Raw genomic sequence first — 55116 nt, forward strand, 5'->3', positions numbered from 1 at the left:
AGACTCACTGAAGCTTTGACAACCTCAGCTTTCCCGGCCGGGACCGAATGGACAACCTCCTGAAAGCTCACATCTAGTCGAAGAAAGGCGCGCCTCCCCCAAGATCAAGGCAAGGGCGGCAGTGCTAAAAAGTGATCAAGCGAGCGAACCCCAAGGGCTCGAAATGTCGCATGTTCCTGGTCAGAACCGTGAGGCCATGCACTTGTGCAGTGGCAGCAATCGCGATGTCTTCAAAGCCCGGTTGGTGAGCGCGAGCATGATCAAGGATTTGGCCAGCAGCATGGGCGCACCTCAAGTCGTATGGCAACAGTTTTTGCGCCTTCCCGCGCGGCCTTTGTAATTCCGGACATCACCTGGGCGCTGATATCACGGACAGGAACAAGTGTGGACTAGCCTGATCCAGCCAATCGATCAGTCGTCCCTCACACCCCGTTTTTACGGTGCGAGCGCTGAAATCACGTTTGTACCAACCAGGAACATTGGAGATCGACAGCCCTGCTCGCATTTCCGGTTCGAGCAGGGATATCTTCTTCACCCCCCGGAGATGACGCTAGCAAGCGCCCGGAACTTGGAACGTGCGAAAGCTTCTCGTACTCATCGGAAGAAAGCACAGCAGCTTCCTTCCTGCCGTGCCGAGTGATGATTGCCGGATTACCGCGAACGGCCTGGCCAACGACTGCGGAATGCGTCGCCTTGGCGTCCTTGAGCTGACTCTCTGTCATCTTGCCTACCCTATGGGGGCGTGTGCGTCCAAGACCTTCGTCTGAAGACCATCAGACGCTGTCACCCCGCACCAGTGCCATGACCGTATCTGTCTCGAGGCCGTTTCCGGTGTGCTCATGCAATTGCGCCAAGCGGCGCGGCGACTTCCGGTCATCCTACTTTGGCCTGGGCCCCTCCCCTGCCGCGCAGCAGCGCCATCAGCACCGGCCCGATGGAGAACTCGCCGGCATTGGCCTTGGCTGTCAGACTGCGCAGATAGCCGCCGGGGCTTGCAATTGCCTCACCCCGCTGCAGCATCGCCGCCACCATGATCGCGGCATCGACCGCCCCCATCGCCTCGCAGGCCTGGTTCCAGGCATCGGGACTGACGCCGAGCGCGCCGCGCACCAGATTTGCCGTTTCCACCAGATCCGCCCAGCCCGAAATGCCGTTGCGTGCGTAATCGGCGATGTCAGGGCAGGCCCGCAGCACCATGCCAAGCGGATATCCGGTTGGTGGCTGGCTCCTAGTTTCCAGTTTCACCGCAGCGGTCGCCCCCTGGTCTTCTCTGAAGCCGGGTTCAAATTCATGAGGTTGTGTATTTGAATTCTGTATGTGGCGCTCGAAATGAGACTCATTGGCGCTTGTTTCTTCAGTTTTAACGTGACTTTCCAGCGTCTTGCGCACCTCCTGGGCAAGCAGAGCGAGATCAGCGGCAATCGGCTCGAGCTCAAGCCGGCTCGCGGTGCGTGGAATGGCGGCTGCGATCTCGCGATATTGAAGGTGCAGGCGCTGCCAGTCGGCGTTTATGCCTTCCTCGAGCCCAAACGCGATCATCTTGGCAATGTCGCGGCGCAGGATGGTGATGCGCTCGCGCACCAGCAATAGCGCCCGCCGCTCGGCCCTGACAGCCTCGGCCAAACGCTCGAACTCTTCGGCGCGGGCCAGAAGCGGTGAAAGGTCGAAACCGAAGGCCTGCTCGATCGCCCCGTCAAAGCCCTTGCGGGCGTAGCGCTTGCCATTGGGGCTGTCGCGGCGGACCACCAGGCCGCAGTCGACAAGCACCGACAGATGCCGCCGCAATGTCGCCGGCGCCATGCCATGCGCCCTCAGCGCCAGCTGGGTGTTGGAGGGAAACACCACCAGCCCCTCCCCTTCCACCAGATCGGTGTCGGGATGGAAGCTCAGCAGCGCGTTGAGCACCGCCAGCGCGCGATCACTCGCCCCCAGCAGTCCCTTGGCCTCGCAGACGGCGCGAAACACCTGCCATTTGTTGGCGCTGGCGCCCGCCGCGCAATTGTCGGCCGACATCTGCCCCGCCACCATCGCAAGCGTCAGCGACCGCCGCCCAAAGGGCGTCGTCGTAATATGCGTCTCCATAGTTCCTTCGCCTTTCAATCAGGCAAAAGAAATCTGCTCACCAATACGGTGCCGGAACTCTTGACAGTGATTCGGGGAAATGCGATTCTCTAGCTGCAACACTGATGAGAAGGGCTTCCACGACGGCAACGTTTGGGGGCCTTTTTCTTTTGCGTCAGTCTCCTGTTTTCAGCTTCCCAGACTCTCTGTACGTCTCGTAGAGGCGTTCGAGATTCTCTGAAATCCAACCGCCAAAACCGGCGGCATCCTTGTCCTTGAGAGCAAGCGTATAGGTCTTGCCGGCCGCTTTTGCGGTCGCGCTCACCATTTTGTCAGTTGCTACCCAACGCTGAGCTTGAGCGGGTGTTGCGGCCTTAGCGGTCTTCTTCGTAAGCGCTCCAAACACCAACTGGAACCGGGCGTCGCTCGACGTATCGTTGATGCTGTCTTGCGAAAGACGGGCCAGAAGCGAAGGCACAGCCGACGGTCTCATAACCTCAGCAAGCTCCATCCAGCGGCGGCGTCCCACTTCAGGTGCCGGCCCGATTGCCTCGATCAGCTCGAGCGGGATATCGCGCACAACACCGATCAGCTTCGACACCGCCGTTTTCTCAATGCCAAGCGCAGACATGATGACGTCCCGCGAGAAAGAGCGGTCTTCGAGGCGAGTTGCAAAGAGTGCGCGTTCGATGAAGGACAAATTGGTTCGCGCATTGTTTTCTTGTCCTTGGCTTACGACCAATTCGTCGTCTGACAGGTTTCGCACGACCGCGCGAATCTTGATCCCAAGCTGGGAGACCGCGGCCAACCGGCGATGGCCATAAGCCACCTGAAAGCGCCCCGTGGCATCGGGGTGCGGACGAACAAGGATCGGCACTTGCTGCCCATGATCCCTGATCTGCTCAATCAGCTGAGCAAGTTCAACAGGATCCATGGCAAGGCGATCACGCACAATCGAAGCGTCGACAAGTGCCGTATCGAGATCAACGATCGTTTGGCCTTCGGCCATCTGGCGTTCGAGATCGTTAACGCGCTCCACCTTTTGGGTGATGTTGCCAAGCGTCTTGGCAATGCCACCAACCGGAGAGTTGCCCCGCAGGCTGGGAGCTGCCAGGCCCGCGATCGGCCGCGAAGCGGCCAGCGGTTCAGATGGCCGCAGGGATTCTGTGCTTGCGGATACCTCGATAAGGTTTTTTCGGGCCATTATTTGCGACCCCACGTGTTCTTGAGGAGTGCCTCAATTTCCGAATTGACCTGGTTGAGCGACTCCATTGCCCGGTCATACGTGCCTCGGGTGAACTGCGCCCTGTCAACTTCGTAGAGGGTCTGCTTGGTCACCCCTGCATCGGAGATCGCGGTCGACTTGAGCATCGGATACTGAAGCATGCGATTGCCAAAGATCGCCCGCATGAAGCCTGTCATCTGGCTTTGCGGCCCGTCATTGGGTTCAAAGCGGGTGACGAGGTAGCGCATCCAGTCATAACTCGTGCGCCCCCCTGCATTTTCGACCACAGACATCAGTTCGCTGGTCATGGCCAGGAACTGGCTCATCGACATGACGTCGAGCATTTGCGGGTGCACTGTAATCAGCACCGAAGTCGCCGCGCACAGGGCCGACATTGTCAAAAAGCCAAGTTGCGGCGGGCAATCGATTACGACGACATCGTAAAGATCCTCGATGGGAGCAAGGGCCTCACCGATGCGCGCAAAAAACATCGTTTCCGCAGTCCCTGAGGCAATTGCGGTCGGCGTTTCGTGCTCGAACTCCATCAATTCAAGATTGCCAGGAACAATATGGAGATTAGGCGTGTAGGTGGCCCTGACGATATCGGCGATCGATCGCGGCTCATCATACCGGATTGCACCGTACAGGGTCTCTCCTTCGCCGACATCCAACTCGGGCTGATGCCCAAACAGCGCAGACAGGGACGCCTGCGGATCAAGGTCGACCGCAAGCACCCGATACCCGCGTATGGCCAGATACTGGGCAAGATGGGCTGACGTGGTGGTCTTGGCCGACCCACCCTTGAAATTCATGACGGCAATGACCTGGAGCTTTTCGCCAGGCCGGCGCAGAGGCAAGTATTTTTGAGCGCCATTTTTTTCGTCAAGGCTGGTCCGAATCCGGTCCATGTCCTCAGGAGAGTACATCCGCCGGCCGTTGGCCAAAGGCTCTGGTCCATGCCCCTCGGATGCGACCTGCCGAAGATACCCCTCCCCTATCCCGATATAGTAGGCTGCTTCGGCAGGCGTGAACTGCCTGATTGTCTTCTGGGAGGTAGGGGGGAATATCTTCTGCTGATGGAGCTGCAACTGCCGTGACAGTTCCCGCGAATCCGCAGACAACATCGACGGAAGGTGCTCCTGCTCTTGGTGTATCTTGCTCTGCAACATCCCCTGAACCTTAAACTACGCATTTTGCGAAAGAAGTAGCCAATCTGCGCAGTTACAGTATGGCCCGATTCGTGAAGATTTGACAAACGCTTAACCATAAGCGCCCTTCTAGTGAGTTGCCCGCGGGCAACTCACCTCGAACCGCCGCGCCGCTCACTTTTTCACCCCTGCCCCAGGATAGCGCGACACACCACATTCGACAAACGCATCACAAGCCGGCCTGATCCAAAAGTTGCCCGCGGGCAACTCGGATGTTGAGCGCATCTCTCAATCACAATCGTCGCCGGATCAAATAAACACCATCCTCACATTTGACGAGGCGCTTTGCGCCCTCAAGCTCCTAAAATGCGCGCGTTCCAACCGGATTGGCGCGACAATGTCAGATACATTCTTCGCAGCAGACGATACCCGCCTCCCGAGGGCCGGCACAGGCTTTGCGATGGTTGTGTGCGTCAAGTTCTGCAAATTGGGCGGCCATGAAGCTGGTCATGCGGCTTGTCCGCAGGCTGGTCACATTGCCCTTGCCGCACCTTACGACCACCGCTCGATTTGTCCCATCAAGCGGTGGAACGGTGCGCGTCCAGCCACCGACGAAGACAAAGGCGCGCCGGGCTGCACGGCTTGCGTTGCAAAAACTCAGCCGCGGGCAACTTGGCGGGGACCTTGTGATTGAAAGCTCCATCCCGGTCGGCTTTGGATATGGCTCATCCACTGCCGATGTCGTTGCGTCCAAACGCGCGGCTGCATCTGCGTTCGCAGTATTCTTGCGCCCGGCAACGATCGGCAGCATGGCCGTGGTCGCCGAACTTGCAAGCGATTCGACAGTGTTCGGGCACCAAGCCGTACTGTTTGCGCAAAGAGAAGGGGTTGTAATAGAGCCGCTGGGTGGGTCGTTTCCACGTCTCTACCTGCTCAGCCTGGGCACAATCCTGTGTCGGTTGTCGACACACTCAAGCTCCCAAGGGCGCGATACAGCAGCACGCAGATAATGCAATTCGGTGTCTTGCGGGGGCTGGCACGGCGCGCTATCGAACGCCAGGACGCAGGCCTGCTCGGCCGTGTTGCCACCGCAAGTGCGACAATCAGCCAACAATATCTACCACAGCCAAGCTTTGATGTAGCGCTCGAGCTGAGCAGGCAGCACAGAGCCTGTGGCGTACAGGTATCCCATAGCGGATCGCTTGTCGGCATTTTGTTCGACGCACGATGGCCCGAGGCGCGAGATCGGTTGCTGAACGCGGTACGCGCCGCGCAGGCCCAAGGGCTTGGCATGGCAGCGGCATACTCTGTTTTTAGCGACGCAGAGCCGACAGGGAGGGGACATGAACTCGTTTCTTGACGCCTACGAAACGCCAAGACTTTTCCATCTGGCGCCCAATCTCGTAGCTGCCAGCTTTGCGCTGATGAAACTGATGCCAGCGCGTTTGATGCTGGATCGAGCAGAGCAATCGAGCGAGATCGAAAAAGGCGCGCACATTGTTGAGTCCTCGTCTGGCTCGTTCGGCCTGGCGCTCGCCATGCTGGCTGCGGAGCGGAATTATTCGCTGACCCTAGTGAGTGCATCCAGCCTGGTTGATGCGCCCTTCATGGTCCGGGTTCGTCAATTGGGCGCCGAGCTGATCGTGAATGAAGCCCCCTCCGCGTCAGGTGACCAGCAGGGCCGCCTCGCGATACTCGAGCAACTCATGGCTGAACGGCCAGGCACCTATTGGCCAAGACAATACGACAATCCTGACAATCCGGCCGCCTATGCGCGGCTCGCGGAACGACTGGTCCGTGCAAACGGGCAAGTCGATTGCCTTGTTGGGACGGTGGGTTCGGGAGGCTCCCTGTGCGGTACTGCCCAATTCCTGAAGCCGATTTTTCCCGACCTTCACGTGATAGCAGTTAACACCAATCGCAGCGCGCTCTTCGGGCATCGTTCCGGCCCTCGTCTCCTGCGCGGCCTGGGCAACAGTCTGGTGCCCCTCAATCTTTGCCAGCGAGATCGATGAGGTCCACTGGATCGGGGCGTTTCAAGCCTTCATGGCTACCCGGAAACTCAACAGCAGGTACGGAGCCTATCTGGGACCAACAAGCGGGGCTGCTGCACTGGTTGCACAATGGTACGCAGGCCAAAACCCTTCGGCATCAACTGCGGTCATACTTCCAGACGAGGGAAACCGGTATCAGCAAACAGTTTACAATGACGCGTGGCTTAGAAGCCTTACCAACTGGCCGGTTCGCGAACTCCATAGCCCACAGATGCTGGACCAGCCACAGGAGTTGGGTGAAGAAAGTTGGACCATGGTGTACTGGCAACGACGATCACTGGCGGACCTGTTGCCTGACAGTGCGGGAACGCTGTCGCCGCCGTCTCGATCACCTCGAGCAGATGGCTGACCGATCGCGCCAGGCGATCGAGCCGCACCACGACGAGTGCCGCGCCGGCTTCGATCTCGCGTATCAGCTCGCGAGGGCGGGGCGTGCACGCGAAGCGTCGGAACCATGCTCCTGGACGATCAGGTCGCAACCGGCCGAGCGCAGCTCCATCTTCTGCGCTTCCGTGGCCTGTTCGTCGGTGGACACGCGCGTAGCCGATCAGGCGCTGCCTGGCGCTTGGGCGTTTCATCGATCGGGCCGAGGCGGAGGCCTGTCGCCGAGAAGCGCGAGCAGCGCCGGATTGATGTAGAGGTTTTCACGGCCGGCTTTCATCTCCTGCAGCAGGCCTTGCTCAGTGAGGGTCTTGAGATAGACCGAAGCCGCCTGTCGCTTTGCGATGCCGACCGTCACCAGATCGCCGATGCGGCAATAGGGGTTCACGAAGATCACCTCGGCCAACTCGCGCGAATAAATCTTAGGCAGCTCACGGCGGATATGGTCCGCGGTTTGGTCGCGCAAATCCCCGATGGCGCGAATGCGCGCCGTCGACCAATTTGCCGTCTCGCGCACCACCTCGAGCATGTAGAGAATCCAGTCCTCCCATACCTCCTCGGTCGTGACGGCCAGAATCCGGTCGTAGTAGGCCCGCTTGTTGCCGATGATGTAGCGGCTGAGATAGAGCACTGGGATGTTCCCGGTGTTGCCCGGATATCCAGTTCGACACCCTTGATGGTCCGGTAGACGGCGATTGCCGTGGACGTCGACACGGGCCCCTTGCTTGAGCGTCTGGGAGCCCTCGCTGAGGGCCGTACGTTAGCGCAGTGCTTCCTTTGTCGCTGGATCGGCCTGATTGCCGGGTTCATTGGCGAAGCGGAACAGCCTGTCGGTCGTGGTAACGATGTTCTCGATCAACGAACTCGCCTGTGCTTCAAGCAGCGGAATCGAGTTGATCAGATCGGCCTGGTTCGGAATAAGCTGGCCGGATATGCGAAGTTCGGCCAGCGCCGCCCGTGCCTGGATGCAGGCCTTCAGTACAGCCTTCGTCTCCACATCCTCGCGGGGGGGGGGGCAGGGGAGGGAGGTCATTGTAGGGACGGCCCGGCGGATATGTCGTCGGTATCGACATGTGGTTAGATCGTGTCGATAGAAACGCAATCTATCGACATATGGTGAGCTGCAAGCCGGTCGTTCAAATACAAACGTTTCTTGTGACTCTTCTGTCCCTCGTCATGGCGCTCAAACCCTGGTAAAATGGGATTTCTCGTTGATCTGAGGTTCTGGCGGCGATACGCTGTTCCGTCCGAAGGGCTGCTGCGCCCATATAGTACGTGGGCGAGAAAAACTTATCGATGTAACGGAACCATAAGCTGTTATAGCTTCAGTATCAAATAATATGTTCTGTTATTACAATGACTTACGAGATCAACAAATTCCTTTGCCGCTTGATCCGGCGAGTAACCGGGCAGATTGGGTGGCAGCGAAGCGATCACGATCCTGTCATCGGGTGTGACCCAGCATTCGCGCCGGTAATGAACCAGCTCTGCCCGCACAACCAGCTCGCGTACGTAACAGCTTTTGTAGCCCTTGAAGCGTGAACCCTCAGGAACATTGCAGCGCAGGACCTCTTCCCGGCTCACCCGCTTCACATCGAGCTTTGGGCCGCGCGGCTTTTTCTTGCCAGGCTGTCGTCCGATTTGCTGTCCGTCGCGTTGTCCATTCCCGAACGCCGAAACGGTGGGCGCGGCGGCAGGTTCTTCAGCCGCGCGATCTCATCGGGCAAAAGCTGGTTGTCGGGTATTTTCCAGACGAAGCGCCTCGTTTTCCTCACGAAGGGCTGCGTTGTCGGCGCGAAGCTCGTTGACCTCAGCCTTCAGCGCATTGACCTGATCAACCAGCCCACTCACCAGAGAGCGCAACACATTCAGCGAAAGCGTGTCTGCACGCTTAGGCGAGGGGAGGCGCCTCTTCTTCATTGGCAACAACCGCCGCGCCCTGTACGCGGGCTGCCGAAACCGCCAGTGTCGAAAAGCGGTCTTTGCGACCAGGTCAGATTGCGGCCTTCGTCCTTCAGCCAAAGCCGCGGCATGTCGATCGTCACTCGGAGCCGTTCTGCCGGGGGAAGGGCGGTCAGCCCTTCACCCAGCGACAGGCACGCATCGAGGATGCCCTGAGATAATCGGCCAGAAATGTGATGCGCCGCTCGGTTTCCGCAGCGATGTCGAAGACCCGAGCCACTCCAAGGGTCCGGATGATATTAGCCTGGAGGTCAAGCACGATGATCGCTCACTGTTTTGGCGTGGTAGACCGCTTCTGGAGAAGAGCTCCGCTTGCGATGTAATTCGCGAAGTGCCAGCATTGTGTCAATGCCCTCCCTAGTGAAGAGCATTGCCAGCTCTCCCGACTTTCATGGGCCCGAACTGCACCAGCTCTCACGGAATGCCAGCGCCGCCTGTTCTAGTCATTCTACCTTGAAGCGCTCGCAAGGTGGTTAGGACCAAGCCGCTTCATTCGGGGCGCCTTGTATTGCTGGCCTGGCGTTGCTGCGTATCCTGTAGGTCACATTCAAAGCCTCTTTCAGTCAGAAGTTCTCCCTGGGACCGCTGGTCGCATTTCTGGTGACGCTTGGTGGCCCGCCGCTCCTTGGTATCGGAGCGCCCTTCTGGGGCATCGTGTTTGGGGTTGTAACAAGCTTGTTGTTGGAGCGATCGGATTTTTCGACTAGGGCCGGGGACTAGGCCGTTATGCTTTCGGAAATTGATGACCAACAGCAAAGCATCATGGATTTGCGATCACGGGCCGGCCACCGATTTGATTGGCTGGTACATTGGCTTCCGGTTGCCTCGCTATGGTGCTTGTGCGAGACCGCCTGATCCATGTCGCCAGATGAGCAGGGGTTCGATTTGACCAAACGTCATGCAGGCACTGGGTTCTGTGAACAAGGGAGAATGCTCTATGTGCTCGGCGCGCCCGGATCGGGCAAGACGAGCATTGTCCCCCATCTGCGCCGCTTGCTGCCAAGCAACGTGATCCTCGACTGGGATTCACTGATGGAGCCTGCCGGAGCGCTGGCGCAAAGCAGCATCCGCGACGACGAGGCGACTTGGACATATCGGCGGCTCATGAAACAGGTGGTCGAAATAGCCGATCCCTGCAGGGTCGTGATGCTCGGTGTCTGCACACCGTCAGAACTTGACGACTGGCCCGACGGCAACTGGCTGGTCCTTGACTGTAGTGACGATGAGCGGAGAAGGCGACTTCTTGGCAGAGGTGAAACTCAAGAAGATATCGTCTCTGCCGTCCTGGACGCGGCCGAGTATCGAAAGCTGGGTTTTGAAAGGCTCGACGCGACCGGATGGTCTCCTGAGCAAACAGCCGCGGCGATTGCCGGCAGAACCGGCGCTGCGTGATCGACGAAGACCACGGAGCAGTGGCCGCGCAAGGCGGTGTTGAGCCGACGGTCTTCTGTCCAGGGCGCGGGAACAGCTGTCGCGATCTGTCGCTCCATCTTGAGGAGCTTCAGCGCAGGAACCAAAAAGTGCGTACTTGCTAGCTGGTCCGAAGTGAAACAATTACGCGGCAGCTCTCGCATGTTTCCTGCGAGACAAGGCATGGTCTGCAATTCACGGGACGGCATTCATGAAAGCCATGGTTCTTTGTTCAAGCCCTCGTCGTGACGGCAATTCAACGACGATGGCGAAAGCCGTGGCGCAGGGGCTGCTTGAGGCTGGGCACGAGGTAGACATTTTTCACGTTGACGAGATCTTGTCAGCTTTGCTCAGAGACTGTCGTGCGTGTCGCAGACAAGATGGAGAGTGCGCGATCGACGATGGGTTTCGCCAGACGTTTTTCCAGTCTTACCTTCCCGCCGACGGCTTCGTGGCTGCAACTCCGATCTATTGGTACGGCGTGTCGGCGCAATTGAAGGCATTTTTCGACAGAATGTTCTGTTATGTGGCTGCCTCTCGTCCAGAACCGGCCACCGTGGTCGCTCAGATGACTGGGAAGCGGATAGGACTGGTCCTGAGTTCCGAGGAGACATTTCCCTCGGTATCAGCCGGACCGGTACACCAAATTCAGGAGTTCAGTCGATATACGCGCTCGACGTTTGTTGGTGCGGTTCATGGTTACGGCAATTCACGGAGCGACATTCACCGAGATCCTGGCGATCCTGTAGGGCGCGCGCGATCCTTTGGTCGCGCCTTCTTTGACGCTCATGCGTCAGACTATCAGATAGATACGCCGAGATCGGGACGTGTCTGGGGGTAGAAAGGCGTCGTCGTTCGTACCTTGGCGGCTACGTCTTGCTATCGCGCCCGGATCTTGTGTCGCTTTTTGGCCGCCGCCTCAAGATGGGCGGCGTCAAACTGCGCCTTGGCCTTGTCCAGCTCGGGGAAGTTCTGCTCTGCCCATCGGTCAAGGATGAAAAGTGTTTCGCTAAGCGACAGGCCCGTTGCGCTGAGCCTGTACTCGACATGGGGCGGGACTGTCTGCTGATCGTGACGTAAGACGAGTCCGTAGCAACCATCATTGATCAGCACTTTGGCTGGCGCGCGAGTTTCTGGCTCGTTGTCGTTCTGGCTGTGTTGTGCGCCGGTGTCATTGGCATGCTGGTTCCTGCTTCGAAGAAATCTTCCCAGGTTAGCCTCGCCACGGAACTGGCATCGTTTCGCAATGGCAAGCTTTGGGCGGCTTACGCCACCAGCGGCCTGATCATTGGCGCCACTTTTGCTGCGTTCAGCTATTTCTCGCCGATCTTTACCGAGCTCACCGGCTTTGCTCCAGCCACCGTTCCCCTGTTGCTCGGTGTATATGGCGCTGCCAACGTGATCGGTAACTCGATTGTTGGACGTTTTGCCGACAAGCACACGATCCCGATCCTCATTGGCGGCTTGATGGCACTGGCTGTAACGCTCGCGATATTTGCGCTCTTTGCCGATCACCGCGTCATCAGCGTCATCAGCGTCATTGCGTTCATTGTCATAGGGCTCGTGGGCGTGCCAATGAACCCGGCGATGATCTCAAGGGTCATGAAAACAGTGCACCCAGGTCCCTTGGTCAACACCGTTCACACCTCCGTCATCAACATCGGACTGGCCGCTGGCGCCTGGTTCGGCGGCATTGGCATCGTGGCCGGTTACGGATTGAGTTCACCGCTTTGGATCGGTGTCGCGCTGGCGCTGCTTGGGCTTGTCAGCCTGATGCCACGTAGCGTCAGGGTCGAGGCGAATTGACATTGCATCGTGGTCGATTGGCCACGAGCAACATGACCCTCTTGGACGCCATTCGTTGAATTGGTGATCTTGAAGGCGAAATTGGCGCCGCCCTTTGCAATCGTGAAGGGTGGCTCGATCTCTTCCCCCTTACAAACAGGGACGTCGCAGCCGTTACTTGTGTCGCAATCATGCCGTTGAAGGTCCATGCCTGAAGGTTGAGCAGCATCATTCAGGGGCCAAGCGGCATGGCTTGCGGTGACGGCCGGGAGATGGCGGTGGAGACGTCGGCTTGCGGCGCGCTCCATCTCCTTGGCTGGCTATCAGTTGCAACATGCGTAGAGCCCTCAGAGTTTGAGGAAAAGCTGCCATGACGGTTGGTTCGATGAGAAGCTGCCTAAGGCCGATCGCCGGGCGCAATTGCTCGAGACGGCTTTACGCATTGTCTGCGATCAAGCTCGAAGGCACAAGGCTGGTCCTTGATGCCGTCTCTGGCGCCTTCATTGTAGGCTTCAAGGATCATCTTGCTGGCATACGGTCTTGATTCCAGCGTCATGCAAGCACGGACCAGCAACTTTCGATGCGAATGTTTGTGGGCTGGATCGCCTGCAAACGCTTCCCTTTGAGGCTATTGCAGAAAGTAGACGACCATCCTTAAGTGCCGATACTCGTCAACGGTCAGCGTCTCGTGCAAGAAGCGCAAGGGCGAGCCGTTTTGCGGATCCAGCATGGAGCTGATGCCCCGCATGTAATTTTCCATGCCCGGCTCTGTGAACCATCGGCGGAAATCCGCAGAGAGCTTCTTGAGGTCATCGACCAGCGCAAGCATCGCCGGATCGTTGGGAACTGCTGCCAGATCATAGCGAAACTGCGCAAGCATCCTTGGCGCTTGGTCGTTCCAGTGAACAAGGTTTCGACGAAACTGCGGATCGGCAAAAATCAGGCGCATGACGTTGCGATCTGGCTGCTCTCGGCTTGTGAAGCCGAACAGATCGTTTGCGGGCGCGTTCCATGCAACGACATCCCAGCGCAAGTTGGCAACATAGGCTGGGCGCGTGGCGAGATCGTCCAGCAAATTCTGGATGAGGGGGCTGACGGACGGTGATTGATAAGCTTCAAGTGGCGGAGGCCGCTTGTGAGCTAGCAAAAACAGGTGGCTGCATTCAGCATCGTCCAGTCTCAACGCCTTGGCCACCTTGAGCAGGAAGCTCTCCGAGACCTGAATGTCACGTCCTTATTCAAACCATGTGTACCAGGTGAGGCCTATGCCTGCGATTGCGGCCACTTCCTCGCGCCGCAGACCAGGCGTGCGGCGGCTGCCGGTCAAGGGCAGCCCGGCATCGAGGGGGGTAAGCTTTTTCCTGTGGCGCATCAGGAACTCAGAGAGTTCGGCTCGCGTGCGCGCAAGCGTACGGTCAGACAAGTTGTTACCTCTAGTAACAGGATAATTTCCAATATTGTAACAGGATCATCGTGCCCCAAATGTCGGATCGCGACAAGGAGGCCGCATGATTTCCGAAAACGAACTTGATCTTCCGCATGCCAGGATCACCGCCGAAATGATCACACCACCGCAAGCCGGGCTGCGGCAATGGCTGGGGCTTGCGCTACTGGCTTTGCCGACTGTCATGCTTGGCCTTGACCTGACGCTTCTGCATCTGGCGCTGCCAGCACTCGCCGCCGATCTTAAGCCAACCAGCATGCAAGCGCTCTGGATCATGGATGCTTACGGCTTCCTGATTGCGGGCTTTTTTGATCACCATGGGGACGCTTGGCGACCGTATCGGCCGTCGCAAACTCCTGATGGCAGGTGCGGCCGCGTTTGCGGTTGCATCGGTGATTGCCGCGTTTTCGACAAGTGCCGTCATGTTGATTGTCGCCAGGGCGCTGCTGGGCATGGCCGGTGCAACCTTGATGCCATCAACACTGGCGTTGATTACGAATATGTTCGCCGATCCAAGGCAGCGCGCGCTTGGCTTTGGAATATGGGCGACAATGTTTGCGCTCGGCATGGCGTTGGGGCCGATTGTCGGCGGTGTGCTGCTTGAGCGCTTCTGGTGGGGGGCGGCGTTCCTCATAGCAGTGCCTGTCGTTGGCCTGTTGCTTGTGTTGGGGCCCGTCTTGCTGCCGGAGTATCGCGCGCCAAACGCTGTCAGGCTGGACCTTGCAAGTGTGGGCCTTTCGCTCGTTGCCATGCTGCCGGTAATCTATGGCATCAAGCAGATCGCCAAATATGGCTTTGGACTGCATCAGCTCGGTGCAACCGCAATCGGGCTCGTCTTCGCCACTCTGTTTGTTCGCCGCCAGAGACGGCTCGCCGATCCGCTGCTCGACATGTCGCTGTTTGCCAACAAGGCCTTCAGCGTGGCGTTGATCGTGCTTTTGTTTGGCCTGGTCGCGGTGGGCGGCACCATGCTGCTGGTCACCCAGTATCTGCAACTCGTGGTCGGGTTTTCCCCGCTTGTCGCGGGGCTGTGGATGGGGCCGCCTGCACTTGCTATGGTCGCTGCCGGCATCACAGCGCCGCTGATTGCGCGGCGTGTTCGCCCGGGCTTTGTGGTCGCGGGGGCATTGGGGCTGTCTGTCATAGGCTATCTGATGCTTGCCCAGCTCGAACACAGCACTTTTGGCGTAGCCTTTGTCGTCGCCGGCTTCTCGCTTGCCTATCTTGGGCTTGGTACGATAGCAGCGCTGGGCACAGACCTTGTGGTTGGATCAGCCCCCCCTGAAAAGGCAGGCTCCGCTTCGGCTATGTCCGAAACGGTTCAGGACCTCGGCATTTCACTTGGCATCGCCGTCCTCGGCAGCCTCTCAACCGCCATCTATCGCGAACATATGCTTGACCGTATTCCTCAAGGTCTCGGTCATGACGTAAAAGCGGCGCTCGGTGATAGTTTGTGGGCGGCAACCTCAATCACTTCGGAACTGCCCGCTGGTCTGATGGAGGTAGCGCAAGCTGCTTTCACTGCTGGGTTCAGCAGCGCGGCAATCTTGAGTGCGGCAAGCGTTTTTATGCTCGCGGTTCTTGCCGCTGTGTCGTTGCGGCATGTGGGTGTAGCTGGGGGAAAGAGCAGCACCAGTGAATGCGGCTGGTGCAACTGCGATTCAGCTTGTGCTTGCCATAGCACTGCAAGTGGGACGGGAAACATCGAGGCCCGCCATATGCTTGCTAAGGTGCATACTCGGATCTTGCAGAATTGCGTGATCGTGCGCACGGCAGTTGTCTCCGTAAGAACGGCTAGCCGCCTCCGCAGCAGGCGCACGGGCGTGTGGATGCGCGCGTATTGGCGTGGCCCAGCGAAGACATGCGTGCGCTGGATATTGAAATGACCTATGAAAACCCCGCAAAACTGGCTCCTGGAGCATGTGAACTCCTCGGCGGCTATCGGCACATAATGACGGTGTGATGGATGAGAAGGGTGATAGCTTTCACACCACAAAATTTGCTGAATATCGCACGTTCCTGCGCAATGCCGCGCCATGCGTCTCGTTCATGCCATATGGTTGGTTTCGCGCGCCGCAAACCATCCGGCTAGATGCCAAATTTGGATTGCAGCAAATGGCCTACCGAGACTCGGCTGATGAGGCCGCGCGCGACCTCGCCAATGGAATCAATCATCTGAGCGGCAGTCTGCCACTCACGCTTGATATGCTTATTCCGGCATTGAAGCAGCAGTGCATATGCCTCAGTGAATGCTACAGTGCCTTTGAAAAGCTTGTTGAGGAGCAGAGCAGGGAGCTTTTCTCAAACGTCCATGATGACTGACCTGTCACTGTGCCGTCTGTTGGATGAGTTCGCCAGATCGAGGCACGATGGGAGTGTCATCTCCTGAGTACGGTGTCTACCACCTGCTCTACGTTCATGGCGGATGAATCGATCCAATGACCGATGCGAAGCGTCTCGCGGACAAGGGCGTCGGCAAGGACGGAAGGAGGGAACCCGTCTGAGTATCCGGTCTTTGGCCGGTCTCTATCCCGCTGAGCCAGTACTTCTGCCGAAGGGGCCAATACCACCACACGCGGATTGAGGTCGCAAAGGCGCTCGACAGCGGCGACCAGGTCATGCCCGACGAGAATGTCCTGGTACACGACGGTGAAACCCGCATCGAAATAGCGACGCACGGCATCGGTCGCGATCTGCAAGGTTAGTTGTGCCCGAGCTTCGGCGTCGAGAGTGGGTCCCATTATCGAGGCGCTGTGAAACGGCGTGCAGCTCCAATGACGAGGCGGTCGATCCGCCGGCTGGCGCGACAGAAGGCCGGCCACATCCAGGCCATTATCCAGCCCATGAACAGCCATGCGAGCACGACGTCGGAGACGAAATGGGCACCGAGGGCAATTCGGTTGACGGAGAAGATCAGGACCAATGGCAGCAGGACGGCAAGCATCGGCCTCCTGAAGTGCGCAGGCAGCAACAAAGGCAGGCTCAGCAGCGCGAAAGCCATTGCCGATTCACCTGACAAGAAGGAGCAGCTCCGCCAGCACTCGCTGGAAATCTGCCATGCAGGGGTGAATTGCAGCGTGCCGCTGAATTCGACGATCTCGTTTGGACGCGCACGCCCGATCACGAACTTGGTCAGCTGAATGAAGAGCCCAGGGCCGAGCGCATAAAAGACGAGGATGAAGATTGCCTTGTGCGGTCTCAGAAGCCAGGTCGCATGTGAGAAGGCATGCACGACCAGCACGATGGCGAGGGCTGGGAGGACGAGATACGGTACATTGCGGTTGACGTCGCGGATTGCCAGAAGAAATGGCTCCGCTACCAGCGGAAACCCGCCTGCGTCGGCTGCAAACCATCGCGAGACGCGGAGATCGAGCCCTGGCATAGCCACGAACAAGAGGCTCGCGAGTACGATGAGTGATCCGGCAAAGCGGGCAGGATCGCCCGCAACAAAAGCCTGGAGCGCGTGCGTTTTCGGCAACGGCGTGGCGCGTCGGATCGTGTTGTATGTCTCCCGGTTCAGGGCAAACAGTCTCCCTTTCTCGGCAGTCAAGGACAAAGGCGGCTCGTTTGGGCCGGATATCATGCTTCGCTCGCGGATCTGGAATGACGGGTGGCGGGCGAAGGAATGCGGGCATTGTCAAGACTTGGCGGAGAAACCGCCGGGGTTTGATGCGGAGGGGCGTTTGGCGGGGGGCTTTGGTCCCGCTCACGGTTGCAACACTGGGCTTCTCCCCGCATAAGTCTGCCGTAATGAAGCCTCTCTGGAGCACTTTATGATCGACAAGGGCCTCGTCCTCATCGTCGAGGATGAGCAGGAGATCGCGCAGATACTCGACGCCTATCTCGTTCGTGACGGCTTCAGGACCGTGCGTGCGGCCGATGGCGAAACAGCGCTGCTCCACCACGCGGTGCTGGCGCCAGACCTTGTTCTGCTCGATGTCGGCATCCCGCGGATCGACGGTTTCGAGGTTCTGGCGCGGTTGCGGCGCGAGGGGAACACGCCGGTCATCATGGCGACCGCGCTGGCCGACGATATCGACCGGTTGGCGGGCTTGCGTCTCGGCGCCGACGACTATGTCGTCAAGCCATTCAACCCGCAGGAGGTGGTCGCCCGCGTCAATGCGGTACTGCGGCGCACGCGCAACGGCGGCGAGGCCACCATCCTGCGTTTCGACAGCGTGGAGGTCGATCTCAACGCCCACGCCGCTTTTGTCAGCGCTGGCGGAGGCAGAAGGGCGCTTCCGCTGACGCTTAGCGAATTTCGCGTTCTCGTCCACCTGATCCGCCGGCCCACCCACGTCTTCGAAAGAGCCGATATTCTCGACGCTTGCCTGCCCGACAGCGAGGCGCTGGCCCGCACGGTGGACACGCATGTCGCCAACCTGCGCCGCAAGCTTGAGGACCATGGGGCTTGCGGCTTTCTGAAAGCGGTGCGCGGCGTCGGCTATCGTTTCATGGAGCCGCGATGAAGTTTCCCCGCCTTTCGCTGAGCACGCTGACGGCGGCGACGATCGCGGCGATGCTGCTTCTCAGCGTCGCCATCGTCTATGGCGGCGTCACCTGGTTTACCAGCCACGCGGAGGCGCAACTACTGGCGTCTCTGCCCGAGGGCGCAAGGCGCGCTTATCAGGACATGGAAGCCGGCATAATCCCCAAGCTGGCCGATCTGGAGATTTTCTTCGCTGAGCTCTCAGTCGCAGGCAGCAACTTCGATTTTATCGTCTACGCCTCGATCGCCGGTTGCGGCCTGCTTGCTGCGCTGATCTGCAGCCTCATCGGCTACTGGCTGGCCCGGCGTATCAGTCGCCCACTTGAGACGCTGACCGCCGCCGCCGAAGACCTGCGTAACGGTGATTTTGGTATCCGCGTCGCCGGGCTTGACCATGGAACGCGCGAGGTGACGATCCTCATCGAGGCCTTCAACGCAATGGCGGCGAATCTCCAGAACATGGAAACGCGGCTGCGCTTCAACACGATGGCTGTGGCGCATGAATTGCGTACGCCGCTCACGGTCCTGCAGGGAACTGTGCAGGGCATGATCGACGGGGTGTTTCCGCTCAAAGAGCAAAAGCTTCACCTACTGCTGGCGCAGATCGAAGGATTGAATAGGCTGGTCGAAGATCTGCGCACGCTGTCGCTGGCCGCAGGCCAGAAACTGGTCATGGAACGCATCCCCGTCGATCTGGCGACGGAGGCGGCCGATGTGCTGGAGACGGCGCGACCGATGCTGGCTGAGGCTGGCGTCGCAATCGAGGTCAGCCTCCAGCCGGCGAAAACGGTGGCCGACCAGCAGCGTCTGCGCCAGGCGATGCTGGCATTGATCGAAAACGTCCGACGCTATACCGCTTCCGGAGGCGTCATCCGCTGCGAGACCGGCCTGATCGGCAATGGCGAGGCTTTTGTGCGCTTTTTGGATCGCGGGCCTGGATTGCCGGACGACATCGCCTCGCGGTCCTTCGATATCTTCTGGCGCGGCGATCCTTCTCGATCCCGCGCATCGGGCGGTACCGGTCTTGGCCTCTCCGTGGTGCAGGCGATCGTCAGGGCGCATGATGGTGGGCTGGAGATCGGCAACCGGGACGGTGGCGGTGTCTCCGTCACGATGCGCTTTCCGGCCGAGCAGCCCGGATAGCTGCCGCGTGCCTTGGCGGCGCTCAGATCTCCGCCGGTCACCGCCCCGATGCTTTGCCTTCTGTCTTGCGGCGGTAGCCGCTCGTGGTGTTGGGATGACAGAACGAGATCGGACAACCACTCGATTTCGCGATCAGGCAGCGCGGGCGATAGCAGCACCCTCGGCGTCGAACAGCGACACGCGCGCACCGTCGATGGCGATGCCAACAGTCTCGCCGATGCGCACTGGTGTATCCGCGGGCGCGTTGACGTTGATCAGGCCAAGCCGGTCGTTGCGCACGAAGACACAGGTGTTGCCGCCGAGATATTCGGCGACCTCGACGGTGCCGCGGCAGTTGCCGGCCTCGGGCGAAACGAGCGTTAGATGCTCGGGGCGGGCGCCGAGCTGGGTCGGCGTGCCGGAGAAAGCGAGGGCGAGCGTGCCCTGGCCGTACAGGTCGAGCTTGCCGTCACCAGTGGGCGCGCAGGCGAGCACATTCATCTTGGGGCTGCCGATGAACTGGGCGACGAACAAATTGGCTGGCCGCTCGTAGAGTTCATGCGGGCTGCCGTGCTGCATGACGCGGCCTTCCTTGAGCACGACGATGCGGTCGGCCAGCGTCATCGCCTCGACCTGGTCATGAGTGACGTAGATCATGGTGGCGCCGAGTGCCCGGTGCAGCTTGGCGATCTCGAGGCGCATGTCGACCCGCAGCGCTGCGTCGAGATTGGACAGCGGCTCGTCGAACAGGAAGGCGACCGGCTGGCGCACGATGGCGCGGCCGATGGCGACGCGCTGGCGCTGGCCACCCGACAGCTGGCGCGGGTAGCGCTCGAGCAGGTGGGTGAGCTTCAGCGTGTCGGCGGCCTGGTCGACCTTGGCCTTGATCGCATCCGACGAGAGTTTCGCGAGCTTGAGCCCAAAACCCATGTTCTGGCGCACGGTCATGTGCGGGTAGAGCGCATAGGACTGGAACACCATGGCGAGCTGGCGCTCGACCGGCGGTGCCTTGGTGACGTCCCTGCCGTCGATGAGCAGGCGGCCGGAAGTGGTTTCCTCCAGGCCGGCGATCATGCGCAAAAGCGTGGACTTGCCACAACCGGATGGGCCGATGATGACGACGAACTCACCATTGGCGATGTCGAGATCGAGATCCTTGATGATCTCTGTGCCGCCGTAGCGCTTGCCGGCTTTTTCCAGTGAAATCGTGCTCATTGAATTCTCCGAAGAAACTGTCTCAACCCTTGACCGCGCCTGCCGTCATCGAGCCGCTGATCTGGCGATACATGATGAGGCCGAGCAGCATCGGCGGCAGCGCGCCGACGATCATGACGGCCGAGGCTACGCCCCATTGCACGCCGCCGCCGCTGGCGGCGAAGAAGAACGAGGCGCCAACGGTGATGGGAACGGCCTTGGATGTGGTCAGCATCAGGCCGAACAGGAACTCGTTCCAGGCGGTGATGAAGCCGAAGATCAGGCTGGTGACGATGGCCGGCCGGCAGAGCGGGGCGATGACCCTGGTCAGGATCTGGAAGCGCGTTGCGCCGTCCATCAATGCCGCCTCGTCGAGTTCGCCCGGCAGGTCGCGTATGGCGTTGACCAGAATGACGAGCGCCAGCGGCAGGTTGACGATGGTGAGGATCAGGCCGAGGCCGAGGCGTGTGTCGAGCAGCGCCAGCCACTGGAACATCATGTAGAGCGGGATGGCGAAGATGATGAGTGGCACGGCGCGCAGGTTGACGATGAAGGGCAACAATGTGCGCTCGCCGACCTTGCCGCGGGCGATCGCATAAGCCGCGGGCAGAGCGAGTGCTACGGCAAGCAAGGTGCCGAGTGCCGCGACCGCGACGCTGTTGGCGAGATAGAGGAAGATGTTCAGCCGGTCGGAGACCTTGAAGACCGCGGCGTAGTTGTCGAGCGTCGGTGCGTACACCCACAGGCCCGGATTGGTCGACAGCTCGCGCGCACTCTTGAGCGATGTCGAGAGCGTGACAAGGATCGGGAAGTTCATCGCGAAAGCCACGATGGCGAAGACGATCCAGCGAAGGGCGTTGATCATCAGCGTGCTCTCTTGCGGCGGGCGGCAAGCGCGTTGAGGCCGTAAAGCACGGTGAACGACACCGCAAACAGGATGACGGAAGCGGCGACCGCCTTGCCGATGGCGCCCTGCTTGAAGAAGGCCTCGTAGATGTAGATCGACAGCGAGGCGGTGGAGCCGCCAGGGCCGCTGCCGGTCAGCACATAGATGTTGTCGAAGACGCGGAAGCCGTCGATGAAGCGGATGAGCAGGGCGACAACGATGGTTGGCGCCATCAGTGGAAGCTCGATGTACCAGAGCCGGTGGCGGTAGCGCGCGCCGTCCATGGCGGACGCCTCGACGATCTCCTTGGGGATGGCCTGGTAGGCCATATAAAACAGCAGGAAGGCGAAGGGCGTCCACTGCAGCGTCTCGACCACGACCAACGTCCAAAAGGCAGAGGCCGGCCCAAGGAACGAGAAGCTCGCGCCGAACCAGGTCCAGAGATAATAGGGCACCGGGCCGACGAATTCGTGCAGCACGAGGCGATACATCAGACCAACAAGTGCCGGCGCCACCATCAGCGGCAGCATCAGGATCGCCATCAGCCAGCTGCGCTTTTCAATGAGCGGCGACAAGAAGATAGCGAGGAACAGACCGAGCGCGCATTCGAGCAGCGCCGTCAGCAAGCCGAAGCGCAGCGAAAACCACGTCGCCTGCCAGAACGATGAGTCGTTCCAGACGGCGGCGAAGTTGGAAAAGCCAGTGATCTCGGGGTGCCGCAGGTTCTCGAAGTTAACCTCCGAGACCGAATAGACGAGATTGACGATCGCCGGGAAGCCGAGGAACACAAGCAGGAACAGCACCACCGGGAGAGCCAGCAGCCTGAATTCGGGCGAGGGGGCGCGTTGTGAAAGCGTTGTCATCAATCGATCTACGGCTGGCTTCCTAATAGAAGCAATAGTGGCTGGTGGGCCGAAGCCAGGTGCCTCGCCAACTTGCTCTTTTGGCAGGCTCAGGACTCGGCACCTCGAACCCGCATGGCGGGGCGGGAAAATGGTGCCAGGATCGCCCCTTCGACATGCTCAAGGCACGAAATCGCGGGGAGGTGCCGAATCCTGAACCTGTTGAGATGGCCGATGGCGGCAAAGGCGCCGCCATCGGCCAAACGCTTACTTGAGCAGGTCAGTCATGCCTTTTTCGGTGTTCTTCAGCGCATCGTCGAGCGACTGCGCGCCCGACCAGTAGCCGGTGAACTCCTTGGCCTGGAGCTGGTAGACGGACTGCGCGTTGGCCGAGGTGCCGCCGTTCATGACGTAGCCATATTTGCTAGCGAACTCGCCGAGCTTGACCAGGTCCGGACGCTCGGCAGCGACTTCCTTGACGACGTCCGGCGTCAGCGCCGGAGCACCGCTGTTCCTGGCGTAGATAAGCGCTGCTTCCTTGGACGACAGCCACTTGATGAAGGCCTTGGCGCCTTCCTTGTTGGGTGCGTTCTTGTTGAGGCCGAAGCCGAGGCCATGGATGTGGGTGAAGCGACCTTCGGGGCCGGTAGGCGGCGCGACGGTCTCGGTGACCTCGGCGACGGCAGGCGACTTGTCCTTCGACGTTAGGTCGGAAGCGGCTGCGTTCCACTGCATCATCGCGGCAACCTGGCCCGACGCATAGGCGGCATTGGCCTCTGCGAACTCGTAAGACAGCGAGTCGCGCGGGGTGGCGCCGGCGTCATAGAGCAGCTTGTAGGTCTCGAGGCCCTTGCGATAGGCGTCGGAATTGACCGTCACCTTGCCATTCGCGTCCATCCAGTTGGCGCCATAGGCACGCGGCAGCGACTGGAACACCATCATGTTGAACAGCAGGTTCTTGAGCTGCAGCACGGTGCCATAGCGGGTCGGGCTGTCGGGGTTCACGGCTTGGGTGAAATACAGCGCGGTCGCCGCGTAATCGTCCCAGGTCCACTCGTCCGGGTTCTTTGGCTCGAGCTTTTTACCGAGGTGCTTTTCGGAAATCTCGGCGAACTTGGCCTTGGCCGCGTCGTCCTTGAGCAGCGCCTCGATCAGGTCCTTGCGGTAATACATGAAGTGCAGCGACAGGTCGGTCGGCACGCCGTACTGCTTGCCCTGATACTGCATCGTGGTGAGCACCGAGTCGCCGTAGACGGCCTTGGCCTCGTCCGACAGCTCGACTGGTTCCATGTACGGGGCATAGCGGCCGATCGAATAGGTCGCGAGCAGGTTGGCGTCGAAGGCCGTAGTGCCGGCAGCGAGGTCTGCCTGCACCTTGTCCCAGAAGCCGTCGCGGTTGAAAAACAGCAGCTCGACTTTGTTGTCGGCCGATACGTCGGCCTTGGCGTTGTAGGCATCGGCAGCCGCGCGCAGCGCGGTCTCCTCGGGGCCGCCCGGCCAACCGAGCACGGTCACCTTGGCGAAGGCGGGGCTCGCCAGCAGGCTGGCGATCGCAGCAGCGATCAGGCCGCCCTTTCTGATCTTCGAAAATGTCACGTCGTGTTCTCCCTCTTAGTCAGTTCTGACGGTTTGCTAAATCCGCGATGCCCACGACGCCGGCGCGCTCTCCGAGCGCTGCGGCGTGAAGCTGCGGGGCGAGCCGTGGCGGCAGGCTTCCCAGCGCCTGCCGGACGGATTCGAGATACCCAGGCGCAAGTCCGATACCGCCGCCGATGACGATGCGGGCGGGGTCGAGCATGAGCTTGATGTTGCGGCACAAAAGGGCGGTCTGGCGCACCGACGCCTTGATAATGTCCTTCGCCCAGGCGTGGCCGGCGGCGGCCGCCTCGAAGACCTCGCGCGCAGTGGCCCCGGCCTGGTGAGGTGCTGCCTGTGCAGCCATCCAATTGCCGGAGACGTTGTCCTCGAGAACGCCTGTGTTCTCATCAAGGCTGCGCAGCAGGCCGAAATGACCGGCGAGCCCGCCGAGCAGGCGGCCGTTGACGACGATGCCGCCGCCAATACCCGTCGAAATGGTGAGGAAGACGAGATCCTGGCCCTGGCCGGCGCCGAATGCGAATTCGCCCCAGGCGGCAGCCTGCGCGTCGTTGGCAGCGAGCACGGCCTCGGTTCCTGCGAGCCTGCTGACGGTCGCGACCAGCGGGAAGCGCTCCGGAACGTCGAGCGTCTTGCGGTTGAGTGGCGACCAGCAACCGTCGTCGATTATGCCGCTGACGGCGATGCCTGTTGTGTCGTAGCGGCCTTTCCAGCCTGAAATTGCGTCGAACAGGGCCGTCAGCCACTGCTCGGGGTCGCCGCTGCGCGGGGTCGGCATTTTGTGAGTTTTGACCACCTCGGGCCCGCGCACCAGCGCGGCGAGCATCTTGGTGCCGCCGATGTCGAGCGCGAGAACGGTGTCGGCCATGGCGATCAGGCCCCAGCCTTGGCGATGGTTTCGTCGAGGGCAGAGCGGAACCAGGAGGTCACATATTCCGGCCTGGTGATGGCCGAGCCGACCACAACCATCGATGCGCCCGATGCCAGCGCCTGCTGCGCCTGGGCGGGGGTGCGGACGTTGCCCTCTGCGACTACGTACCGCGTTAGCTTGCGCATCGCCGAAATCAGCGCGAAATCGGGTTCCGTTGGCTCGACCGGGCCGGTGTAGCCGGCAAGCGTGGAGCCGACGACATCGGCTCCCTCGGCCAGTGCCTGCTCGGCATCGGAGATGACCGAGCAATCGGCCATGGCGGCGCGGCCGTGGGAATGAATGCGTTCGATGAGCGCCCTGGTCGAAACCGGGCGGATTCGTTGGGTGGCGTCATAGGCGATGATGTCGGCGCCGGCCTCGGCGAGCGCATCGACATCCTCTAGCCACGGCGTGATGCGGACGGGCGTGTCGTCGAGGTCGCGCTTGACCAGGCCGACGATCGGCTTGTCGGTGGCGGCGCGCACGGCCGCGACATATTCTGATGACTCAATGCGCAGTGCTATCGCACCGCCGTCGATGGCTGCCAGCGCAAAGCCCACGACCATCTCTGCCTTGTCCATGGCGCCATCCTTCACGGGCTGGCAGGACACGATGAGACCATTGTCGAGGGCTTTGAAGTCAAGCGGCACGCGGGCATCTCCTGTGATGCCCAGACGGTAGCAGTCTAAGACCAGATTGCAACAGGCTTTGAACTGGTATTATCGCATCAATTCGATGACGAAGTCGTAGACGTCACCGCGATATTTGGTCTGGGTGAACTCGACGATCTGGCCGTCGGCGAGGAAGCAGCGGCGCTCCATGATGAGCAGGCTGGCATCGTCGGGCGTGCCGAGCAACTGGCGCTCCTCTTCGCTCGCAGGCTTGGCCTGCATGCGCTGCAGCGCGCGAACGGGCTTGGCGCCGGTGGCCTCGAGATATTCGTAGAGCGAGGCTTGGACAGCTTGCGGATCGGGCACGAAACGGGCCGGCAGCGTGGCGATCTCGATGGCGATCGGCGTGTCGTCCGCAGTGCGCAGGCGGCGCAGCCTCACGACCTTTTCGCTGCCGGAGATGCCCAAAGCCATCATTTCTGCGGGCGATGGCCGTGAAATCTCACGCGAAATCCACACGCAGCCGGGCTCCAGCCCACGCGAGCGCATGTCTTCGGAGAAGCTTGTCATGGTTGCCAGCGACTTCTCCAGGCGCGACGACACGACGGTCTTGGCGCCCTGGCGGCGGTCCAGCAGTCCATCTGAGACAAGGCCGTCGATGGCCTTGCGCACGGTGACGCGCGAGATGCCAAGCGCATCGCATAGGGTGCGCTCGCTGGGGATGACGGCATTGCGTTTGAGTTGGGCCGTGGTGATGGCTTGCTTGATGGCGTCTTCAAGCCGGCGGTAGAGCGGTTCGCCGCTCTCGCCGGAAAGCTGCCTTGCGAGGAAGTCGAGGATTGCCTGATCGCCCATCGGTGTCACCTGTGGAAAGTCGCCCCTTTATGCATAATTTTTTTCAGGTGTTAAACTGGTATTGTTCTTGTCGGGCCGAAGCGAGGCCTCGGTCGTGCCGATTTTACCCTCGATCCGTGTCTGCTGCGGCGGGATTGATCGACAATAGTCATCACGAACTGGCCGTCACGAGTGAGCATGCTGTCGCTATGGATGGGCTTCCACCCATCCACAAGAATCCGTTTGATCGAATTCTCATTGCCCAGTCGATCGTCGAGGGCATCACGCTGCTGGTGCAGTGAGACCTGCAATCACCCGGCGGCAGGTCGAGCCACCCGGGGTTTTCGCTGCGCGGGTGACCTCTAAAGGCGGGGTCTCTCGAACTAGAAAGAGCACTGTTCCAAGCGCTCGGCAATGTGACTGAAATTTGACCTCTGTCTTGATCGTCGGCCGATGATTTCATCGGTATTCACCAGAAGCTGCGGACCGCGTTGCGCGCGGCATCGGCCTTTTCAGGCGAATGCACTTCTCGATGTTTTCATGCAGCTTTTGTGCGCTCTGCAGGCTGCTGTCCTCGCGGGTCACGTGAACAAACAGATGGTTCAGAGCGGATTCGATCAACATGCCAAGGGGGACCAGCAGGTCGCTGCCCGAAGCAGCGGCGGGCGCTGCTCATGCCGGCCCAAGGCTGATCAAAAAGCCATGGACGGAGCGGGCGTCCATGGCTTTGCGGCTGCCTGTCAGGCTGCCTGCAGCGGAGATCCGTGCGGATCAGATCTACCGCAATACGCTGGTGACCTTGTCACCTTCGTCGTTGAGCTGAATCGAAACCTTTTCGCCGACTTGCAGGGCAGGAAGCGCAACATCGCGCGGAATGGTGAAGCTCTTGCCGCTCTCGAGCGTAACGACGCGCGTATACGGGTTGAACTTGGTGATCATACCGTTCGAGGATGACGCCAAGGCGGCGCCCGACATGAAGGCGAGTGAAGCGGCTGCGAGAACAAGGGTCTTCATTGCGTGTTTCCTTCTTGGGAGGTGACGCCAATATCGGCGACGTCCCTTTTTTAGCGGGCCTCTGTTTCGTGCCGTTTTCCGAGCCAGGCGATAAATGTTTCGTTTGTTTCAATCTGGAGAGAAGCGAAGAAAAATGAAAGGCCAGGCCGTCACAAAGACGTTTCCGTACGATCTGGAACGATTTCGGGCTCAGCCTCACGACGGGGCCAAGCACCATGGCGGCCGGGCGGAGGCGCTGCGATCGCGATTGGGTAGCGCGGTGAAGAGGCGGGCTCGGGCGAGTTGGTCGTGTCGCTGGATGGAGGCGGGGCCCGCAGCCATGCCTGTTTTGGCGGGTGAGCCGTTGGGCCGACCGGCCGGCCGAATACGTTATCGTTGGGGAGTGAACGTAGGTTACGGGCTTCGCCTCGGCGGCCAAACGGCAAACGGCGGTTGCCCGGTTATCGCGCGGCTGAACTCCAGGCGCGGGCTGTGTGCCACGCCTGCAAATTGCGTTCTGATCGATCGGCAGCTGTCAGGTGAGCGGCAATCAAGGGGTCGATGATGTGGGGATCGGTCAGCGGCGCCATATGTCCCGCATCCGGGACCATGACCAGGCGTGCGCCCGGAATCGTTTCCGCGACCATCTCCGTGACGCGCAGGCTGGCGAGCGGGCTTTCGAGCGCCATCACAGCCAGGGTCGGGCAAGCCAGTCGGGCGCAGTTTGCCAACGGCCATGATCCGGCAAGCGATGCGGCGAGGTTCGAGGCCACCTGGGCCGCTTGCGCGGCAAGCTTGCGGCGGAGAGCCGCGCTGGACTTCTCCCACGCGCCGTGGCCATGCCAGAAGTCGATATAGGCGCGCATGGCCGCTGCCGACTCGTTGGCAGCGACAGCGGCATGAATATCTTCTGCGAGTGTGGCTAGTTCGACAAACAAGGCCACGTCGTTCGGATCGCCATCGCGCAGCAGGTGATAGACCGCCGGTTCGATGAGCGTCAGGCTGCGCACCAGATCCGGCCGCGCCATTGCGATTTCCATGGCCAGTGCAGCGCCATGCAGATGGCCGACGACGTGCATCTGCCCGTCGTTGCGCTGCATGGCTGCGATCAAGCTTGCGGCGATCTGCTCCATGCCGCGCGCAACATTCAATTGCGCATCGCCATATCCGGGCAGATCTGGTGCATGCAGCCGGTAGCGGGCCCTGAGGTAGTCCGAGAGGCCATGCCATTGCTGCCCGCTACTGGCAGCACCATGGAGCGCCAGCACGGGTGGTCTGAAATCAACCTCCGCGACATCAAGCCTGTTCAAGTCAGCCCAGGTCGTCTTCATGGCCACGTCTCCGGTCAGCGGAAGAACCATGGGCAAGCCAATCTATTTCGCACCTGGGAACGCCAATGTCCTTCAGCAGGAAGTCGTCCAGTTCGGACAGATGCTTAACGGCGCGGTGATGTGCGCGCCGTGCGCGGTATGCCTGAAAGGCAAGGCGAAGTTTCGCAACCCAGGATGGGGCAAGAGCAGAAGCTGGAGATCGTATGGTGAGCGTGGGCATTTTGGGACCTCCGTCCGTGAGCGACGCCAGACCAGCGACGTTTCTGTTCTAGTTCATTCCTATTTCAGCTCGTTTTCTGGAATTGGCGTGCAGTGTTTCGTTTGTTTCAAACGGATGACGTCCGCGCCTTTTCCCGTCGGGGCTCAGTCGGCACGCGGCGTGCTGTCTGCGCACGGAATGAGCGGCTTGGCGCCAAGACGTGCAGCGCTACCGGTCAGCGTGTCGGATGACGTGAGACCGAAACTGCGCGGCGCGCTGCGGGTCGTGGAACGTACCGGTGCTTCCCAAAACAGGTGCCGCATCCTTCCCGGCGATGCACCCAGCGAGGCTTGGGAAGAGAAGTCGGAGACCTCGCCTGGCATGGTTGTGTAGGGTGCCGAGTGCGGCTGCCTGACGGACAATCCGTCAAAGCTCGGAAACAGCATGAGCGAGCCGAAATCATTGGCATGTGCTGCGCCGAATGTCGGCACCACAGCGGTTAAGGCGAGAAGGGTCAGTCTCATCTTCCATCTCCTCATGAGGTGTTCGGTTGGTTGACGTCGCGCGTCCTGTCGTGCGCGCAGCCCATCAACAGAGCGCGGGTTTTTTGGTAGACTGCCTCGGGCTGCCCAGAGCGGCCGAGCGAAGTCGACGCAGTGGAAGCTAACGCAGCCCTGTTTCAGCCTGCCCTCCAAAATCGAGGGAAAATGTTTCGTTTGTTCACTGTTCTGCGCGGAAGTGGAGCAATTGAAACAAAACGGAAGGCTTTCGACCTAAAACCGAAACACAGGGCTTGTATGCAATCACGCCGCCGTGAAGACGATGCGGAGGCTTCTACCTGACATCGAGGAGATGACGCATGCAAGCTGACGGCAGGACTGCCGAGGCGGTTGAACGTGAAGCGACAGCTCTCATGCAAAAAGTGCTCGATGCCTGCCCGGTGCCGACGCGTATGTCGACCATCGAAGGGGATACGCTCTATCGCAATCCCGCCAGCAGAGAACTCTATGGCGACCGCGCGCACATCGGCGACTATTACGTCGATCCCGACGATCGCAAGACGCTGGTCCGCGTCCTGCTGGATAAGGGCTGCATCGATGATTTTCGAGTCCGCCAACGCGACGCCAACAACAACATCTTCTGGGGTTCGATCTCGGCGCGGCTGATCGACTTCCAGGGACGGTCGGTGATCGTCTCCAACGCGACGAACATCACCGACATCATCGTCGCCCAGGACCAGACCCGGCAGGCCAATGAGCGGTTGGCCGACGGCATCGAATCCCTGGCGGAAGGATTTGCGCTTTACGACAGGGACGATCGCCTGGTTCTGGCCAACAGCCAGTATCGAAAGATGCATTCCGTCAGCGCCGACGTGTTGGTTCCCGGGGTCAATTGGTTCGACTTCCTGCGCGTGACAGCGCAACGCAACCAGTTTCCCGTTTCAGACGACAAGATCGACGACTGGCTGGTCGAACGGGCCAAGGATCGGCGAGAATTCCGCCAGCAGGAATTCCAACACAGCGATGGAGGTTGGTTCTTTGTTTCGAATTGCCCGACCCGCGAGGGCGGCTTCGTTGTCACCCGGCTCGACATCACCGAGCGCAAGCGCGCTGAGCTGGCTGCGAAAGAGGCCGATGAACTGGTGCGCAAGGTCCTGGAGGCCTGCCCGGCCAGTATCCAGATGACCAGGGCAGACGATGGGAAGGTGCTCTATCGGAGCCCGGCTACGGAGGAGTTGCATGGCCACGTCGAGAGCGCCTTCGACAGTTACCTCAACCCGTTGCATCGCAAGCAATTTGTCGAGCGTCTTTTGCGGGAGGGGGCGGTCGATGATTTCGTGACGCAGCTCAAGCGCAAGGATGGTCAACCGTGCTGGTGCTCAATCTCGGCAAGGCTCATCGATTTTCATGGTGAGAAGGTCATTGTCTCGCACAGCTATGACCTTTCCGACCGTATCGAAATGCAGCAGCAACTTGAGCGCCAGCGCGAAACGCTGCACCAAAACGAGAAGCTGTCGGCGCTCGGCGGCTTGCTTGCGGGTGTCGCACACGAGTTGAACAACCCGCTGTCCGTTGTGCTCGGCATGTCCTTGACGCTCAAGGAGACGGCGACCGATCCCAAGACGGTTGAGCGTGCCGACAAGATCAGCAAGGCTGCGGAACGCTGCGCCAGGATCGTCAGGACGTTCCTGGCGATGGCCAGGCAGCAACCGACACGGACCTCGAATGTTTCGATCGATGACATCGTGACGGCGGCGACGGAGGTTGTGGGTTATTCCATCAAGTCGTCCGACATCAAGCTGTCGCTTGAACTCGAACCCGACCTGCCGGCGATCTGGGCCGACCCTGATCAGCTCAGCCAGGTGTTGATCAACCTGCTGGTCAATGCCGAGCACGCGTTGCATGACTGGGACGGCCAACGACAGATCACGGTTTCGACCTGTCGCCACGCGGAGAACGGCAATATCGTCGTCAAGGTGGCCGATACTGGTCCTGGAATATCAGAAGAAATCCTGCCCCGTATCTTCGAGCCCTTTTTCACCACCAAGGAGGTCGGGGCGGGAACCGGCATCGGCCTGTCCTTTTGCCATCGCATCGTCCAATCCCACCAGGGCACGATCCGGGTTGAAACCACTCACGGCGGCGGGTCAACGTTCGTGGTGACGCTTCCGGCTTCCGACCGGCACGTAGAACGGGCCGAGAGCGTAACAGCTGAACCGTCCAAATCGACAGGGCGCGTCTGCCTGGTGGTGGAAGATGAAAAGGACGTTGGTGAGTTGATAGCCGAAATTCTCACCCAGGACGGCTTCACGGTGATCATCGCCAAATCAGGTAAAGAGGCGCTGATGCAGCTGAAGCTGCGAACGTTCGACATCATTCTCAGCGATCTGAGAATGCCTGATATGGATGGCCGCAGGCTCTACAACCATGTCTCCGACGTCTATCCCGCGCAGGCTGACAGGCTCGCTTTCCTGACCGGTGACACAATCAGCCCGGACGCGCAGGTCTTCTTGCGCGCAACAAGGCGGCCTTACCTCGAGAAGCCCGTAAAGCCGTTCGAACTCCGGATGTTTGTCTCGAAACTGGTCAACAGGGACGGCTGAAGCACGAAGGATTTGCCTGCCCTTTCGAAGAGGGCTATTTTCACCCCGAGGTGAGGACGCGTTGAACGCCAACCCGCACATCGTTGTCTGCGATGACGAGCCGGATATACGCGACACGGTCGCCGAGTATCTGGAACGCAATGGTTTCGCCGTCACAACCGCCGATGCAGGTCCTTCCCTGCGCGCGCTCATCGACGCTCAGCCGCCTGTTGATGTCGTCATACTCGATATCCGCATGCCTGGCGAAGACGGCCTCTCGCTGGCGCGTTTTCTGCGCGAGCATTCCAAGGTTGCCATCATCATGCTGACGGGCTCAGCCGAGATCATTGACCGGGTGGTTGGTCTCGAGATTGGTGCCGACGACTATATCGCCAAGCCCGTCGACTTGCGGGAGTTGCTTGCCCGGGTGAAGGCAGTGCTGCGCAGAACCTCAGGGCATGAGCAGGCGAGGGGGGATCATCTGGGTCCGCATATAGCCCAGTTCGGCAGCTGCCGGCTGGACCTGGAAACCCACAAGTTGCTCGACGCCGATGGTGCCGACATTGCCATTACGCCGATGGAGTTCCAGCTCTTGAAAGTGTTTGCCGACAATCGCGGGCGAACGCTCAACCGTGACCAGTTGCTGGAGCTTGCCCACGATCGCGGATGGGATCCCTTCGATCGCAGCATCGACATCAGGATTTCCCGGCTGCGAAAGAAAATCGAGCACGATCCCTCCAAGCCGGAGGTAATCAGGACCATCCGCGGCGTGGGATATCTCTACGCGTAGGACCTCGCGTCGCGCGCATTGATCAATTTCGCCCTTTGGAGCCGCAACTCTTTCGACTGATCGATATCGGAGGGGTCTTCAGATGAACCATGCGATACAATTCGTGCAGAGGACCGCGCAGTCCGCTACGTGGCCCGTCTCCAAATCGACCACATGTCGTTCAATAGTTGTCCTTAACAAGCACCTCGATGCGGATATCTTCCTGAGACGCGATCAGGTCGCGGCCTCCGCGCGCCGCTTAAGATTAATCAATGGATTGCGTCTTCGCCGATTGCCGGGCTCGGGGCTTGTTCTGCCCAGCGAGAACGCGCCATTCACCGGCCAGGTTCCCTCTGCGGCGGTCCCGCCTGTTTGAGAAAGACGAGTGTGCCGTCGAGTTGTGAGACAACGATGGTGCCCTTGTCAGGGCCGAGCACTGCGACGGGTCGCGTCAGCCCGTCGAGAAGCACTTGTCTATTTCCGGAGACGAGGTCCAATTCGATGAGCCTGCCGCTGCCGGATGCCCATCCAGCAGATTGGTCGAAGGTGCCGTGCTCGAGAACCAGCATCTCGCCTTTCGTTTCGAAAGCGACATCGACTGGAGCATTCAGGTCGGCCGCCTCGATGCGGGCGCTGCTTGCCTGCCCCGTTTGCGGTAGCGAGACGACCCGGCCGCTGCCCGCGACAAAGGGAAATCCGCCGAACAGGGAAACGTAGAGCCTGTCCCCATGCGCGGCGATGCCGGTCGGGACAGCGTCGAATTGGTAAGTCTGCCTATTGTTGAACTCGGTCGGCGACAGGGCGGTCATTACCTGGCCGCTGACTGTCAGCTGGGCGAAAGTGAAAAGCGACGCCTGGCCGCTGCCATCGACAGAAAGTCGTTCGATCGAGTTCCGCGCGGCATCGACGACATAAAGTGTGTCGCCCGACAGGGCAAAATCGTAAGGGTTCCAGAAATCGCTGCTGACGAGCCTGACCATTGCACTTTCGTCGACTTCGATAACTGCGTGGCCGTTGGGGCCTTCCATTTGGTCCGCTGGCGTCCATCCCTGGGTGACAAGATAGTGGTTGGCAAAGCGGAGGACACGGTAGGGACCTGTCGGATCGCCCATCACATCCGTGCCATGGGGGAGGGTCGGGCCGAAGGCGGTGAAGCGGCCGTCCGGTGTGCGTCGATAGAGGCGCCCGTCGGCAAGGTTCGTAACGAGAAGTGCGTCGCCGTCACGCGCCAAGCCGGCGAAGATCGCCCCTGGCTTGCGGATGATGTCCACTTCGTATCCAGGCGCTGCCTTCGGCTGTGCCAAGGCGCTCGTCGTCATCAAGGCAAGGGCAATCAATCCTGCGATCGTACGCATCGAAAGCCTCCGGTGGCAGAAAAGCGGAAATCGGGATCATAAGCGAGCCGGTAGGTGGCGCTAAGCCGGCTTGGATCACTATTCCACGCGCCGCCGCGAAGCACGCGGAATTTGCCTGCGATGCCGGGCAGCACCTCGCCACTATAGGGCGCATAGAAATCTCGGGTCCACTCCCAGACATTGCCGACAAGATTGAACAGACCCTCCTTGCTCGCTCCGTCGGGAAATGAACGTGCCGGCGCGGTCATGGCATAGCCGTCGCTGTCGTCGGCGCCGCAGCAAATGTCGCTTCCGTGGTTCGCCCGCGTGGCGTCAACGGGCGCGTCGCCCCAGGGAAAGCGAGCACCGTCCGTACCGCGCGCGGCACGCTCGTATTGCTGTTCGGATGGCAGCCGCAGGCCGTAGTAGGTGCAGAAAGCCGCAGCGTCGGCAAAACTTACGCCGACGACCGGCCGGTCGGGCAGGCCGAGAATGGGATGCTCGCTGTAGAAAGCGGCGCGATGCCCGGTCGCTTCGACGAAGCGCTTGTATTGCGCGTTGGTGACCTCGGTTTCGTTCATGGCGAAACCCTTGCCGTCGATGGTGCGGCGGGGGCGCTCGTTCTCCTGGCCCGTGTCGTTGCCGAAAACGAACGGGCCTGCCGGTATCTCGATAAGCGGGTTGCCGGGAATCGTATCATGGGCCACGGCGCCGGCGGTCGGTGTGAGCGCCGCAGCAACCGCGAGCATTCTAGAAATCGACGCGTTCCTGGCTCTTGCGATCAAAGAGAAACACCCGTTCCGGAGCAAAGCCGACATCCACCATCTGGTCGAAATCGCCAACGAAGTTCTTGTCGGCGCGAAGCGTGAGAAGCGAGTCTCCGGCTCTAACCGTGACCAGCGTGCTTTCGCCGGTCAGTTCGACCGAATAGATCGGGGCGGTGACATTGGCCTTCCCGCTTCCGGCAGGAAGGACATGGACGTCCTCCGGGCGCACGCCGAGCACCGCGCCTGCGACGTTCGAACGCCCAAGGCCGTCGATCCTGATGCCGCCGGGGCTTGCGAAGGCGCCCTCGACCACGTCGCCGTCGATCAGATTCATGGGCGGCGAGCCGATGAAGCCGGCGACAAAAAGGGTGCGCGGATTGTTGTAGATCTCCTTTGGCGTGCCAAGCTGTTCGATCACGCCCTTGTTCATCACCGCCACCCGGTGGGCGAGCGTCATCGCCTCGATCTGATCGTGGGTGACGTAGATCGTCGTCACTTGCAACTCGTGCTGGAGGTGCTTGAGTTCGGCCCGCATCTGCACCCGAAGCTTGGCGTCGAGGTTGGAGAGCGGCTCGTCCATGAGGAAGACTTTTGGGGTCCGGATGATGGCGCGGGCGAGGGCCACCCGCTGGCGCTGTCCGCCGGAAAGCTCCTTCGGCAGCCGGCTGAGCAGGCCATCGAGCTCCACACGGCGCGCGACCTCCATGACCATCTGCCGCCGCTTGTCATCGGGCACTTTGCGGATCTTCAGGGGATACCCGATATTGTCCGCAACGGAGAGATGCGGGTAGAGCGCGTAGGACTGGAACACCATCGCGACGTCGCGGTATTTCGGCAGCATTTCGTTGACCAGGTCCTCGCCGATGAAGATGTCGCCTGCGCTGACCTCTTCCAGGCCCGCGACCATGCGCATGGTCGTGGTCTTGCCGCAGCCCGAGGGGCCAAGCAGGACGAGAAACTCCTTGTCGCGCACCTCGAGGTTGAGGTCGCTCACGGCGACGAAGGCGCCGAATTTCTTGACCACGCCCTTGAAGGTGACTGAGGCCATGATTCACCCCTTGACCGCGCCGAAGGAGATGCCGCGCACGAGATGCTTCTGGACAACGAAGGCGAACATCATGATCGGGATGCAGGCGGTGAAGCCGGCGGCGCTGATTTCACCCCAATAGGTGTTGTATTGCGTCACGCGCCCGGCAATGCCGATCGGCAGGGTCTGCGACCTTTCGGTCAGGGTCAGGATGAGGGCGAGCAGGAATTCGTTCCACGAAATGATCAGGCAGAAGATGGCGGTGGCTGCCAGGCCGGGGCGGGCGAGCGGCAAGGCGACGTGCAGGAACGCGCCCCACCGGGTGTCGCCATCGACCATCGCGGCTTCCTCAAGCTCGACTGGCAGGTCCTGGAAGTAGCTCTTCATCATCCAGGTCGCGAAGGGCAGGTTGAACGCTGTGTAGGCGATGACCACGGCCGGCTTGGTGTTCAGCATGCCGAGATAGTTGAAGGCGATGTAGAGAGGGATGATGGTGACGATCGGCGGCATCATGCGCGTCGACAGGATCCAGAAGGATATCTGGTAGCGCCATTTGCCGGGATATTGGAACCGGGCAAGCGCGTAGCCGGCCAGCGAGCCGAAGACGACCGAGACGAGTGTGGTCGAGACCGCGATGATCAGGCTGTTCAACGCATAGATGAGGAATGGCCGTTCGATGAAGGCGGCGTGGTAGTGCTTCAGCGTCGGATTGGCCGGCACCCATTCAGGCGGGATCGAGAAAATGTCGATGTCGTATTTGAACGAATTGGCCGCGATCCAATAGACCGGGAACAAGGTGACGACGAGTGCCATCGCAATCGTCACATGGGCGGCGAGGCGCTGGACATTGAGGCTCGTTCGGCGGCGCGTCATATCCGGGCTCCTAATCGGCCAGCCGCATGCGCTTGATGAACCACGTGCTGAACGTGACAGTCGCAAACAGCACGAAAAGCGAAATGGCCGCCGCGTAGCTTGGGTCGGCAAAGCGGTAGGCCACCTGGTAGATGTAGAGGCTGAGTGTCTTGGTGCGGTCGGCGGGACCACCGCCTGTCAGGATGAAGACCAGGTCGAAGAGCCTGAGCGCATCCATCATCCGCAACAGCAGCGCGATGGCGATCACCGGTTTCAGGAACGGCAGCGTCAGGTCCCAGAACTGCCGCCAGGCCGACGCCCCGTCGATCGCTGCGGCCTCGTATGGCTCGTTCGGCAGGCTGGCGAGCCCGGCAAGCATCAAAAGGAAGATGAATGGCGTCCACTGCCAAACATCGGCGACGATGACGCAGAACATCGCAAGGCTGACGTCGCCAGCCCAGGCCTGGAGCGGCAGGCCGAGCCGGAACATGATCTCGTTGAGAACACCGAATTGCGGCTCGTAGATGAGCTTCCAGGTGATCGCCACCGCGACCGGCGGCAGCATCATCGGCAGCATCAGGATCGTCTTCAGGAAATTCATCCTGCGGATATGGCGGTCGAGCAGCAGGGCAAGGCCAAGGCCGAGAAGGAACTCGGCGCCGACGGCAAAGATGGCGAACACCAGCGTATTCCACAGGCCGACATGGAACTGCTCGTCGGTAAGCAGCTTGAGAAAATTGTCGGCGCCGGCGAATTGCCAGGCCACGTCGGGGTTCGGGCTGATCCGCGTTGCCGCGGCAACGACCATGTAGATCGACGGGAAGATGGTGAGCGTCAAAAGCACGATCATCGCCGGCGCGAGCATAAGCACGCGCAGGTGGCGCTCGAACCATCGTTCGAACGAATTTCCGAACTTCGCATCGGCAGCGACGGTCATCGGAAGTTCTGTCGTCTAATCGGGTTGATCATAGCACAGGCAAGACGAGGGCTATAGCTGGCGTGGTCCCGTGCGTCGGGTACGAAAGGTCTCGGCAAAATGGAGCGGCATCTCTGCTACCGCTCCACTCAATCACCGAGCGGCCTGCTATTTGAGGCCGGTTATCGCTTCGACCGCCGCCTGGGATTTCTTCAGCGCTTCCGCAGGCGTTTCCGTGCCGGCCACGGCCTTTGATAGCTCGATCCCGAAGGCATTCTCGATTTCCGGCCATTTCGGATGACGCGGACGCGGCGTCGAGGCTTCGATCGCTTGCATGAGGACGGGATAGTGCCGGAATTTTTCCTGGCTGGTCAATCCGGGATCGGTGAAGACCGACTTGCGCACCGGCGGGTTGCCGCGCTCGGCCGAGATTTTTATCTGTTCCGGCGAGGTCGCCCACAACATGAAATCGAACGCCTCCTGCTTGTTCTTGGCCGCGGCCATGATGCCCATGGTCCAGTGGCCGATTTCCGAGCTGCCCGGCTTGGTGCCGGCCGGGATGGCGGAGTAGGAGATCTTGCCGACCATCTTCGACTGGCTGGGGTCTTCAAAAGTCGCGACCCAGTTCGGCCAGTTGATCGACGAGGCTGCGGTGCCGGCCGCCAGGGCCTGGCCGACCTCGTTGGCGTTGAAACTCTCGACACCCTTTGGCGAGACGTCGCGCAGCGCCATGAAGGTCTTCATCGCGGCAGCACCCTCGGGTGTGTCGATCGTCACCTTGGTGCGGTCGGCGTTGAACATGTCGGCACCGTAGGACCAGAAGATCGGCATGAAGTCGGCAACCACGGGGTTGCCCTGGCCGCCCCGGAAGACGTAGCCGAAGTAGCGGCCGCCGCCCTTGTCGGAGAGTGCCTTGGCTGCCTTGAGCACGTCGTCCCAGGTCTTGGGCGCGGTGACGCCGGATTCCTTGAACTTGGCGGCGTCATAAAAGAACATCTGCGCGTTTCCGACATAGGGCAGGCATACGTAAGGGCCCGTATTGTAGGGATTGCGGCAGATCGCCAGAGACTTCGACAGGAAGTCGCTGTCAGGACCTTTGAGCCCGGCATTCTTGAAGTACGAGGTCAGGTCCACGAGGTGGGCGTTTTCCGCGAAGAACGGAATCCACGGATCGTCCATGAGCACGATGTCGAAGGCGCCGGATTTGGTCTGGCCGGCGTTGGCGGCCTGCTCGAAGACGTTGCTGTAGGGCGCCTGGACGATCTCGACTTTTGTGCCCTTCAGCTTGGCATAGTCGGCAGCGGCTGCCCTGAGGCCGTCGCCCTCGCTTCCTGAAGGGACGAGCACGGTTATATCGGCCCAGGCGTTTGCCGCCATCAGCGACGACAGCGCAAAGGCTACAGAGAAAAGAAGCTTGCTGATCATTGTATTCCTCCCTTTCCCATCTCCTGATCCGGAGCTGCCCATTGCCGCTCCAGCCTGTCGGGCGGGCCCCAAGGGCGCTCGCTCAAGTCATGCAGTGGGACGGACGGCTCGTTTTTTTGCTTCTGTGCCCGCTCTGCTCTCGATCGATTCCACTGCGAAGATTCAAAGGCTTGGAGTGTCCCTTGTGCGTCCATTCGAACGCACAAGCTTCTAGGCACCGTTGACCAATCACGAAGCGCATGAGCAGCTCCGCTGCAATCGGCAACGTAAGAAGGGGATGTGTGGTCAGCGCAAGGGGCCACTTGGGACCGCCAAAGCATCAACATCGACACGCGGATCGTGGGTTGTCGCAACCCACATCTCTCGCAGGGTGCACCGAGGTGCATTACAACTTCTACTTTATCAGTTTGGCAGCTTCAGTTGAAGGGGATGCAGGCTCGACGGACCAATTTTGCTCGACCGAGGGGTGCGCTGCAAACTTTACCCGTTATGAGGGATCGCATGGCTTTGCGCTCCTTAGCCGAGGTTGGGATGGTCCTGAGTCGGCACAGTTCCTGGCGTCGCGCGGCCGTCCAAACGATATTTCCCCCTGGCGAGTGCTTGCCGGAAGGAGGGAAACCGTTCCTCGCGGAGCCAGGACGGTTCTGATCGAGCCCAAGCAGATTGAGCACAATTATTGTCGATTATTCTGTTGAAGAATTGTCGGCAATTTGATTGGATCAGGCTGTTGAAGAGGGAGCGGTCGGCGGGGCATCCGTCAGAACCGTAATGGGAGGATAAAAATGGTAATGTTCCGTAGGGCATGCCGCATGGCTGCGGCTGCCGCTTTGCTACTGGGCTCTTCCGCCGTAGCAGCCGAGGCAGCGTCGACTTTGGAGGCGGTCAAGGCGCGCGGCAAACTGATCTGCGGCGTTTCGATGGGCACGACAGGTTTTGCCCTCGCGGACGCGCAAGGCAAGTTCGCCGGCTTCGACGTCGATGTCTGCCGCGCTGTCGCAGCAGCCGTATTCGGCGACCCCAACAAGGTCGACTTCGTGATGACCAACATCAACACGCGGTTCCAGATCCTGCAGTCGGGCGAGATCGATATCCTTTCGCGCCAGACGACAATGACCTACTCGCGCGAGGCCTCGCTCGGGATCGATTTCGGACCTGCTGTCTTTTACGATGGCCAGGGCCTGATGGTCGCGAAAAGCCTCGGCATCACGAGCGCCAGGGACCTCGACGGTGCCGCCGTCTGTACATTGCCAGGCACCACGACCGCGCAGAACCTGGCCGACTTCTTCCGCGCGACAGGCAAGAAGTTCGAGCTGGTGGTGTTCGAAAACCCGGATGAAAACAACAACGCTTTCTTCTCGGGCCGCTGCGACGCCGTGTCGTCGGATCGCTCCGACCTCGCCTCCATTCGCGCCGCCTCGAAAAGCCCGGACGACTATGTGATCCTGCCGGAGACCATCTCCAAGGAGCCGCTGGCCCCTGCGGTGCGCCAGAACGATTCCAACTGGCGCGACATCGTCTCGTGGTCGGCGTGGATGCTGATGGCTGCTGAAGAAAAGGGCCTCACTCAGGCCAACGTCGAAGAGCAGCTCAAGAGCGAGGATCCGGAGATCCTGCGCATGCTTGGCGTCACCGACGAACTCGGCCCGATGCTCGGCCTCGACAAGGCGTGGGGCTACAACATCGTCAAGTATGTTGGAAACTATGCCGAGGTCTTCGACCGCAACCTCGGAGAAAAGACCGCGCTTGGTCTGAGCCGCGGACCGAACACCTTGTGGAACAAGGGCGGTCTGCTTTACCCGCCGCCCTTCAGGTGAGGTTTTGAGGCGATACGGCGCATGTCTGTGTGACATGCGCCGTGTTTTCTGGAACAGACCTCCCTGAGGACAGCCGGCTTGTCGCCCATAGTTCTTTTAAGAGACCGGCGCGCTCGCGAGCTGGCATACCAGGTCATATGTGTTGCGGCCGTCGTCGCCTGTGGCTGGTATCTGCTTCACAACGCGCTCGGCAATCTCGCCCAGCAGGACATTGCCACCGGATTTGGCTATCTCGGCCGCGAGGCCGGTTTCATCATCAGCGAAGCGCCGATCGCCTATGAGCCATCCGACAGCTATGCGCGCGCCGTGCTGGTCGGTCTGCTCAATACGGTGAAGGTGTCGCTGCTGGCGATCGTGCTGGGAACGATCATCGGCACGCTTGTCGGCATTGCCAGGCTGTCGAGCAATCCGCTGCTTTCGCGGCTCATGCTGGTTTATGTCGAAGCGCTGCGCAATGTGCCGCTGCTGCTTTACCTGTTCCTCTGGTATTCGGCGATCATCTTCACCCTGCCGCCGGTCAAGCAGGCGATCACGCTTCTGCCTGGCGTCTACGTGTCGAACAGCGGGCTGGTTGTGCCGGCAGTCGTCTGGAATTCGGGCTTCTGGGCTGTCGCCATAGCCGTCGGAGTGGGGCTGGCGGCCGCCCTTGCATGGCAGGCAATGGCAAAGCGCAGGCGCATTGCAACTGGCAAAGCAAAGCCGGGCTGGCCGATTGCACTCACGCTGCTTGTTGCCCCGGTCATTGTCGCTGCGATGTCGTTCGACATCAGTGCCCAGCTCGACTGGCCGGAACTGGGCCGGTTCAGGCTGACCGGCGGGGCGCATCTCAAGCCGGAATTTGTCGCTTTGCTGCTCGGGCTGACGCTCGGCGCTTCCGCGACCGTGGCCGAGATCGTGCGCAGCGGCATCCTGGCGATCGGCAAGGGGCAACGTGAAGCCGCGCAAGCGCTGGGGCTGTCAGACCGCCTGACCATGCGGCTTGTCATCCTGCCGCAGGCGCTGCGGATCATCGTGCCACCGATGACCAATGTCTATGTGACGACATTCAAAAACAGTTCGCTGGCGATCGCCATCGGCTATCCAGACCTGGTGATGGTCTCCAACAACATCATGAACCAGACCGGACAGGCCATCGAGCCGATCGCGCTGTTCATGCTGGTCTATCTGTTCCTTTCGCTTGCGACGTCGCTGTTGATGAACTGGTACAACGCGCATGTCGCGCTGAAGGGCCGCTAGCCATGAGCGATCGTACCGCGACATTGGCCGACCAGCGCATCACGCGCCCGCCTGCTCGCCGCAACTCGCTGGCGAAGACCTATTTCGGGACGCCTGGCAACACGGTCGTGACGCTAATCTGCCTTGCCGTCCTGGTATTCGCCGCCAAGGTGGCGGTGGGCTGGCTGTTGGTCAATGCGGTGTTCGACGGCACGCCCGAGGACTGCAAGGCAAGCTCGGGTGCCTGCTGGCCCTACCTCGCCGCCAAGCTGCGCTACATGCTGTTCGGCATTTATCCTTTCGACGAGCAATGGCGGCCGCTGTTGGCGACGCTGTTATTCATCGCGGCCATGGCTGTGTCAGGCATTCCGCGCCTGTGGGGGCGATCCCTGCTGGTCGCTTGGGTGGTGTTGCTGCCCATCTTGTTCCTGTTGATGGCCGGCGGTGCGTTCGGGCTCACTTCCGTGCCGACGTCGCAATGGGGCGGCCTGCCGCTGTCGTTCATGCTCACCTTTATCGGGCTCGCCTGCGCGCTGCCGCTCGGCATCCTCCTGGCGCTCGCTCGGCTGTCGAGCCTGCCGGCAATCCGCATCCTGGCGGTCACCTTCATCGAGCTGGTACGCGGCGTTCCCCTGATCAGCATCTTGTTCATGGCCTCGGTCATGCTGCCGCTGTTCATGCCCGAAGGGGTGACCATCGACAAACTGCTGCGGGCGCAGGTGGCGATCATCCTGTTTGCGGCCGCCTACATCGCCGAGATCGTGCGGGCGGGACTGCAGGCGCTGCCGCGAGGCCAGACGGAAGCCGCGCAGGCGTTGGGACTTCACTACTGGCAATACACCGTGCTCGTGACCGTTCCGCAGGCCCTCAAGATGGTGATCCCTCCGCTGGTGTCGCTGTTCATCGGTTTCTTCCAGGACACGACGCTGGTCACCATCGTGGGCCTGCTGGATTTTCTGAGTACCGTCCGCACCGCACTGCGCGATCCCAATTGGCAGGGCATCGCCGTGCTGGAAGGCTATGTATTCGCAGCCGTGGTCTACTTCGTGTTCAGCGCGCTCATGGGCGCGTATAGCCGCTATCTCGAAAAACGATTCAGGGTGGGTCATGACTGAAATCACGGTCATTCGCGACGTCGAAACCATTGTTGCCTACGACCCGGATGGCGACCGGCAGGTCTACCGCCACGGCGGCGACGTTGCCTTCGACGATACCGGGCTGATATGCGTCGGCACACGCTTCGAGGGCCAGGCAACGACGGAGCTGTCAGGCAGGTCGCGGATGGTCATGCCCGGCCTGATCGACATCCATTGCCATTCGCATGACGAGCCGATGGCCAAGGGCATTTTCGAGGATGTCGGCACCGCGGCCCTGTGGGGCCAGGCCATGTATGAGTATTCCAGCGTCATCGACGGCGGCGAAGACGCGCGCGCGGCCTGCCTGACTGTGATGCTGGGCGACCTGATGCGCTCGGGCGCGACAACCGTGCTCGATATCGCCGGCGCCCATGACATCTGGCTCGACATTGCGGCCCAAAGCGGCGTGCGCGGTTACCTCGCGCCCGGTTTCCGCCAGGCGGACTGGGTGGTGCACGACAGCCACCGGCTCGACTACGTGTGGGACGACAAGGCCGGCCGGGATGCCTTCGCGCGGGCGCTGGATTTTGCCGATCGGGCAAGGGCGCATCCGAGCGGGCGGCTGGACGGCGTCATCTCGCCGTCGCAGGTGGAAACCTGCCGTCCGGACCTTCTGGTCGATGCCGCCGGCGAAGCGCGGCAACGCGGCATGCGCATCACGATCCATACCGCACAGACCATGGCAGAACATGAAGAGCTTTTGCGCCGCACCGGGCTGACCGGGGTGCAATATCTCGACCAGCTCGGCGTGCTCGGCACTGATGTCATTCTGGGTCACTGCATCTTCGCCGACCACCATTCCTGGACGCGGCAGCGAACCAGCAACGACCTTGCAACGCTGGCCGGGCGGGGAACGTCTGTCGCGCATTGTCCGGTGACCTTTGCCCGCAGCGGCATGGCGCTGGAGACGCTGGGCGACTATCGCCGCGGCGGCGTGAACGTTGCCATAGGCACCGACAGCTACCCGTTCAACATGCTGGAGGAGATGCGCCAAGCCTTGATCTGCTCGCGGCTTGGCGGCAAAAGCGTTTTCGACATCACCACGGGCGACATTTTCGATGCCGCCACACTTGCCGGCGCACGCGCGCTCGGCCGGTCCGACATCGGCAGGCTGAGCGTCGGCGCGAAGGCGGATCTGCTGGTGATCGACCTCGACGCCCCGTCGATGCGTCCGGTCTACGACCCGCTGCGCAGCCTGCTCCACTGTGCTGCCGAGCGCGCGGTCGAACGGGTCTATGTCGATGGACGGCTGACGGTCGATCGGGGCAAGCCGACGCAACTGGACTACGATGGGGCTGTGCGGGAAATGCAGTCGCTGCAGGACTGGGCCACCGCCCGCGCGGGCTTGCTCGATCCGCGGCGTCGCGACATCGCCGAACTGGCGCCGATGTCGCTGCCCGTACTCGGAAGGTAGCCGCTTTGCCCATCAGGTCAGGATGGGATAGCTCGGTGAAAAGATCTCGGACACTGGCGGGTGTTGCCAGCTTCTGTCGGGATATTTGGCGATCAGGCCCTCGAACTGGCGCTGCGCGCGCTCGCGCGCTGTGCGGATATCGAGGTTTGCTACTTCGCCGTCCAGCATCGACAGCCGCCCGTCGACAAAGACCGCCTGCGTGACCTTGCCCGAACCGCCCAGCACAAGCGTGGTGATCGGATCGATGGTCGGCGTCATGTAGGGATCGTCGAGGCGGAACACGGCAATATCCGCCTTGGCACCGGGGGCGAGGCGGCCGATATCGGTTCGCCCCAGCGCTTTCGCCCCGCCTAGGGTCGCCGCATCGAAAAGCTCGGCGCTCAGCACGGCGTCAGAGGCTTTCTCGCTGATGCGGCAGCCCACCACCCCCATCAAAAGGTTCATCAGCATGTCAGGCGGGGCCGTGTCGGTCGCCATGCCGATATTGATGCCCAGCTTGCGGCATGCCGCGAACGAATTGAGCGTGCTGCCCATGCGCGCCGACACCAGTGGCGAGTGGGCGATGGACACGCCGTGTTCCGCGTAGAGCTGGAGATCGGCTTGCGAAGCGTGGGTGCCGTGCGGCGCGATGAGGCGCTCGTTCAGCAGGCCATGATCAGCCATCCATTGCGGACCGGTCGCGCCATGCAGGAGATTCATGGTCTCCAGCTCGAGCTTGCCTTGAGCCATATGCAACCGCACGCGGCAATCGAGGTCGCGCGCGGCGTCCATCGTCCGCTGCAGCAGACCAAGGGTGTTTGTCTCGACCCGATCAGGAGCAAGCATGCCATTGACCAGGCCACCGTGGCGGCCATGCTGGCGCTCGATGAAGCCGATGGCATCGGCCAATCCTTCAAAGCCTCTGTCTTCGTCGAACATAGGCACGATCTTGCCCGGCGCTTCCAGCACCATGCCGCCGGAGCGGTAGGCGGGGCTCAAAAAGACGCGAAGCCCAAGGTCGCCAGCCGCGTCGGCCGCGGCATCGAATTCGGCGACGGTTTCGCCCCACTCGCGATAATAGAGCGAGGCGATCGGGGCGGCCGAGGTGATGCCATTGAGCAGCAGGAGGCCGAAGGAAAAACGCTTCTGGAAGGCCAGTTCCTCCAGAGAGTACATCTCGTAGGGGCCGCGCTCGACATAGGAGCGCGGCCAGATCCGGCCCCTGGCCCAGCCGGGCTGGTTGTCGGTGACCAGGCCGTAGGTGTCGATATCCGAGAGCGCGTCGAGATCGATCAACCCGGGACTGATCAGCGCGCTGCCGAAATCGATCCGGCGGGCAACCTCGCCGTCAAAGCGACGACCGGCAAAGACGACCTTGCCATCCTCCATCACCAGTTCGCCGCGGGGCACCAGGCAATGGCCGTCGCCGTGATAGGCGAGCAGCCAGTCGGCCGTCATCAGCGTGCGGCCTGCCGGTCGTTGGCCAAGGATGAGATCGGTAGCGCGTATCATGGCAGTTCATTCCGTTGGATGCGTCCTCGCAACCTCGGGGGATGGCGAGGTCAAAAAGAAAGGGCGTTTCATCAGGAGATGAAACGCCCAGTAGCTTGGGAGAAAGGTGGCCGCGCTTACTTGCCGGCCATCTGGGTCAGCCAGTGGCGGGGCTTGTTGTCAGAGCGGAAGTCGACGCTCTTGACCTTGTCCTGCATCGCCCAGGCAATCGGCTGCTGATGAAGCGGGATCAGGATCGTATCGTCCTTGGCGATCTTGAGGGCCGCTTCTTCCAGCTGCAGACGCTTGGTGACGTCGGGCTCTTGCACCGATTGCTCGACCAGCTTGTCCAGCTCCGGATAGGACCATCCGCCATAGTTGGACACGCCGACCTTGCCGGTCTTGGTGGAGAGCACCTGGGCCAGGATGGAATAGGCGTCCAGCGTCGGTTCGTTTGCCCAGCTCAGGTTGAACATGTCGGCCTGGCCCTGCGTACGCTTGGGCGACTGGATGGCGCGCGGCGCGATATCGATCGACGGATTGAAACCGGCGCGCTTCAGCATGTTTGTGATGCCGACGCAGAAGTCCTCCTCGTTGATGCTCTCGTCGTTGGAGCACATATAGGTGAACTGAAGCCCTTCCTGGCCGGCTTCGGCAAGCAGCTTCTTGGCACGCTCCGGATCGGCTGGGCTATAGGTGTCGAGCGACTTGGCGTAGCCCGAGATTTCAGGGGCGATCAGCGAGCCGGACGGACGGGCCACCCCGCGCATGACCTTGGCGTTGATCAGGTCGCGGTCGATCGCCGCTTCGACTGCCTCACGCACACGCACGTCGTTGAACGGATTTGCGCGACCGTCCTGCAGCTTCTCCTTGCGGTTGAAGCCGAGGAAGACCGTCCGGAACTCGGTGCGCTTCATGACCGAGAGGCCCGGAGAGCTTTCGAGACGGGGAAGGTCCTGGATCGGTGCGGAATCGACCAGATCGACTTCACCGGACAGCAGCGCTGCGACGCGCGTCGCCGCCGAGGCGATCGGCATGTATTCGATGCGATCGAGATTGTGCTTCTTCTCGTCCCACCAGGCGTCGTTGACGACCAGCACGGTCTTGCTGTCCGCAACGCGGCTCTCCAGCTTGAATGGGCCCGTGCCATTCGTGTTGTGGGTCGCGTAGCCCTCCGTCTTCGTGTCGACGGCGGTCGGTTTTTCGGAGTTGTTGTCCTTCAGCCATTTCGCGCTGAACATGAAGATGTTGGTCATGTCATTGAGGAATAGCGACGTCGGCGCCGAGACCTCGACGTCGACGGTGTAGTCGTCGACCTTCTTGCTGCTGACGTAGAGCGGGATGTTGCCACGCAGCGGCGAGGTCGGATCGGTGACGCGGTTAAGCGAGGCGATCACGTCGTCGGCGGTGAAGTCCGCGCCGTCGTGGAACTTGACGCCCTTGCGCAGGGTGAAGCGCCAGACCTTGTTGTCGATGAGCTTCCACTCGGTCGCAAGCGCCGGCTCGATCTTGAAGCTAGCGTCGTAGCGGACCAGCCCCTCATAGATATGGTTGAGGAACGAAAGGTTGAACGTCGACGCGATCGAGTCCGGATCGAGTGAATAGATGTCGGCGCGACCGCCCCAACGCAGGGTTTCCGCATTGACCGGTCCGGCCATGACGGCTGCGGCCATTGCACCGAGAATGAGTCTTTTCAAGCGAGCCATTTTTCCTCCCAGGATCACGCTTCCTGCCTTGCAGCATCGTAACGAATGGCAAGATTGTCAACAATATTGTTGACGCAAATTGCCGACATCGGTAGCAAAATGGTCGAAAGCTGCGCGCGGCCATTCGGGGCCTGCGGGCCTGGCGGTGGCCGCAATTACGTTGCGGCCCGGCAAAATGGGAGGAAATCGCTTGAACGACCTGCTACTGCTCCACGGCACCATTGTCACCGTCGATCCTGACAGGCGTATCATCGAAGACGGGGCAATCGCCATTTCGGGCGACAGGATTGTCGACATTGGCGCCGCCAGCGATCTCAAGCCGAGGCATCCAGACAAGAAGGTTCTGGATTGCCGCGGCAAGCTCATCATTCCCGGGCTCATCGACGCGCACGGACATGCCGGCCATGTGCTCATCCGCAGCATCGCGGCGGATACCAATTCGATGTGGATGCGGATCGTAACCCCGACCTATCACCACTATACGACCCGCGACTACTGGTATGCAGACGGACTCGTTTCGGGTCTCGAGCGCCTGCGCGCCGGCGTCACGACAGGCGTCAGCATCATCTCGTCCATGCCAAGAAGCGACGATCCGGTCTTTGCCAGCAATCACGCCAAGGCGTATAGCGAGATCGGCTTACGGGAAGTCATCTGCGTCGGCCCGGCGGGCCTGCCATGGCCGCATTCGGTGACGCGCTGGGAGACTGGAAGTCCGGTGCGGCGGCACGTCTCGTTCGAGGAGATGATCGAGGGCACCGAGGCGACGATCCAGGAGCTGAACGGCAGTGCCGACGGGCGCATCAAGGTGTTCGTGACGCCGTTCACCATCGTGCCCTCGCTCGACCCGTCGAACATGTCGACGCCCGACCAGGCGGTCAAGCTGACAGCTGACGACCGCATGCAGGCGCGGCGAGTGCGCGAGACAGCGCGGAAATGGGGCGTGCGCATCCATTCCGACGCCTTTGCCGGACAGATCCGCATGGCATTCCAGGACAAGGAAAATGCAATCCTCGGCCCAGATGTGCACTTGCAGCACTGCTGGGGCATTTCGCACCAGGAGATCGACATCCTCGCCGAGACCGGAACCTATGTCACCCACGCACCGCCCGGCCGTGCCACGCCGATCCTCAACATGATAGCCAGGGGCGTGCCGGTAGCCATCACCACCGATGGCGTGTCCCCCAGCCGTCACTTCGACATGTTCCAGACGGCTCGCCTGGCGCAATATACCCAGCATCTGCTGGCCAATCACGACCGCTACCTGCTGCCCCCCGGCAAACTTTTCGAGATGATCACCATCGATGCGGCCAAGGCTCTGGGCATGGCGCACGAAATCGGTTCGCTGGAAGTCGGCAAGAAGGCCGACATCGCCATCATCAACATGCGCCAGCCGCATTTGACGCCGAACTGGATGGTGATCCATCGGCTCGCGCATCAGGTTCTCGGCAGCGACGTCGAGACCGTCATCGTCGATGGCAAGGTCCTGATGGAAGGCGGCAAGGTGCTGACGACTGACGTCGAGCAGGCGCTCGATTTCGGCGAGCACGAAGCCCAGGCGTTGGTCGAACGGGCGGGCTTGCAGGCGCATATGCATAGCCCCGGATGGGGACAGCTGAGCCGGACATTCGACGAGCCGGTGGTACCGCCTGCGCCTCCGGCTGTCTGAAATCGGTGTCCGGTTGAACGCCAATCGGTCCGCTTGGGGTAACCCCGGCGGACCGATTGTTGAGCGATGGTCGTTGCCGGCAGCCGGAGCCGGCGCGATCCTTGGGCCAGCCGCCGACCCTAGCTGTTCACCGCCAGACGCTGGGGCTGCATATCCGCGCCAGGCGCTTCTTTCTTGCGCGGATAGTCATAGGCGTTGACCTTCGAGGTGGAGTAGCCGGCGCCGACGAGTGCTTCGGCGATCTTCAGCGCGGCCGTCACCCCGTCGATGACCGGAACGCCCGTTGCCTTGGCCAGGCGCTCGCACAGGCTCGACATGCCGGCGCAGCCCAGAATGATCGCTTCCGCCCGGTCTTCGACCTTTGAGCGCTCAATCACCTCGATGAGCAGCCGCTCGGCGGTTTCCGGATCCTCTTCCAAACCAAGCACGGGCAAGTCGATCGCGTGCACGGCGCGGCAATGATGCCCGGCGCCATAAGCCTGGACGATGTCTTCGATGATTGGCACCGAACGCGGAAGCGTGGTGATGACCGAAAAGCGGCGGCTGATCGTCATGGCGACCTGAACGGCTGCCTGGCAGATGCCGATGACTGGCCCCTTGGCCATTTCACGGGCAGCGTGCAGGCCCGGATCGTCGAAACAGGCAATCACATAGGCATCGACGCCCAGCTCTTCGCCCTTGCGGATCTCCGACAGCATGTCGGGCACCGCCACCGCCTCATCGACGCTGCCCTCGATGCTGACAGGCGTCCTGGTCGGGTTCACCGCTGTCACATGCGTTCCCGCACTTGCGACACGCAGCGCGCTTTCCAGCACCTGTTTGGTCATGGAAGCCGTTGAATTCGGATTGATCAGGCGAATATGCACGTTGGTAAATCCTATTCGCCGCTTTCGGCTGCCTTGAGCACATCCGCGATCGCCGGCGCCTTGAGCACGAACTGACGATCGGACGTGATGTAATTGTCCGCATGCAGCCGGGCGATCGGCTGATAGACCTCTGGGTTGACGTAGCGCCCGGCCTCGTCGAGACAGTCGCGGCGAACATGCATGTGGACCACTTCACCCAGCACGAGCACGCGACGCGGGAACTCGATCAGCCGCTCGACCCGACATTCGAAGGAACAAGGCGCGCTGGCGACGTAGTCGACATCGATCTGCGCGCCCTTGGCAGTAGGAAGCCCGGCGATCTCGAGCTCGTCGACGTCGCTTTCGAACCCCAGGCCGCAAACGAGCATCTGCTGCGACAAGGCCATGTCGACCATGCCTACCGCAAACTCGCCGGTTCTTCTGATGTTGGCAACCGTGTCCTTTTCCTCGCCCGACAAGCGCGGCTGGATACCGAGCACGACGATAGGGGGCTCATGCGAAAAGACATTGAAGAAGCTCATCGGTGCGGCGTTGCTTCGCCCGGTGACCGAGCGGGTGGTGACAAGCGCGATCGGCCGAGGACCAATGAAGTTGGTAAGCAGGCGATAGCGGCTTTCCATCTCCAGATTCGTAAAATCGAACTCCATCCGTCCTCTCAGTCCTGTTTTATTTGGTAGACAATCTGATACATAATTGTCAGCAAAATGCGATTCAGGTAATCTACGCAAATGTTGACTTTTTGTTGCGCATGGCGAATGTCGGCCTTGGTGGAGGCATAGTTTCATGACCGAACAAGCAAGCGTTTCGACCCAGCAGATTGTCGAAAAAGTGTGGCTTTCGATTGCCGAGCGCCGGCTGCGTCCGGGTGTACAGCTCAAAGAGGGGCAACTGGCCGCGATTTTCGATGTCAGCCGTGCGCGCATCCGCCAGGCTTTGACGGCGCTCGAACGCGAAGGGCTGGTGACGATCATCCCCAATCGTGGCGCTTTTGTCTGCCAGCCGTCTGTCGACGAGGCCAGGGACGTATTCGCCGTGCGCCGTGCGGTCGAGGCCTGCGTTGTCGAACGGATCGGAACCGCGATTTCGAAGGCTGATGTCGCGCGCCTGCGCAGCCACGTTGCCCAGGAGCGGACCGCTAGTGCCAAGGATGTCACCACCGACATCATCAAGCTGTCCGGCGGCTTCCATCTTCTGCTTGCCGAGATTTCCGGCTCCGATTTTCTGTTTGGAATGATGCGCGACCTGATCTCGCGCACCTCCCTGATCACTGCCGTCTACCGCAACACGGCCCGTTTCAACTGCGGACCGGATGAGCACGATGAAATCGTCGAGGAGATTGCGAAGGGCAACTTCAAGAGAGCGGCAGCCCTGATGGAACATCATCTCGAGCACGTGGAAACGGAACTCGATCTGAGGGAAGTGCGCGACATCTCCCACGATCTGCGGGCCGCGCTGGCGTAGTTCGGCCCGCGCCGACATCATTCGTCTCGCACCAGGTGGCAGGCGACGCGCGTTCCGCTGGCCAGCGTGCGCACTTCGGGAAGCTCTGCCGAGCAGAGTGCTGTGGCGATGGGGCATCGCGGATGGAACGGGCAGCCTGACGGCGGCTTGAGCGGACTTGGCACCTCGCCGCCGGCAACCTCGCGATCCCTGCTGGGACTTACGATGTTGGGGATCGTCTGCAGCAGAAGCTGCGTATAGGGATGGCGCGGCTGCGCGAAAAGCTCCTCCGTATCGCCTTCCTCGACGATACGCCCGAGATACATCACGGCGATGCGGTCGGACATGTGGCGAACCACGCTCATGTCGTGGCTGATGAACAGATAGGTCAGCCCGAACTCGTCCTGCAGGGCCCGCATCAGGTTGAGCACCTGGGCCTGCACCGACACGTCGAGCGCCGAGGTCGGCTCGTCGCAAACCAGGAAGCGCGGCTCGCCCGCCAGGGCGCGGGCGATCGAGATACGCTGGCGCTGGCCGCCGGAGAATTCGTGCGGGAATTTCTCGCCATCCGATGCGGACAAGCCCACCGTCTTCAGCAGTTCAACCACCCGCTCGTTGACCTCGGCTGCGGTGTTGCGCAGCTTCAGTTCGCGGATCGGCTCCGCGATGATGTTCTTGACCCGCCAGCGCGGGTTGAGCGACGCATAGGGATCCTGGAAGATCATCTGGGCCGACAGCGGCTCGCCATCGTGATCCAGCGCGAAACTCACCTTGCCGCTGTTTGGCGTATAGAGCCCTGTCACGAGGCGAGCGACGGTCGACTTGCCGCAACCGCTTTCGCCGACCAGGCTCAGGCAGCCGCCCCTTGGAACCTCGAAGCTGATGTCGTTGACGGCCTGCAGATATTGCCGCGGCTTGCGCTCGATCACGCGATTGAGCCATGGCGCCGACACGTCGAACGTCTTGACGAGCCGATCGACGCTGAGCGCCGAATTCTTCTGCGCGGACATGGCGGTCATGCGGTTCCTCCAGCATTCATCCAGCACGCGCTGACTCCGGAGCCTGCCGGAAGCAGGCTCGGCCGCTCGCGCCTGCAACGCGGCCCGGCGTCCTTGCAGCGGGGGCCGAAGGCGCAACCTTCCGGGATCGCGTCGAGCCGCGGCATCGATCCGTCAATCTGGTTGAGGCGCTCGACACGTGCGCCAAGAGCTGGGATCGAAGCCATGAGGCCGCGTGTGTAAGGGTGCTGGGGGGCGTGCAGAACCTGTTCGACCAGCCCGACCTCGACGAGACGACCGGCATACATCACGGCGATCCTGTCGGCGGTTTCGGCGATGACGCCCATGTCATGCGTCACCAGCATCACCGCTGTCTGCTTTTCCTTGCACAGCTTGCGCAGAAGCGAGGTGATCTGCGCCTGGATCGAAACGTCAAGCGCGGTGGTCGGCTCGTCGGCGATGATCAGCTTCGGCGAGGCCGCGAGCGCCAGTGCGATCACCACGCGTTGCCGCATGCCGCCGGAGAACTGGTGCGGGTACTGGTTGATGCGCTCTTCGGGCGAGGGAATGCCGACGTCCTTCAGCAGCGAAATCGCGCGTGCGGTGGCTTCGGCCTTGTTCATTCCAAGGTGCAGCCGGATCGTTTCGGTCAGCTGCGCGCCAACGGTGAACAGCGGGTTGAGGGAGGTCAGCGGATCCTGGAAAATGGCGCCGATCTCGCGGCCACGGATTTTTTCCATCTCCCGGTCGCCGAGCGTATCGATGCGGCGGTCGCCGAGCCAGATCTCGCCGCCGGCGATACGGCCGGGCCGTTCGAGCAAGCCCAGGACCGCAAGACCGGCCATCGACTTGCCTGCACCGGACTCGCCGACGACACCCAAGATCTCGCCTGGACGTATCGACAGGCTGACGTCGGAGAGTGCTGTCGCGATGCCACGGCGGCCGGGGAATTCCACCTTGAGGTTGCGGACCTCAAGCACGGCTTTTTCTGCTTCAGCCATTGGTGCTGACCTCGATGGGGTAGCTGGGCGGAAAGATCTCCGAAACCGGCGGATTGCCCCAACTGCGTTCCGGATACTTGGCGATGAGGCCGTCGAACTGCCGTTGCGCACGCTGGCGCGCAGCCTTCATGTCGATGCCGGCGACTTCGCCGAAGCGCATAGACAAGCGCCCGTCGACGAAGACGGCTTGCGTGACCTTGCCCGACCCGCCGACAACCAGCGTCGTGATGGGGTCGATAGACGGCGCCATGACCGCGTCATCAAGACCGAACACTGCAATGTCGGCGCGCGCACCGGGCGCGAGCTGGCCAACGTCATCGCGGCCGAGCGCCTTGGCGCCGCCAAGGGTCGCCGCGTCGAACAGGTCGGCGCAGCGCACGCGGTCGGGGGCGCGGTCGTTGATGCGGCAGGCGATCAGGCCAACAAGCAGGTTCATCAGCATGTCGGGCGGCGTGGTATCCGTTCCCATGGCGATGTTGATGCTGCGCTCGCGGCATTTGGAAAACGAGTCCAGCGTGCTGCCGCCGCGCGCCGAAACGAGCGGGCAATGCACGATCGACACGCCGTTGGCAGCGTAGAGGCCGAGGTCTTCGTCGGTGGCGTTGGTGGCATGCGGCGCAATCAGCCGGTCGTTGAGCAGGCCGGCGCTGGCCAGCCAGACCGGAGCTGTCGATCCGTGCAGCTTGCGTACGGTTTCGACCTCCATCGCGCCTTGCGCCATGTGCAGGCGGATCTTGCAGCCGAGTTCGGCCGCCGCCGCCTGGGTCTGGCGCAGAAGTTCTTCGGTGCAGGTCTCGACCCGATCCGGTACCAAAAGGCCGCGCACGAGGTCGCCGTGGCGGCCAGTCTGACGGCCGATATAGTCGACGGCGTCACGCAGGCCGGCAAGGCCGCGCGCCTCGTCGAACACCGCCTCCATCTGGCCCGGCGCTTCGAGCACCATACCGCCGGCGCGATAGGCCGGGCTGAGATAGACCCGAAGTCCAAGCTCGCCGGCGGCTTCGGCTGCCGCGTCGAATTCTGCGACTGTTTCGCCCCATTCGCGGTAAAACAGCGAGGCGATCGGTGCTGCCGTCGTGATGCCGTTCAAAAGCAGCTGGCCAAAGGCGAAACGCTTCTGGAAGGCCAGTTCTTCCTCCGAGTACATCTCGTAGGGACCAGCCTCGACATAGTGGCGCGGCCAGACCCGGCCCTTCGCCCAGCCCGGGTGATGGTCGATGCCCAGGATGGTCGTGTCGAGATCCGACAGCGCATCGAGATCGATGAGGCCGGGGCTGACCAGCGTGTTGCCGAACTCGATCCGGCGGGCCACTTCGCCGGGGAAATCGGTTCCGACAAAGATCACCTGGCCGCCGTCGATGACGACCTGGCCATTGGGGATGAGGCGGTGTCCGCCATCCCTGTTGCCCAGCACCCAGGCAGCAGAGATCAGCGTGCGCCCTTCAGGGCGCTTGCCGAGTTCGAGTGTGTCGAGAACCTGTTTCGTCATGGCATTTGCACCGTGGCCTGGCCGTTGCGCGCGGTGACGCGGCCGCCCTTGATGACCAGCGGGCGCGGCGCAACGTCAACGACGGCATGCGCGAGCGTCTCGCCGGTGAGCAATGTCAGGTCCGCCTTGCAGCCTTCGGCCAAACCATAGCCGTCGATGCGCATGACATCGGCGCCGCCTTGCGAGACGATATGGAGCAGATGCTCCAGTTCGATATCGGAACGAAGGCCGTTCTTCATGCCGACGATCTTG

General features: G+C 61.2%; 57 protein-coding genes and 4 pseudogenes (1 of these 61 only partly in view). 20 read left to right on the forward strand and 41 right to left on the reverse strand.

The genetic code is table 11. The features are described 5' to 3' along the window. Positions 1-104: 104 nt before the first annotated feature. The 5 genes and pseudogenes from AC1RTB_RS23605 to repA all read right to left on the reverse strand — a co-directional run bounded on the left by AC1RTB_RS23605 (position 105) and on the right by repA (position 4455). Positions 105-480, reverse strand: a pseudogene (locus AC1RTB_RS23605) (PIN domain-containing protein). Then, on the reverse strand, positions 456-722 hold the full coding sequence (locus AC1RTB_RS23610) for a type II toxin-antitoxin system Phd/YefM family antitoxin (RefSeq protein WP_492881600.1): 267 nt from the start codon (positions 720-722) through the stop codon (positions 456-458). Before AC1RTB_RS23610 ends, AC1RTB_RS23605 begins: the two are co-directional and overlap by 25 nt. Before the next feature lie 151 nt (positions 723-873). Next, positions 874-2082 (reverse strand): plasmid replication protein RepC, encoded by a 1209-nt coding sequence (gene repC / locus AC1RTB_RS23615; protein WP_492881602.1) that lies wholly within the window; start codon positions 2080-2082, stop codon positions 874-876. A gap of 154 nt (positions 2083-2236) precedes the next feature. Then, positions 2237-3265 carry a plasmid partitioning protein RepB gene (repB, locus tag AC1RTB_RS23620; RefSeq protein WP_492881603.1) on the reverse strand — a complete coding sequence of 343 codons (1029 nt, stop codon included), beginning with the start codon at positions 3263-3265 and terminating at the stop codon, positions 2237-2239. Then, positions 3265-4455 carry a plasmid partitioning protein RepA gene (gene repA, locus AC1RTB_RS23625; RefSeq protein ID WP_492881604.1) on the reverse strand — a complete coding sequence of 397 codons (1191 nt, stop codon included), beginning with the start codon at positions 4453-4455 and terminating at the stop codon, positions 3265-3267. Before repA ends, repB begins: the two co-directional genes overlap by 1 nt. Before the next feature lie 488 nt (positions 4456-4943). On the opposite strand from repA, the gene AC1RTB_RS23630 reads away from it, so the two are divergent. The 3 genes from AC1RTB_RS23630 to AC1RTB_RS23640 are packed head-to-tail and all read left to right on the forward strand — an operon-like array spanning position 4944 to position 6449. Next, the gene (locus tag AC1RTB_RS23630) at positions 4944-5444 is read left to right on the forward strand and encodes a GHMP family kinase ATP-binding protein (protein ID WP_492881706.1); all 501 of its coding nucleotides are present in this window, start codon (positions 4944-4946) and stop codon (positions 5442-5444) included. Next, positions 5444-5794 (forward strand): hypothetical protein, encoded by a 351-nt coding sequence (locus AC1RTB_RS23635; protein WP_492881605.1) that lies wholly within the window; start codon positions 5444-5446, stop codon positions 5792-5794. The genes AC1RTB_RS23630 and AC1RTB_RS23635 overlap by 1 nt, the downstream gene beginning before the upstream one ends. Beyond that, complete coding sequence (locus AC1RTB_RS23640) at positions 5778-6449, forward strand: pyridoxal-phosphate dependent enzyme (protein ID WP_492881606.1); 672 nt, start codon at positions 5778-5780, stop codon at positions 6447-6449. The genes AC1RTB_RS23635 and AC1RTB_RS23640 overlap by 17 nt, the downstream gene beginning before the upstream one ends. A 212-nt stretch (positions 6450-6661) precedes the next feature. Here the strand turns inward: AC1RTB_RS23640 and AC1RTB_RS23645 are convergent. The 4 genes and pseudogenes from AC1RTB_RS23645 to AC1RTB_RS23660 form a co-directional block, all read right to left on the reverse strand. Next, positions 6662-6987 (reverse strand): annotated as a pseudogene (locus AC1RTB_RS23645) (recombinase family protein). Positions 6988-7062: 75 nt separating this feature from the next. Continuing rightward, positions 7063-7500 carry a Fic family protein gene (locus AC1RTB_RS23650; RefSeq protein ID WP_492881607.1) on the reverse strand — a complete coding sequence of 146 codons (438 nt, stop codon included), beginning with the start codon at positions 7498-7500 and terminating at the stop codon, positions 7063-7065. 129 nt (positions 7501-7629) lie between these two features. Continuing rightward, complete coding sequence (locus tag AC1RTB_RS23655) at positions 7630-7902, reverse strand: Fic/DOC family N-terminal domain-containing protein (protein WP_492881608.1); 273 nt, start codon at positions 7900-7902, stop codon at positions 7630-7632. A 371-nt stretch (positions 7903-8273) separates the two neighbouring features. Next, positions 8274-8789: pseudogene (locus tag AC1RTB_RS23660) on the reverse strand (cell division protein ZapB); the annotation flags it as partial. A 627-nt stretch (positions 8790-9416) separates the two neighbouring features. On the opposite strand from AC1RTB_RS23660, the gene AC1RTB_RS23665 reads away from it, so the two are divergent. From AC1RTB_RS23665 to AC1RTB_RS23675, 3 genes are all read left to right on the forward strand, one after another. Beyond that, the gene (locus AC1RTB_RS23665; RefSeq protein WP_492881707.1) at positions 9417-9551 is read left to right on the forward strand and encodes a hypothetical protein; all 135 of its coding nucleotides are present in this window, start codon (positions 9417-9419) and stop codon (positions 9549-9551) included. Positions 9552-9761: 210 nt separating this feature from the next. Next, positions 9762-10223, forward strand: a complete 462-nt coding sequence (locus AC1RTB_RS23670) for an AAA family ATPase (RefSeq protein WP_492881609.1) — start codon at positions 9762-9764, stop codon at positions 10221-10223. A 229-nt stretch (positions 10224-10452) separates the two neighbouring features. Next, positions 10453-11082, forward strand: a complete 630-nt coding sequence (locus AC1RTB_RS23675; protein ID WP_492881610.1) for a flavodoxin family protein — start codon at positions 10453-10455, stop codon at positions 11080-11082. 38 nt (positions 11083-11120) lie between these two features. Here AC1RTB_RS23675 and AC1RTB_RS23680 read toward each other — a convergent pair whose 3' ends face one another. After that, positions 11121-11354, reverse strand: a complete 234-nt coding sequence (locus AC1RTB_RS23680; RefSeq protein ID WP_492881611.1) for a winged helix-turn-helix transcriptional regulator — start codon at positions 11352-11354, stop codon at positions 11121-11123. Between AC1RTB_RS23680 and AC1RTB_RS23685 the strand changes: the two genes are divergently transcribed. Then, entirely contained in the window at positions 11343-12047 is a 705-nt protein-coding gene (locus tag AC1RTB_RS23685) for an MFS transporter (RefSeq protein ID WP_492881708.1), read from the forward strand. The two genes, AC1RTB_RS23680 and AC1RTB_RS23685, sit on opposite strands and share 12 nt — an antisense overlap. Before the next feature lie 607 nt (positions 12048-12654). Here AC1RTB_RS23685 and AC1RTB_RS23690 read toward each other — a convergent pair. The 3 genes from AC1RTB_RS23690 to AC1RTB_RS23700 form a co-directional block, all read right to left on the reverse strand. Further along, positions 12655-13221, reverse strand: coding sequence for an MmyB family transcriptional regulator (locus tag AC1RTB_RS23690; protein WP_492943843.1), 567 nt, complete (start codon positions 13219-13221; stop codon positions 12655-12657). A gap of 39 nt (positions 13222-13260) precedes the next feature. Then, positions 13261-13449, reverse strand: a complete 189-nt coding sequence (locus tag AC1RTB_RS23695; protein ID WP_492881613.1) for a hypothetical protein — start codon at positions 13447-13449, stop codon at positions 13261-13263. A gap of 184 nt (positions 13450-13633) precedes the next feature. Continuing rightward, a complete protein-coding gene (locus tag AC1RTB_RS23700) occupies positions 13634-13789 on the reverse strand; it encodes a hypothetical protein (RefSeq protein WP_492881614.1) in 156 nt (51 codons plus the stop codon). A 40-nt stretch (positions 13790-13829) separates the two neighbouring features. Here AC1RTB_RS23700 and AC1RTB_RS23705 point away from each other — a divergent pair, with 40 nt between their 5' ends. Then, positions 13830-15356, forward strand: a complete 1527-nt coding sequence (locus AC1RTB_RS23705; protein ID WP_492881615.1) for an MFS transporter — start codon at positions 13830-13832, stop codon at positions 15354-15356. Positions 15357-15432: 76 nt separating this feature from the next. Continuing rightward, the gene (locus AC1RTB_RS23710; RefSeq protein ID WP_492881616.1) at positions 15433-15792 is read left to right on the forward strand and encodes a hypothetical protein; all 360 of its coding nucleotides are present in this window, start codon (positions 15433-15435) and stop codon (positions 15790-15792) included. A gap of 56 nt (positions 15793-15848) precedes the next feature. Here the strand turns inward: AC1RTB_RS23710 and AC1RTB_RS23715 are convergent, their stop codons facing one another. Continuing rightward, entirely contained in the window at positions 15849-16169 is a 321-nt protein-coding gene (locus AC1RTB_RS23715) for a hypothetical protein (protein ID WP_492881618.1), read from the reverse strand. A 41-nt stretch (positions 16170-16210) separates the two neighbouring features. Further along, positions 16211-17020 (reverse strand): phosphatase PAP2 family protein, encoded by an 810-nt coding sequence (locus AC1RTB_RS23720; protein WP_492943844.1) that lies wholly within the window; start codon positions 17018-17020, stop codon positions 16211-16213. A gap of 226 nt (positions 17021-17246) precedes the next feature. On the opposite strand from AC1RTB_RS23720, the gene AC1RTB_RS23725 reads away from it, so the two are divergent. Next, positions 17247-17939 (forward strand): response regulator, encoded by a 693-nt coding sequence (locus AC1RTB_RS23725; protein ID WP_492881711.1) that lies wholly within the window; start codon positions 17247-17249, stop codon positions 17937-17939. Beyond that, positions 17936-19102, forward strand: a complete 1167-nt coding sequence (locus tag AC1RTB_RS23730; RefSeq protein ID WP_492881619.1) for an ATP-binding protein — start codon at positions 17936-17938, stop codon at positions 19100-19102. The genes AC1RTB_RS23725 and AC1RTB_RS23730 overlap by 4 nt, the downstream gene beginning before the upstream one ends. 132 nt (positions 19103-19234) lie before the next feature. On the opposite strand, the gene AC1RTB_RS23735 is transcribed toward AC1RTB_RS23730, so the two are convergent. From AC1RTB_RS23735 to AC1RTB_RS23765, 7 genes are all read right to left on the reverse strand, one after another. Next, complete coding sequence (locus tag AC1RTB_RS23735) at positions 19235-20296, reverse strand: ABC transporter ATP-binding protein (protein WP_492881620.1); 1062 nt, start codon at positions 20294-20296, stop codon at positions 19235-19237. Between the two features lie 22 nt (positions 20297-20318). Beyond that, positions 20319-21140 (reverse strand): carbohydrate ABC transporter permease, encoded by an 822-nt coding sequence (locus tag AC1RTB_RS23740; RefSeq protein ID WP_492881621.1) that lies wholly within the window; start codon positions 21138-21140, stop codon positions 20319-20321. Further along, positions 21140-22024: a carbohydrate ABC transporter permease gene (locus AC1RTB_RS23745; protein WP_492881622.1), complete on the reverse strand. Its 885-nt coding sequence runs from the start codon at positions 22022-22024 to the stop codon at positions 21140-21142. Before AC1RTB_RS23745 ends, AC1RTB_RS23740 begins: the two co-directional genes overlap by 1 nt. Before the next feature lie 246 nt (positions 22025-22270). Beyond that, entirely contained in the window at positions 22271-23599 is a 1329-nt protein-coding gene (locus tag AC1RTB_RS23750; RefSeq protein WP_476798307.1) for an extracellular solute-binding protein, read from the reverse strand. A 19-nt stretch (positions 23600-23618) separates the two neighbouring features. Continuing rightward, positions 23619-24467 carry an ROK family protein gene (locus tag AC1RTB_RS23755; protein ID WP_492881623.1) on the reverse strand — a complete coding sequence of 283 codons (849 nt, stop codon included), beginning with the start codon at positions 24465-24467 and terminating at the stop codon, positions 23619-23621. A gap of 5 nt (positions 24468-24472) precedes the next feature. Further along, positions 24473-25159: an N-acetylmannosamine-6-phosphate 2-epimerase gene (locus tag AC1RTB_RS23760; RefSeq protein WP_492881624.1), complete on the reverse strand. Its 687-nt coding sequence runs from the start codon at positions 25157-25159 to the stop codon at positions 24473-24475. A 69-nt stretch (positions 25160-25228) separates the two neighbouring features. After that, positions 25229-25975, reverse strand: a complete 747-nt coding sequence (locus tag AC1RTB_RS23765; protein WP_492881625.1) for a GntR family transcriptional regulator — start codon at positions 25973-25975, stop codon at positions 25229-25231. Positions 25976-26109: 134 nt separating this feature from the next. Between AC1RTB_RS23765 and AC1RTB_RS23770 the strand changes: the two genes are divergently transcribed. Next, complete coding sequence (locus tag AC1RTB_RS23770) at positions 26110-26256, forward strand: hypothetical protein (protein WP_492881626.1); 147 nt, start codon at positions 26110-26112, stop codon at positions 26254-26256. A gap of 81 nt (positions 26257-26337) precedes the next feature. Here the strand turns inward: AC1RTB_RS23770 and AC1RTB_RS23775 are convergent. From AC1RTB_RS23775 to AC1RTB_RS23795, 5 genes and pseudogenes are all read right to left on the reverse strand, one after another. After that, positions 26338-26614, reverse strand: a pseudogene (locus AC1RTB_RS23775) (hypothetical protein); the annotation flags it as partial. A 117-nt stretch (positions 26615-26731) separates the two neighbouring features. Then, the gene (locus AC1RTB_RS23780; RefSeq protein WP_492881627.1) at positions 26732-26968 is read right to left on the reverse strand and encodes a DUF1344 domain-containing protein; all 237 of its coding nucleotides are present in this window, start codon (positions 26966-26968) and stop codon (positions 26732-26734) included. Positions 26969-27408: 440 nt separating this feature from the next. Then, complete coding sequence (locus AC1RTB_RS23785) at positions 27409-28278, reverse strand: alpha/beta fold hydrolase (RefSeq protein WP_492881628.1); 870 nt, start codon at positions 28276-28278, stop codon at positions 27409-27411. Next, on the reverse strand, positions 28259-28498 hold the full coding sequence (locus AC1RTB_RS23790; protein ID WP_492881629.1) for a DUF1127 domain-containing protein: 240 nt from the start codon (positions 28496-28498) through the stop codon (positions 28259-28261). The genes AC1RTB_RS23785 and AC1RTB_RS23790 overlap by 20 nt, the downstream gene beginning before the upstream one ends. Before the next feature lie 143 nt (positions 28499-28641). Further along, the gene (locus tag AC1RTB_RS23795; RefSeq protein ID WP_492881630.1) at positions 28642-29001 is read right to left on the reverse strand and encodes a hypothetical protein; all 360 of its coding nucleotides are present in this window, start codon (positions 28999-29001) and stop codon (positions 28642-28644) included. Between the two features lie 335 nt (positions 29002-29336). Between AC1RTB_RS23795 and AC1RTB_RS23800 the strand changes: the two genes are divergently transcribed. Both AC1RTB_RS23800 and AC1RTB_RS23805 read left to right on the forward strand, forming a co-directional pair. After that, on the forward strand, positions 29337-31580 hold the full coding sequence (locus AC1RTB_RS23800; RefSeq protein ID WP_492881631.1) for a hybrid sensor histidine kinase/response regulator: 2244 nt from the start codon (positions 29337-29339) through the stop codon (positions 31578-31580). Positions 31581-31641: 61 nt separating this feature from the next. After that, positions 31642-32349: a response regulator gene (locus tag AC1RTB_RS23805; RefSeq protein WP_492881632.1), complete on the forward strand. Its 708-nt coding sequence runs from the start codon at positions 31642-31644 to the stop codon at positions 32347-32349. A gap of 314 nt (positions 32350-32663) precedes the next feature. On the opposite strand, the gene AC1RTB_RS23810 is transcribed toward AC1RTB_RS23805, so the two are convergent. The 6 genes from AC1RTB_RS23810 to AC1RTB_RS23835 all read right to left on the reverse strand — a co-directional run bounded on the left by AC1RTB_RS23810 (position 32664) and on the right by AC1RTB_RS23835 (position 38649). Continuing rightward, positions 32664-33683 (reverse strand): ScyD/ScyE family protein, encoded by a 1020-nt coding sequence (locus AC1RTB_RS23810; protein WP_492881633.1) that lies wholly within the window; start codon positions 33681-33683, stop codon positions 32664-32666. Continuing rightward, positions 33662-34411: a formylglycine-generating enzyme family protein gene (locus tag AC1RTB_RS23815; protein WP_492881634.1), complete on the reverse strand. Its 750-nt coding sequence runs from the start codon at positions 34409-34411 to the stop codon at positions 33662-33664. Before AC1RTB_RS23815 ends, AC1RTB_RS23810 begins: the two co-directional genes overlap by 22 nt. 1 nt (position 34412) lies before the next feature. Next, the gene (locus AC1RTB_RS23820; protein WP_492881635.1) at positions 34413-35477 is read right to left on the reverse strand and encodes an ABC transporter ATP-binding protein; all 1065 of its coding nucleotides are present in this window, start codon (positions 35475-35477) and stop codon (positions 34413-34415) included. Between the two features lie 3 nt (positions 35478-35480). Continuing rightward, on the reverse strand, positions 35481-36329 hold the full coding sequence (locus AC1RTB_RS23825; protein WP_492881636.1) for a carbohydrate ABC transporter permease: 849 nt from the start codon (positions 36327-36329) through the stop codon (positions 35481-35483). Positions 36330-36339: 10 nt separating this feature from the next. Continuing rightward, positions 36340-37245, reverse strand: coding sequence for a carbohydrate ABC transporter permease (locus tag AC1RTB_RS23830; RefSeq protein WP_492881637.1), 906 nt, complete (start codon positions 37243-37245; stop codon positions 36340-36342). Positions 37246-37392: 147 nt separating this feature from the next. Then, the gene (locus AC1RTB_RS23835; RefSeq protein WP_492881638.1) at positions 37393-38649 is read right to left on the reverse strand and encodes an ABC transporter substrate-binding protein; all 1257 of its coding nucleotides are present in this window, start codon (positions 38647-38649) and stop codon (positions 37393-37395) included. Between the two features lie 788 nt (positions 38650-39437). Here AC1RTB_RS23835 and AC1RTB_RS23840 point away from each other — a divergent pair. The 4 genes from AC1RTB_RS23840 to AC1RTB_RS23855 all read left to right on the forward strand — a co-directional run bounded on the left by AC1RTB_RS23840 (position 39438) and on the right by AC1RTB_RS23855 (position 44228). Then, the gene (locus AC1RTB_RS23840; protein WP_492881639.1) at positions 39438-40463 is read left to right on the forward strand and encodes an amino acid ABC transporter substrate-binding protein; all 1026 of its coding nucleotides are present in this window, start codon (positions 39438-39440) and stop codon (positions 40461-40463) included. Between the two features lie 78 nt (positions 40464-40541). Next, complete coding sequence (locus tag AC1RTB_RS23845) at positions 40542-41699, forward strand: amino acid ABC transporter permease (protein WP_492881640.1); 1158 nt, start codon at positions 40542-40544, stop codon at positions 41697-41699. A 23-nt stretch (positions 41700-41722) separates the two neighbouring features. Continuing rightward, complete coding sequence (locus AC1RTB_RS23850) at positions 41723-42793, forward strand: amino acid ABC transporter permease (protein WP_492881641.1); 1071 nt, start codon at positions 41723-41725, stop codon at positions 42791-42793. Next, positions 42786-44228 (forward strand): amidohydrolase family protein, encoded by a 1443-nt coding sequence (locus tag AC1RTB_RS23855; protein WP_492881642.1) that lies wholly within the window; start codon positions 42786-42788, stop codon positions 44226-44228. The genes AC1RTB_RS23850 and AC1RTB_RS23855 overlap by 8 nt, the downstream gene beginning before the upstream one ends. Positions 44229-44240: 12 nt before the next feature. On the opposite strand, the gene AC1RTB_RS23860 is transcribed toward AC1RTB_RS23855, so the two are convergent. Both AC1RTB_RS23860 and AC1RTB_RS23865 read right to left on the reverse strand, forming a co-directional pair. Then, on the reverse strand, positions 44241-45719 hold the full coding sequence (locus tag AC1RTB_RS23860; protein WP_492881643.1) for an amidohydrolase family protein: 1479 nt from the start codon (positions 45717-45719) through the stop codon (positions 44241-44243). Positions 45720-45835: 116 nt separating this feature from the next. Beyond that, the gene (locus tag AC1RTB_RS23865) at positions 45836-47404 is read right to left on the reverse strand and encodes an ABC transporter substrate-binding protein (protein ID WP_492881644.1); all 1569 of its coding nucleotides are present in this window, start codon (positions 47402-47404) and stop codon (positions 45836-45838) included. A 190-nt stretch (positions 47405-47594) separates the two neighbouring features. On the opposite strand from AC1RTB_RS23865, the gene AC1RTB_RS23870 reads away from it, so the two are divergent. Next, positions 47595-49070, forward strand: coding sequence for an amidohydrolase family protein (locus tag AC1RTB_RS23870; RefSeq protein WP_492881645.1), 1476 nt, complete (start codon positions 47595-47597; stop codon positions 49068-49070). A gap of 119 nt (positions 49071-49189) precedes the next feature. On the opposite strand, the gene AC1RTB_RS23875 is transcribed toward AC1RTB_RS23870, so the two are convergent. After that, complete coding sequence (locus AC1RTB_RS23875) at positions 49190-49936, reverse strand: aspartate/glutamate racemase family protein (protein ID WP_492881646.1); 747 nt, start codon at positions 49934-49936, stop codon at positions 49190-49192. A gap of 11 nt (positions 49937-49947) precedes the next feature. Then, positions 49948-50583 (reverse strand): flavin reductase family protein, encoded by a 636-nt coding sequence (locus AC1RTB_RS23880; protein ID WP_492881647.1) that lies wholly within the window; start codon positions 50581-50583, stop codon positions 49948-49950. Between the two features lie 136 nt (positions 50584-50719). Between AC1RTB_RS23880 and AC1RTB_RS23885 the strand changes: the two genes are divergently transcribed. After that, the gene (locus tag AC1RTB_RS23885; RefSeq protein WP_492881648.1) at positions 50720-51397 is read left to right on the forward strand and encodes a GntR family transcriptional regulator; all 678 of its coding nucleotides are present in this window, start codon (positions 50720-50722) and stop codon (positions 51395-51397) included. 17 nt (positions 51398-51414) lie between these two features. On the opposite strand, the gene AC1RTB_RS23890 is transcribed toward AC1RTB_RS23885, so the two are convergent. The 4 genes in view from AC1RTB_RS23890 to AC1RTB_RS23905 are tightly spaced (each overlapping or abutting the next) and all read right to left on the reverse strand, a layout consistent with a single transcriptional unit that may run on beyond the window. Continuing rightward, on the reverse strand, positions 51415-52395 hold the full coding sequence (locus AC1RTB_RS23890; protein ID WP_492881649.1) for an ABC transporter ATP-binding protein: 981 nt from the start codon (positions 52393-52395) through the stop codon (positions 51415-51417). Then, a complete protein-coding gene (locus tag AC1RTB_RS23895) occupies positions 52392-53375 on the reverse strand; it encodes an ABC transporter ATP-binding protein (RefSeq protein WP_492881650.1) in 984 nt (327 codons plus the stop codon). Before AC1RTB_RS23895 ends, AC1RTB_RS23890 begins: the two co-directional genes overlap by 4 nt. Continuing rightward, positions 53368-54864, reverse strand: coding sequence for an amidohydrolase family protein (locus tag AC1RTB_RS23900; RefSeq protein WP_492881651.1), 1497 nt, complete (start codon positions 54862-54864; stop codon positions 53368-53370). Before AC1RTB_RS23900 ends, AC1RTB_RS23895 begins: the two co-directional genes overlap by 8 nt. Beyond that, positions 54861-55116, reverse strand: partial view of an amidohydrolase family protein gene (locus AC1RTB_RS23905; protein WP_492881652.1) — the 3' portion only. The gene runs 938 nt beyond the window's last position; 256 of the gene's 1194 nt are visible here — the last part of the coding sequence; its start codon lies off the right edge, out of view — the gene reads right to left on this strand; it ends in the stop codon at positions 54861-54863. The genes AC1RTB_RS23900 and AC1RTB_RS23905 overlap by 4 nt, the downstream gene beginning before the upstream one ends.

The sequence above is a fragment of the Aminobacter sp. GW821-FHT11F06 genome (genome assembly GCF_058808215.1).

What these genes read in the sequence shown, in the direction of transcription:
- AC1RTB_RS23610 (WP_492881600.1), bottom strand. Translation starts at nt 722, where the DNA reads ATGACAGAGAGTCAGCTCAAGGACGCCAAGGCGACGCATTCCGCAGTC.
- repC (WP_492881602.1), bottom strand. Translation starts at nt 2,082, where the DNA reads ATGGAGACGCATATTACGACGACGCCCTTTGGGCGGCGGTCGCTGACG.
- repB (WP_492881603.1), bottom strand. Translation starts at nt 3,265, where the DNA reads ATGGCCCGAAAAAACCTTATCGAGGTATCCGCAAGCACAGAATCCCTG.
- repA (WP_492881604.1), bottom strand. Translation starts at nt 4,455, where the DNA reads ATGTTGCAGAGCAAGATACACCAAGAGCAGGAGCACCTTCCGTCGATG.
- AC1RTB_RS23630 (WP_492881706.1), top strand. Translation starts at nt 4,944, where the DNA reads ATGCGGCTTGTCCGCAGGCTGGTCACATTGCCCTTGCCGCACCTTACG.
- AC1RTB_RS23635 (WP_492881605.1), top strand. Translation starts at nt 5,444, where the DNA reads ATGCAATTCGGTGTCTTGCGGGGGCTGGCACGGCGCGCTATCGAACGC.
- AC1RTB_RS23640 (WP_492881606.1), top strand. Translation starts at nt 5,778, where the DNA reads ATGAACTCGTTTCTTGACGCCTACGAAACGCCAAGACTTTTCCATCTG.
- AC1RTB_RS23655 (WP_492881608.1), bottom strand. Translation starts at nt 7,902, where the DNA reads ATGACCTCCCTCCCCTGCCCCCCCCCCCGCGAGGATGTGGAGACGAAG.
- AC1RTB_RS23670 (WP_492881609.1), top strand. Translation starts at nt 9,762, where the DNA reads ATGCTCTATGTGCTCGGCGCGCCCGGATCGGGCAAGACGAGCATTGTC.
- AC1RTB_RS23675 (WP_492881610.1), top strand. Translation starts at nt 10,453, where the DNA reads ATGAAAGCCATGGTTCTTTGTTCAAGCCCTCGTCGTGACGGCAATTCA.
- AC1RTB_RS23700 (WP_492881614.1), bottom strand. Translation starts at nt 13,789, where the DNA reads ATGGTGATCAAAAAAGCCCGCAATCAGGAAGCCGTAAGCATCCATGAT.
- AC1RTB_RS23705 (WP_492881615.1), top strand. Translation starts at nt 13,830, where the DNA reads ATGGCAGGTGCGGCCGCGTTTGCGGTTGCATCGGTGATTGCCGCGTTT.
- AC1RTB_RS23710 (WP_492881616.1), top strand. Translation starts at nt 15,433, where the DNA reads ATGGATGAGAAGGGTGATAGCTTTCACACCACAAAATTTGCTGAATAT.
- AC1RTB_RS23730 (WP_492881619.1), top strand. Translation starts at nt 17,936, where the DNA reads ATGAAGTTTCCCCGCCTTTCGCTGAGCACGCTGACGGCGGCGACGATC.
- AC1RTB_RS23735 (WP_492881620.1), bottom strand. Translation starts at nt 20,296, where the DNA reads ATGAGCACGATTTCACTGGAAAAAGCCGGCAAGCGCTACGGCGGCACA.
- AC1RTB_RS23740 (WP_492881621.1), bottom strand. Translation starts at nt 21,140, where the DNA reads ATGATCAACGCCCTTCGCTGGATCGTCTTCGCCATCGTGGCTTTCGCG.
- AC1RTB_RS23745 (WP_492881622.1), bottom strand. Translation starts at nt 22,024, where the DNA reads ATGACAACGCTTTCACAACGCGCCCCCTCGCCCGAATTCAGGCTGCTG.
- AC1RTB_RS23755 (WP_492881623.1), bottom strand. Translation starts at nt 24,467, where the DNA reads ATGGCCGACACCGTTCTCGCGCTCGACATCGGCGGCACCAAGATGCTC.
- AC1RTB_RS23765 (WP_492881625.1), bottom strand. Translation starts at nt 25,975, where the DNA reads ATGGGCGATCAGGCAATCCTCGACTTCCTCGCAAGGCAGCTTTCCGGC.
- AC1RTB_RS23780 (WP_492881627.1), bottom strand. Translation starts at nt 26,968, where the DNA reads ATGAAGACCCTTGTTCTCGCAGCCGCTTCACTCGCCTTCATGTCGGGC.
- AC1RTB_RS23785 (WP_492881628.1), bottom strand. Translation starts at nt 28,278, where the DNA reads ATGAAGACGACCTGGGCTGACTTGAACAGGCTTGATGTCGCGGAGGTT.
- AC1RTB_RS23790 (WP_492881629.1), bottom strand. Translation starts at nt 28,498, where the DNA reads ATGCCCACGCTCACCATACGATCTCCAGCTTCTGCTCTTGCCCCATCC.
- AC1RTB_RS23795 (WP_492881630.1), bottom strand. Translation starts at nt 29,001, where the DNA reads ATGAGACTGACCCTTCTCGCCTTAACCGCTGTGGTGCCGACATTCGGC.
- AC1RTB_RS23800 (WP_492881631.1), top strand. Translation starts at nt 29,337, where the DNA reads ATGCAAGCTGACGGCAGGACTGCCGAGGCGGTTGAACGTGAAGCGACA.
- AC1RTB_RS23810 (WP_492881633.1), bottom strand. Translation starts at nt 33,683, where the DNA reads ATGCGTACGATCGCAGGATTGATTGCCCTTGCCTTGATGACGACGAGC.
- AC1RTB_RS23815 (WP_492881634.1), bottom strand. Translation starts at nt 34,411, where the DNA reads ATGCTCGCGGTTGCTGCGGCGCTCACACCGACCGCCGGCGCCGTGGCC.
- AC1RTB_RS23820 (WP_492881635.1), bottom strand. Translation starts at nt 35,477, where the DNA reads ATGGCCTCAGTCACCTTCAAGGGCGTGGTCAAGAAATTCGGCGCCTTC.
- AC1RTB_RS23825 (WP_492881636.1), bottom strand. Translation starts at nt 36,329, where the DNA reads ATGACGCGCCGCCGAACGAGCCTCAATGTCCAGCGCCTCGCCGCCCAT.
- AC1RTB_RS23830 (WP_492881637.1), bottom strand. Translation starts at nt 37,245, where the DNA reads ATGACCGTCGCTGCCGATGCGAAGTTCGGAAATTCGTTCGAACGATGG.
- AC1RTB_RS23835 (WP_492881638.1), bottom strand. Translation starts at nt 38,649, where the DNA reads ATGATCAGCAAGCTTCTTTTCTCTGTAGCCTTTGCGCTGTCGTCGCTG.
- AC1RTB_RS23840 (WP_492881639.1), top strand. Translation starts at nt 39,438, where the DNA reads ATGTTCCGTAGGGCATGCCGCATGGCTGCGGCTGCCGCTTTGCTACTG.
- AC1RTB_RS23855 (WP_492881642.1), top strand. Translation starts at nt 42,786, where the DNA reads ATGACTGAAATCACGGTCATTCGCGACGTCGAAACCATTGTTGCCTAC.
- AC1RTB_RS23860 (WP_492881643.1), bottom strand. Translation starts at nt 45,719, where the DNA reads ATGATACGCGCTACCGATCTCATCCTTGGCCAACGACCGGCAGGCCGC.
- AC1RTB_RS23865 (WP_492881644.1), bottom strand. Translation starts at nt 47,404, where the DNA reads ATGGCTCGCTTGAAAAGACTCATTCTCGGTGCAATGGCCGCAGCCGTC.
- AC1RTB_RS23880 (WP_492881647.1), bottom strand. Translation starts at nt 50,583, where the DNA reads ATGGAGTTCGATTTTACGAATCTGGAGATGGAAAGCCGCTATCGCCTG.
- AC1RTB_RS23885 (WP_492881648.1), top strand. Translation starts at nt 50,720, where the DNA reads ATGACCGAACAAGCAAGCGTTTCGACCCAGCAGATTGTCGAAAAAGTG.
- AC1RTB_RS23890 (WP_492881649.1), bottom strand. Translation starts at nt 52,395, where the DNA reads ATGACCGCCATGTCCGCGCAGAAGAATTCGGCGCTCAGCGTCGATCGG.
- AC1RTB_RS23895 (WP_492881650.1), bottom strand. Translation starts at nt 53,375, where the DNA reads ATGGCTGAAGCAGAAAAAGCCGTGCTTGAGGTCCGCAACCTCAAGGTG.
- AC1RTB_RS23900 (WP_492881651.1), bottom strand. Translation starts at nt 54,864, where the DNA reads ATGACGAAACAGGTTCTCGACACACTCGAACTCGGCAAGCGCCCTGAA.